Origin of the sequence: Frankia sp. CcI49 (assembly GCF_001983215.1) — a bacterium.
In the GTDB taxonomy this organism is placed as follows: domain Bacteria; phylum Actinomycetota; class Actinomycetes; order Frankiales; family Frankiaceae; genus Parafrankia; species Parafrankia irregularis.
In genome coordinates this window covers 230687-288357 of the sequence record NZ_MOWP01000026.1, presented here as the reverse complement: position 1 = coordinate 288357, position 57671 = coordinate 230687, and the positions used below count along the sequence as shown (strand labels likewise).

Below are 57671 nucleotides of genomic sequence, written 5' to 3'. Positions count from 1 at the left end.
GAAGCGGACGAGACTGTGTTCTGCACGAGGTGCGGCCAGCAGAACCCGTCCGACGCGCTGTACTGCGCGCGGTGCGGGTCGCCTCTGGTACGTCCGGGCGAGCCCGTGGCGCCGGAGCGACCCGCGGAGCAGACGTCGACCCTGAACCTTGCCGCGGCCCTTTCCGGTATCGAGGGCGACCATGTCGACGACTCGACCGAGCGCGACGCCGTCGCCGCGGTCGATGCGCTTCCGCCGGGCTCCGCCCTGCTTGTCGTCAAGCGGGGGCCGAACGCGGGTAGCCGGTTCCTGCTGGACGCGGACCTCACCACGGTCGGGCGCCATCCGGAGAGCGACATCTTTCTGGACGACGTGACCGTTTCCCGCCGGCATGCCGAGTTCCACCGCTCGCCCTACACGAAGGGTTTCTCCGTCCGTGACGTCGGCAGTCTCAACGGCACGTACCTGAACCGCGAGCGGATCGACTCCGCCGAGCTGACCGGTGGGGACGAGGTCCAGATCGGCAAGTTCCGCCTGGTCTTCCTGACCGGTGCGACCTACGGCGGGGTCGGCGTCCGGTGAGCGGGGGTACGGCGCGGTGAGCGGCGGCGGCGCCGCGGCGGAGTCGATGCGCCCGTCGGTCCGTGCGGAGGAGTTCAGGCCGGGCGTGGCCCGGCGCAGTCCGTCCACCCGGGCCGAGGACGCCGCGAAGACGCTGAACATCGGCGAGGTCCTGGACCGGCTGCGAGCCGAGTATCCCGACATCACCCTCTCGAAGATCCGCTACCTGGAGTCCGAGGGGCTGGTCGAGCCGGCACGCACCAGCTCCAACTACCGGAAGTACTCGCTGGATGACGTTCTGCGGCTTCGGCATGTTCTGCATGCCCAGCGCGAGCGTTACCTCCCACTCCGGGTGATCAAGGAAGAGCTGGCCGCGCTGGACCGCGGCGACACCGCGCTGCCCCGCCCGGGGCCTCGGGCTGTCCCGGACCGCCCTGTCGGGCATGGCCTGGACGCCCTGATCGGCGCCGAGCGGGTCCGTCTGTCGCGCCGGGAGCTGCTGGCCGCCAGCGGCCTGGACGACGACGTCCTCGCCGAGCTGGAAAGCAACGGGCTTGTCGGGCCCATCGCCGGCGGCGGGTACTACGACTCCGACGCACTGCTGGTGGCCCGTACCGTGGCCCTGCTCGCCTCGCACGGCGTCCAGGTGCGCCACCTACGTGCCGCCCGTGCCGCGGCGGACCGTGAGGCAGGTCTCATCGAGGCCGCCGTCGCACCGCTGCGCTCCGGGCGGCTGGGAGAGTCCGACGGGCGCGCCGCGCAGACCGTCGACGAGCTTGCGACGCTGCTGGTGCGCATGCATGCCGCACTGCTGCGTACCCGGCTTGCCGCGAGCCGGTCGGGGTAGCACATACCCACTACGCACATGGTGCGAGTCCGTACGGAAAGTGAGAACCGGCGGGCGCGCTGACGCGGGGCGGTAGCGGGGATACTGTCTCCTCGTGGGGTTTTCCGGCTCCGGTCACAGCGTCCCACCCTGCCCCACCTGCGCTAGGAGGTAGATCGGTGCATCGGCTGGACATCGTCGGCGTGCGTGTCGAGCTTCCGTCGAAGCAGCCGATCGTTCTGCTCAAGGAGGTGGGGGGCGAGAGGTACCTGCCGATCTGGATCGGAGCGGTCGAGGCCACAGCCATCGCCTTCGCCCAGGAGGGCATCACGACGGCCCGCCCGATGACCCACGACCTGATGCGGGACGTCCTGCGCGCCCTGCAGACGGAGCTGACCCAGGTCACCATCACCGACCTGCAGGACGGCGTGTTCTTTGCCACCCTGGTCTTCGGTAACGGGGTCGAGGTCTCCGCCCGGCCCTCGGACGCGATCGCCCTGGCCATGCGGATGGGCGCGCCCGTGTACGGCGTGGAGGCGGTGCTGGCGGAGGCCGGCATCACGGTCCCCGAGGAGCAGGAACAGGAGCAGGAGAGCGAGCTGGAGAAGTTCCGGGAGTTCCTGGACACCATCTCGCCGGAGGACTTCAACACGCCGGGCTCGTGATCATCGGTAGGTTCGGCCGGCCCGCTGGTCGCGGCCACGGCCGAGCCCCCGTCCGATGTGTCCAAAACGCGGGTGTTTCGCCAAAATAAACCCGAACTCCGCTGTTTGACGCCCGCATGTCCACTGGACGACGGACACGCCGGCTTGGATCATTGAAGGGACGATGCCCCGCCCCTACGGTCGGGCGAACCGGTTGCCGAGCCAGTGGTTGGCGGGGCACCGGGGTTCACCGCCGCGCAGGGGAGCGCGCGCTCATGTCGCGGCGCGTCGGGCTGCGCGACGCGCCTCGGCGCGGCGGCGGTGACGGTGTGCGGCATCGTCGGCGGGCGGGCCGTGAGGCTCCCGGACTGTCCGGAGGATGGGACTGGTGAAGAGTGGCACCTCGATCGGGGCGGCCGCGCGGGTGGCGCCGGACGATGCGGATCCCCACTGGGGGGACGACGAGCAGGCGACCATGATCGAGCAGGGGCAGCTCTTCGGCGACGAGATACCGCAGCCGCCGGGGGACGATGTCGGCTACCGGGGGCCCACCGCCTGCGCGGCGGCGGGTATCACCTACCGCCAGCTCGACTACTGGGCCCGGACCGGGCTGGTGGCGCCGAGCGTGCGGGGTGCCAGCGGGTCCGGCAGCCAGCGGCTCTACTCGTTCCGGGATGTGCTGGTGCTGCGGGTCGTCCGCAAGCTGCTGGAAGCCGGGGTGTCGTTGCAGAACATCCGGGCGGCGGTGGAGCACCTGCGGACCAGGGGAGTGGCGGACCTCGCCCACCTGACACTGATCAGTGACGGCTCGACCGTCTACGAGTGCACCTCGGACGACGAGGTCATCGATCTCGTCCGGGGCGGCCAGGGCGTTTTCGCCATCGCGGTGGGCCGGGCCCTGGAGGACATGCGCGGCCAGCTCGCGGAGCTGCCCTGTGAGCGCCCTGGGCAGCCGGCGGCGGCCCATCCGGGCGATGAGCTGGCCCACCGGCGACGGCGGCGCAGCTCGGCCTGAGAGCCCGAGACCCTCGGCGGCCGGCCGCGGTCCGCGGCCCCGCCACCGCGAAAACTCGCTCGAGAACTGTCGGTGCCCTGGCGTACCTTCGCCCTGTGACCGATCAGACAGCGGTCCTCGTCGAGGGCCTTCGCAAGAACTATGGCCGACATACGGCCCTGGCCGGGCTTGACCTGAGTGTCGGCGTCGGCAGTGTGCACGGTGTCCTCGGCCCGAACGGGGCCGGCAAGACGACCGCCGTCCGGATTCTGTCGACGCTGCTCGCGGCCGACGGCGGCCGGGCCGAGGTGCTCGGTGTCGACGTGCTGCGCCATCCGGAGCGGGTCAGGCCACGCATCGGCCTGACAGGCCAGTACGCGGCCGTGGACGAGCGGCTGACCGGCCTGGAGAACCTGGAGATGTTCGGCCGGCTGTACCGCCTGCGGGCCCGCACGGCGCGGGCCCGCGCGATCGAGCTGCTGGAGCGGTTCGAGCTGACCGAGGCCTCGCGGCGGCAGATCAAGACCTATTCGGGCGGCATGCGCCGCCGTCTCGACCTCGCGGCGAGCCTCATCATGGCGCCGGCCGTGCTGTTCCTGGACGAGCCCACCACCGGCCTGGACCCGCGCAGCCGCCAGGCGATGTGGCGCGTGATCGCGGATCTGGTCCGCGAGGGCACCACCGTGCTGCTGACCACCCAGTACCTGGAGGAGGCCGACCAGCTGGCGGACCGGGTGTCCGTCATCGACGGCGGCCGGGTGATCGCGGAGGGGACCTCCGACGATCTCAAGCGGCAGATCGGCGGTGACCGGCTGGAGATCACGATCGCGCCTGGCGACGACCTCGACGCCGCCACGGCCGTGCTCAGCCGGCTGGGTACGGGGCCGGCCGGTGTGGCCGCCGAGGAGCGCCGGGTGACCGTGCCGGTCGCCGGCGCGGCCGTGCTCGCCGAGGCGGTGCGGTCGCTGGACGAGATCGGCGCCACGATCGTCGACGTCGGGCTGCACCGGCCGTCCCTCGACGACGTCTTCATGGCCCTGACGGGTCACGGTGCCGCCGGTGGCGCTGATGGTTCTGCTGGCGCCGACGGCGCTGATGGCGGGAAGGACGCCGTGCGGCCGCCCGGCCCGCGGTCGGGTGACGACGAGTCGGATCTGGTGGCGACATGAGCACTCTGGACCTGAGCCCGGTTCCGGGGCGTGGCAGGCTCGCCTGGGAGGCCGCGGACGCCTGGGTGATGTGTCGGCGCAACCTCGTCCAGACCTGGCGGGTGCCGGAGCTGCTGGTCTTCGCGACGATCCAGCCGGTGCTGTTCGTCCTGCTGTTCACCTATGTCTTCGGTGGCGCGATCAACGTCGGCCCGGGGGTGGAGTACGTCGACTACCTGATGCCCGGCGTCTTCGTACAGACGGTGATCTTCGGGTCGATGATGACCGGCATCGGGCTGGCCACCGACAAGGAGGCGGGCCTGATCGACCGCTTCCGCGCGCTGCCCATGAGCCGCTCGGCGCTGCTGACGGGCCGGACCCTCGCGGATCTCGTCCGCAACGCGTTCATCATCCTGATCATGCTGCTGGTGGGTCTGGCGGTCGGCTTCCGGTTCGGGAACACGACGGTTCTCGCCGCACTGGCGGGGTTCGGCCTCATGCTGCTCTTCGCCTACGCGTTCTCGTGGCTCTCGGCGGTCATCGGCATGTCGGTCGGCAGCGCGGAGGCCGCGCAGTCGGGCGGAATGATCTGGATCTTCCCGTTCGTGTTCGCGAGCTCCTCGTTCGCCCCGGTCGAATCCATGCCCGGCTGGCTCCAGGCGTTCGCGAAGCACCAGCCGGTCACCTGCACCGTCGACGCGGTGCGAGCCCTGTTCCTCGGGGGCCCGGTGGCCGGGGACCTGCTGGCCGCTCTCGCCTGGTGCCTGGGAATCCTCGTGGTGGCCGGGCCGCTCGCCGTCCGTGCCTACCGCAGGGGGACCGCCCACTGACGCCCGCCCACCTCACGACCGGGCGGCTCCGTACCGCCCGGTCACCTCAGGTGCGCCCCTCCTCGTTCTGGGCGTTGCCCAGGGTGGGCTCGTAGGCGAGCCAGTCCGCACGCAGGACGGGCCAGCCGTCGGCGCGCAGCAGCTCCACCACCGCCGGGTCGTCGTCGACCACGACGGCGACCCGGCGGCGTGAGCCGAGACGGCGCAGCTCCGACCGCTTGAAGATCCGCCCGGGCCGCCGGTCCGCGTCCGGGCGCATCCGCAGCTCGCCCACCGGCAGGCCCTGCGCACGCAGCCAGCGCTCGGTGGCGGCGCGGGAGCGCTCAGGGCGACCCGTCAGCCAGATCACCTCATGGTCGCGGGCGAGGGTGCGGACGAGCTCCACGCCCTCGACGAGCGGCGGGTCGACGTCGGCGGCGGCGAAGAAGGCGTCCCAGTCACCCGGGAGTGCCCGCAGGAACCGCAGGCGGTGCCGGACGTCCGCCACGACACCGTCCACGTCGATCACCGCGAGCGGTGGCTCGCCCGCATGCTGAGAGCCCACGCCCAGGTCGGACACGCGCCCCGGATCCGCCACTTCTGCGCCTCCTGTACAGCAATCACGTCGCAGCATCTCCGCTGGGCCATTGCTCATTGAACACCGCGCCACGGTGGATAATGCGCCGGTCTCCCTGCCAGCATCCGGTACGTTCCAGTTCGTCGCCGGCGGTCACCGTGCGGAACCCGCCGAACGGGCCGGGGGACACCCTGGTGGTCGCTGATCCGGCGTGTGGTGAAACGGCACGATGTGACGGAGCGGTCGCTAGCGTGGTGTCTCGGGCACGGCGGCGGGGCGACGGCCGTCGGCCGCCTGCCGCGGACGCGGAGCACAGCTGTCGCGAGGAGGTCGCGTGTCGGGCACACGGCGAGCGCGCCTGCTCGTCTCCGGGATCTCCGAGAACCTCGGGGTGGTCCTCTCGCTTGCCGACCGGCTTGACGAGCAGGCCGCGCGGCTCGAGGCCGGCGAGGGGCCGTCCGCCGCGACCGTGACGCTGGACGCGGAGACGATCAACGAGGCGGCCGCCGACCTCGCGGGCAGTCTGGAGGGCGTCCGGCTCGCCCTGAGCGAGGCGGCGTCGCTCGCACGGCGCCACGCGCCCGCGTTCGCCGGTGCCGGCTGGGACGCACCCGAGTGGCACAGCACATCCGTCGCCGCACCCGTCGCCGGCCCAGCTGCCGCCGGCCCCGCGGGCGCGGCCGGTCCGGCCGGCCTCGGTGGCCCCGTGATCGGGCCTGGGGGGCAGCCCGGCCTGTGGCGGCTCGGGCGCATCCTCGTTCCGCCGCTGGCGCGCGGGGGGCGACCGGTCGAGGTGCCGCTGGCGGTGCCGCTGCTGGACGCCGGGAACCTCCAGATCACCACGACCCGCGAGCGCCGCGGTGAGGCCGTGGGTCTCGTCCGGGGTCTGCTCACCCGCGTTCTCGCGAGTGCGTCGCCGGGCGCGGTCCGGGTCACGGTCTACGACCCGCACGAGCTCGGCGCGGGGCTCGCGGGCTTCGCGCCGCTGCGCGCCCACGGAGTGGTCGGGCCCACCCTGACCTCCCGGGCGCGGCTGGAGGCCGCCCTCGCGGAGCTGTCCGCCGAGGTCGGCCGCATCACGGTCGACCGCCTCGGCGGCCGGTTCGACTCGCTGCGCGAGCGGGAGGACGCCGGCGTGCCCCGCGGCGAGCCCTGGCGGCTGCTGATCCTGCTGGGCCTGCCGCCGCTGGCCGACGAGGCCGCTCGCACGCTGGAGGCGGTGGCGGCCCAGGGGCCGTCCTGCGGGGTGCACATCATCGCGGTCGTCGAGGCGGAGGAGGGCGCGGACGCCCCGGGCGGCCGGGGGGTGCCGAGCCTGCCCCGGGCCGAGACGGTGACCGCGGTGGAGCTGCAGGGGGACCCGGGCGACGTCGGCGCGGTCATGCCCGGCGGGTGGCGGACGTCGATGTCGGGCCTGCTCGGCTGTGCGCTGGACGACGCGCCTCCGATGTCGGTGGTCGCCCAGGTCACCACCCGGGTGGTCGCCGGGGTGGAGCAGGCCGTGGTCCGCGGGCCGGATCTGGGCGGCCTGCTTCCGCCGGGGCTGTGGGAGTACGAGAGCTCCGCCGGGGTGTCGGTACCGGTCGCGCACGGCCCCGACGGAGCGGTCGGGCTGACCTTCGACGACGACACGGTCCACTGCCTCGTCGGTGGCCAGGCCGGGGCGGGCAAGTCGACGCTGCTGCTCGATGTGGTCTACGGGCTGGCCGCCCGCTACGGTCCCGACCAGCTGCGCTTCCACCTGCTCGACTTCAAGGAGGGCCTGGAGTTCGCCCAGTTCGCGCAGCGGCCGGGCGACCCGTTCTTCCTTCCGCACGCGGACACCGTCGGCATCGAGAGCGACCGCGAGTTCGGTGTCGCGGTGCTGCGCGCGGCCCGCAACGAGATGCAGCGGCGGTCCGTCACGATGCGCGCGCTGGGCGCCCGTGACCTGCGCGGGCTGCGCGCGGCGGACCGTAGCTCACCCTGGCCGCGGGTCGTGGTCGTCGTCGACGAGTTCCAGGTGATGCTCACTCCGCTCGACACGGTCGCCCGGGAGGCGGTCTCGCTGCTGGAGGTGCTCGCGCGGCAGGGCCGGGCCTACGGCATCCACCTGCTGCTGGCCAGCCAGACGCTGTCCGGTATCGACGCGCTGGACGCGACGGCCGGCAAGCGGGGGTCGATCTTCGGCCAGTTCGCGCTGCGCGTCGCGCTGCGGACGTCCATCTCCGAGTCGCGGGTGCTGCTGTCGACCGCGAACGAGGCGGCGGGTGCGCTGTCCGGGGTCGGTGAGGCGATCGTGAACCGGCGCAACGGTCACCCCGTCGGCAACGAGCACGTCCGCGTCGCCTACCCCGACCCGGCGGTGCTGGCCGAGCTGCGAGACCAGCTGAGCGCGATGGTGGTCCGGGCGGTTCCGGCGATGCGCCCACCGCGCGTCTTCGTCGGCCACGCTCCGGCCGTCCTCGAGGACAACCCGGCGTTCCAGGCACTGGCCGGCCGGCCGGTGCCCGCCTCGGGTGATCCCGCCGGGGGCGGCGCCGCGTACGGCTCCGGCACCGCGCTGCTCCCGGCGGACGGCTCGGTCGACGGCTCGGCGGGGGATCCGCTGGCGTTCGTCGGGGTGCCTTTGGATCTCGCTCCGCCGGCGGTGGGCGTGCGGCTGGCCCGGCTGCCCGGCCGTCATCTGGCGGTGCTCGGCCCGCTGCGGCGGGAGGCGGTCGGGATGCTGCAGGCGGCGGCGGTGTCCGTCGGTGCGCAGACCGCGCCGGGCAGCCTCGTCGTCGACATCGTCGCGGTGGATCCGGCCACGGTGGCAGCCGCCGAGACCCTGGCGTCGGYGTTGCGCCGCACGGGCCATCCGACCTATGTGACGGACGTGACCGGTCTGCGGGGGGTCCTCGCGTCCGCGGGGGCGGAGATCCGCGCCCGCGAGGAGGCGGCGCTCGCCGGGCAGGGTGGTGCCGCGTCGACCACCCGGCTGCTGGTCGTCTTCGCCCTGGACGCGGGCCGGGCCGGCCTGGAGGCGCGCGACGACGCCTCGCGGCGGTCCGGGCTGGACGATCTGCGGACCCTGACGCGTCGCGGCCCGGCGGTCGGGGTGCACCTGCTGGGCTGGTGGCGTGCTCCGTCCCGGCTCGCCGACGACCTGGGGCCCGGGCACCGGGACGACATCGCCGCCTGGGTCGCCACCGGGCTGCCCGGGGGGGACCTGTTCGGCCTGGCCGGGCACCGTCCGGTCACGGCCGGTACGACCCCGAACCGGGCCGTGCTGTTCGACCGGCACGTCCAGGCCGAACCCCGCACGGTTGTCCCCTTCGCACCCCTTGAGACCCGCTCCGGTGCTGACAATGGGACGGCGGTCTGACGGGTGGCGGAGGTCGACGACGAGTGGTGGAGGGACRGCGTGCGAGGTGAACACGACGAGGGCCCCGGCGCGGTGACCGACGGGGAGCCCGGCGCGGTGACCGACGACGCGTCCGCCTACAGCCTCGCCGAGCTGCCGGGCCGGCACCTCGTGCCCTCGCCGGTGCCCTCCCCGGTGTTTTCGGCGTCGGCGTCGGCCGCGATGGCGATGGAGTTCACCCAGCCGCCCGGCGGCCACGTCAGGCCGCTGCCTGCCGCCGCGGCGCCGGGCAGCCATCCGGTGGCGCTGGTTCCCCCGGCGACCGGGCAACCGGTGCCGGTCGATCATCCCCTGGTCGCGGCGAACCGCTACCGGGAGCTCATGGGCGCCTCCGACACGGTGCGGGCCCTGCTCGCGCAACGGCTGGCCGAACGGCAGGAGGGTCACGACGTCCTCGCCCGTCGCCACCGGGCCGCGGCCGAGGACATCCGTTCCCGGGTCGCCGTGGTCTGGTCCCAGGTCGGCGGGTCGTTGGAGTCGCATGGGCTGGACGGCCTCGACCAGCTGCGACCGCGGGAGGGCACCGAACCCGACGTCGAGGCCGTCTACCAGCAGTACGCGGGCGACCTGGACGGGCTCGGCAGCGGTCGCGGTCGCGGTGGTCGTGGTGCCCGCGCCGCCGTCGCGCTACCCGGTGAGAAGCGGCTCGGCGCGGCGGCCTCGATCGATGGCGGTGGGATCGACGGCCGCGGGAAGGGCGGCCGCGGCCGCTCGCAGGCACCCGCCGACGGGCTCGTCGGTGCCGACGACCTCGTCGACCCGGAGCGGGCGAGGAAACTGGCCTACCGCCTGTGCCTGGAGGTGATGTCCCGCTCCGCCGAGCTTCGGGCCGTCACCAAGGGGGTCCCCACCGGGTCGAGCGGGCTGATCGTGGCCCTGGTCTGCGTGCTTGCGGGTGCGCTCACAGTGGCGGCCCGGGTGTTCGGGGAGGCGCCGGCGCTGCCCTGCCTGGTCGCGGCCGGGGCGCTCGGCGCCGTGGCGGTGGTCGCCAGCGCGGACGCGTCCGCCGTGTCCGCCGCGCGTTCGGCCCTGCTCGCGGCGGGATCGGCGGGGGTGGCGGTTCTCGCGACCTTCCGTTTTGTGCCGATCGAGCCGGCGGGGACAATCGGTGCCCTGGCCTGCCTCGCGCTCGCGATGCGCTTCGGGCTCGGCGTGGGCGCCGGCGCGAGCACAGGTGCGGGTGCGGGTCCGGCCGGTGGCGGCCGGAGCAGACGGAGCTGAGCGGCCGGCGGCGGCGTCGCCGGGTGGGCGGGGCGTTGATCGGCTGACGGAACGTTGATCGGCTGAAGGAACGGAGTGCACGGTGGCAGGGACGATCGCCGACGTCAAGGCGCAGCTCGACGAGGCGTTCCGGCGAACCGAGGAGGTCACGGGCCAGCTCGAGGGCGCGCTGAACATGATCGAGGAGGCGCAGGCGATGGTCGTCGCGGCGACCGACGGCAGTGAGCACCTCGCCGTCGAACAGCTCACCAGCGCCTTGGTCGAGACCCGGGACAGCCTGGAGAACGCGCTCGCGGCGCTCGGGTCCGCGGTCCAGGAGGTCAAGGTCTACCGGGACACCCTGTAGGCAGGAGAAAGTAGGCCGCGATCGCGTCCGGCGCGGAACACGTTCGGCGGAACACGCGGAACACGCGGAAAACGTGGCGCGGAACACATCGTGGCGTAGGGCACATCGCGGCTGCGGGCAGTCACCGGGTCCCGCCGGCCCGCAGGCGGCTCGGCGGGATCGCCCGCGGACGTCTGACCAGGTGTTGCGCAGTACTGTGCCGAACGGGCTCGCCTCGGCGCGACCGAAGCCGATCCTTGTACGGGCAGTGTGGATATGGTGACCGGACGAATTTCCGGGTAACACCTCTCCAGCCACGCGGCGACGCGGTGCATCCGGTTTCCAGGCTCACTACAGTCCGGGTTGTCCCGTGCGCCCGACCCTTCGGTGGGCTCCGGCCGACAGTGTCCGCATTGCCGGCCGAGTGCCTGCCGTTCGACAGCCGGGCACCATGACGACCAGGAGGGCTCCTTCTGCCGTGTCGGATATCGACCTGCTCGATCTCCCGCTGGTTCTGTTGTCCAACCGAGGTCCTGTCAGCTTCGATCGCGATACGTCCGGCCGAACCGTCAACCGGGGTGCCGGCGGGCTGGTCTCCGCCCTGTCCGGCCTGGCGGAGCATCTGGATGACGCCGTCTGGGTCTGTGGCGCGGCGACCGCCKAGGACGCCGCCGTCGCCGCGGAGAACGATGGCGGCGCGATCCTGGTGCAGACCCAGCCCTTCCCCCACGCGGTGGAGGGAGACCCGGACGGCCCGTCGATCAGGGTGCGTCTGGTGGTGACCGACCCGGCCGCCTACGCCGACTTCTACAGCGTGTGGTCGAACCCGATCCTGTGGTTCATCCAGCATGGTCTGTACGGGCGGTCGCTCGCGCCGGTGCTCACCCGCGCCGAGCACGACGCGTTCGAGCGGGGCTACGCGGCGGTCAACCGCGCCTACGCCGACGCGGTCGCCGACGAGGTCCAGTCACGGGGCGGCAAGGCGCTGGTGCTGCTGCAGGACTACCACTTCTACCTGGTCGCCGAGCACGTCCGCGAACAGTGCCCGGACGTCGTGCTCACCCACTTCGTCCACATCCCCTGGCCGGGGCCGGACGAGTGGCGGGTGCTGCCGGGCGACATCCGTGAACGTCTCCTGCGTGGTCTTCTCGGCAGCGACGTCGTCGGCTTCCACACCCGTCGCTACGCCCGGAACTTCGTCCTGTGCGCCGGCGAGCTGCTCGGGCTGCCCATCAACCTCGACGAGCTGACCGTCCAGGTCAACGACCGGACGGTGCGGGCGCGCTACTACCCGATCTCGGTCGATCCGGCCGCGCTCGACGCCACCCTCGCCAGCGAGGAGGTCGCCGCGCACGTCGCGATGCTGCGCTATGTCTTCCTCGACGACGACCGCCAGCTGGTGCTGCGCGTCGACCGCACCGACCCCAGCAAGAACGTGGTCCGCGGCTTCCTGGCCTTCGGGACGCTGCTGGACCAGCATCCGGAGCTGGTCGGGCGGGTGAGCTTCCTGGCACTGCTCCAGCCGAGCCGCACGGACGTCCCGGAGTACGCCGACTACATCGCACTGATCGGCGCCGTCGTCGCGGAGATCAACGCGAGGCACACCAAGGAGGGGCGACAGCCGATCGATCTGCGCATGGTGGAGGATTTCACCCTCGCGGTCGGCGCCTACTCGATCTGCGACGTGCTGATGGTCAACGCGATCGCGGACGGGATGAACCTGGTGGCCAAGGAGGTGGCGATCGTCAACCGGCGCGGCGGCGTGCTGGCCCTGTCGGAGATRGCAGGCGCGCACGAGGAGCTGGGCGAGTTCGCCGTGACGCTGCACCCGTTCGACGTCCAGCAGATGGCCGACGCCCTCTACGAGGCCCTGGTCATGCCCATGGACGAACGCCACCGCAGGCTGGCGGCCGCGGCCGAGCAGGTCCGCACCCACGATGTCCGGCGCTGGCTCAACGACCAGTTGGTGGATCTGCGTCACCTGGCCGGATTCGRCTGAGTCGTGCCCCATGCGGGTACGCTCGGCGGGAGGTCGGGCATGTGTGCCATGGTCGAGACAGGAGTGGACGTGTCGGATACCGGTCATGTGAAGGCCAACATGGGGTCCTGGGCCGCGGTGTACATCCTCATCGTGGGCTTTGTCCTGGGCACCCTCGCGCTGATCCTCGGCTCGGTGCCGCTGTGGATCGGGACGGCGGTGGCGCTGGTCGCCGGTGCCGGTCTGGCTCTGGTCTCCAACATCATGGAGCAGGCCTACTAGACCGCCGGCCCACCCGCGTCGTCGTGCCAGGCCGGCCGGCGCCGGACCGGAGGTGAGCCTCCGCCCTGGCGCCGGCTTTGCCTTGCCGGCTCCCGGCCAGGGCTCGTGATCAGACGTCGGTGGCCTGCTCGGGCGTGCCGGCGGCCTCCCGCAGCGAGCGTGGGGTGACGAAGTCGACCAGCCGTGTGGAGGCGGGTCCGATCTCGCTCCACCGTGGCACGGTCAGGTCATGGACGGCAAGCGCGGCCGTCGGGAAGGTCGGCACCCGGTGCCGCTCCGGCGGGCTGAGCAGGCCCATCGCGAGGCTGTGCAGGCCCGGGTTGTGGCCGACGACGAGTACCGAGGGCACGCCGTCATCGACCTGGCGAAGGCGCATGAGCAGGTCGTTCGCCTCGGCGAGGTAGAGCTGGTCCTCGACCAGGACGGGGACGCTGCTCGGCAGGGCATGTGCGAGATGCGCGACCGTCTCCCGGGTGCGCACCGCGGAGGAGCACAGCACCAGGTCGGGTTCCAGCCCGGCGGCGACCAGGTGGTCGGCGATCAGCGCGATGCTGGTACGGCCCTTCGGCGAGAGCGGCCGGTCCTGGTCGCGCATCGTCGGGTCGGTCGCCACATCGGACTTCGCGTGCCGCAGCAGCAACAGGCGGGGGGAACGTCTCACCGTGCGACTCCGGCGTGCGGGGCGGCTCCGGTGTGGAGGGTTGACCGCCCCGGTGACGCCGGCGTGGTTCCGCCAGCGGCCGGGTCACGCCATCCGCCCGTGATCCCTGCGTGATCCCCGTCGGCACCGGACACGTCAGCTCCTCCCGTCCGTCACAGCTCGAACGATCCCCGCGCGAGCCAGGTTCGCCGCGACGACTCGCAGACTGCCGACATCCGGACGTCCTCGTCAATTGCGGTGCCCGTTGCGGTGCCCACATACGGTGCCCACAGCGGTGGAGCTGCCGGGACGACGACCACGGCCCGATCACCATCCAAGTGATCGGGCCGTGTGATGTCGCGGGGCGTGTGATGTTGCCGGGAAGGTCGGCCGGCCGGTGCTGCGGCCTGCCGAGGGCTGGCCCGCCGACGGGCGGCCAGCCGGGGGTCAGCTCGCGACGGAGATCGTCAGCAGCAGGCGGTCGGCGGCGGCGAGCGCGTCGTCGGCGTTCAGCCGGCCACGGGGGATCAGGGTCGAGCGCTGGTCCGAGGTCAGCCCGCCCCACACACCGTGCTCCTCCTGACGGAAGATCGCGGTCGCCAGGCAGGCGCGCTGGACCGGACAGCCGGAGCAGATCTTGCGGGCGCGGGACTCGGCGGCGGCGCGGGCCTTGGTGTTACGCCCGTCCGGCGGGAAGAAGGCGTCGGGGTCGCCGTCGCGGCAGGCGGCATCCTGGCGCCAGTAGACCGGCCAGCCCTCGCCGAACGGCTGCGGCGGCAGGTCCCGACCAGGCAGAACGGGTACACCGGCGCTCATCGTGCGACCTCCGTCCGGACCGAGTCGGACGGCGGCGGGGACATGGGTTCGGCGGGGCTACCGACCGGTAGCATGCCGGGCATCGTGGGCATACCGTCTCCTGCTGACGTTGCAAAGGCGGACAGGTGCGCTGCGGACAGGCAATACCCGGCGTTGCGCCAGACGCCGGACTGGTGGTGGGGCCTACCTGCTACAAGCCGAGAGCCCCCGGGCCCGTCCATGTGGTGCGACCGGAAGGTTCCGGTCTCCCGCACGGAAACGGGCCCGTCTCGTCTCGTTAACCGAGGAACGTAGACTTCTCTCGAGCGGATAGCAAGGGTTCCGAAACGCCCACGTCCGGTCCTCTGTGGAGGTCGATGATCCGTCGGCTGACGTGGCCGCGGGTCTCACCCTCTCAAGCTCCCCGTAACCATGTAACTGCTTTGGTCCGACGTGTGCTGCAGGTCTCGTGTCTGCGAATGTTCCTGTCATGCAGGCTTTTTGGGTGGCCAGCAAGATCATTTGTTGGGTGCCGGGTGGGGTCGCCGTGACGTATAGGGGTGCCTGATCTACCTGATCCGCTGCCGGGTCGGGCTCCGGTTGCCGGCAGGTAAAGGGGGACTTGCCGCCGTCCCGGAGTTCAGATCGGCGGCCGGCGGGGGCCGAAATGTGCTGAGGACCACACAGGGGTACGGGCGCCGTTGGGCGTCCGGCGTCAGCCTCGGGTGATCGGCAGGCCCGCCGCGGCCCAGGCGTGGAACCCGCCGATCACGTCGGTCGCCGCGGTCAGCTGAAGATCCAGCAGCGCCGCCGCGGCGAGGCTGGAGGTGTAGCCCTCCGAACAGATGATGRTCGGCCTGATGTCGTCGCCGGTGGCGAAGGCGGCCCGAGCCTCGCAGGTCGGATCGAGACGCCATTCCAGCACGTTGCGCTCGATGATCACGGCGGCCGGAATCGCGCCCTCGGCCGCCCGCTGCGCGGCCGGCCGGATGTCGATCAGGATGGCGCCGGCGGCAACGGCCGCCGCGGCCTCGTCGGGCGTGAGCCGATCCAGTCGGGCCCGTGCGGCCGCCAGCATCGCGTCGATGCGGCTGCCACTCGCGCCACTGCTCACACCGAGGCCGCCGCCGGCCGCGCTGCAGCTGCCGCTGTCGTCGCCACCGCTGCCACCTGTACCGCCGCCGCTCACATCGCCGCCGCTCACACCGACATCCCGGACGTCAGGCGGGGGTGGCCCGCACGGGGCCGCGGCGCGAACGGGTCCGTCGCCGGCGGGGCCGCGGTCGTGACCCGTGCCGCCCCGGCGCCGGCACCGGCGGCGACGACCGCTGACCGGGCACCGCGCTGTGCGACGTCCGCCCGGTCGAGCGGTACGGGCTGGTCGAGCGGTACGGGCTGGTCGAGAGAGGCGAGCTGGCGAGGCGCATAGCGCAGCGGAAGCTCGGGGGGTGAATAGGCGTGGATGGTGGTCGCCCGCAGCTGGCCGCGGTTCACGATCCGGTGCACATGGTCGGTGCCGAAGCCGGCCACCGCACCGGTGCCGTGCCGGCGGGTCCGGGAGATGCTCCAGTCCCGACCACATTCGTCCTCGTCCAGGACGCCCGCCGCGACCGCCAACGCGCCGAGCGCGCCGCCGTGGTCGTGGATGTCCGTCTGCTGGCCGGGGCACCAGCCGATGAGCCACACCTCGACGGCGCCGGACAGGACCAGGCGGGTGTACCAGCGCCGGCGCGGATCGTGGCGCACCAGGGGCTGCCAGAGGTGCTCGGCCGCGGCGAGGCCGGCGACCAGGTCACGCAGATCGGGCAGGTCCAGCTCGCGCGGCTCGTCGACCAGGAAGCGCTCGGGCACGAGCGGGACACCGGCCCGGGTGGCGGCAGGCGCCGTCGACGCGGGCTGGACCGGCTGGAGCAGGGCGGGATGGATCAGGGGCATCGAAGCTCCTTCGRACACCGTCGCCGCTGCGACGGACCACTGGAGGACACCGTGAGGCGTCTGCGGATCGGCCGGGGGCACGGCGTCGACCGGAACGTTCATGGGCGCGGGGCCTGGTTGCGCCGGACGGCAGGCGCGCGGCCACGGGCAGGCCTGTCCGGAGCGGGGTGAGGCGCGAGTGTGTGCCGCGTGTGGGCGCTTTGGCAGCCACGTGCGGCTCCGCAACTACCCCGCAGCCACGCTGGGACCGCCTGCGCCGTGCTCGGGCGGTCTCGTCGCTCTCGCCCTGCCAGGGCTACGGCCTGCCGGCCACCGCCCGCGGAGCCGCCGACGGGGGCTGGCCGCAGGTGGGGCGGCCCTGCCCGCGGCAGGTCACCGTGGGGAGAGGCCGGAGGGCTAGCGGAACGCGGACGCTGCCACGCGGGCCGCGGCGGCACACTCGTCGTCGCGCTGAACCCGCAGGTGCGAGGAGCTGCCAGGGGGCGACGAGGCGGCGCAGCGCCGTGTCGGACCTGAGGGCAGGCTGCGCGGCGTTACGCCGCGGCCTGCGAAGTCAGGCCCGGGTCATACAGGCCGCGGCGACGACCCTGCTCAGGTCGGTCACGCGGTCGCTGTGCAGAAGGAAGCCAGAGGCGGCCATGCGTGAACTGTACGCCAACGCGGTGCGGTCTCGTGGCAGGGCGCAGTTCGTTCGATACACCCGGCAGTGTCCCAGACCGGCGCCTGTCTGGTTATCGTCACGTGAGGCCTGTGGACGGGAGATGCGAGATGGTCCAGACCGGCTCGGGGACGGACGCACTCGTGGCCTCGGCGGGCAGCGCTGGTTCCAGCGGGAGTGCACACGGCCCGCCGACGACGCCGACGGGGGAGACCTTCACGGTGCAGAGCCGCATGCGCGGCCTGCTGGACGCCGTCGTCGACGTCGCCCGTGAGCTGAGTCTCCCCGTCACCCTGCACCGCATCGCACAGGCGGCGCGCTCGCTGGTGGACTGCGAGCTGGGCGTGCTGGGGGTGCTGGGCCCGGACGGTCAGATCACGGACCTGATCAGCGGTGGTGGGACCGGTGACGAGGTCCCGGCCGGCATCGTCCGGATGCCGCGTGGGCGGGGCCTGATCGGCGAGCCCGCCGGGGAGCATCCGGCGCCGGCCGCGGCGGTCACAGGCACGGTTGTCGTGTCGCCCCAGGCCCTCGGCTTCCCGCCCGGCGGCTGCAGCTTCCGGACCTTCCTACGGGTGCCGATCGCCGTGCGCGGCGAGGCGTTCGGGAATCTGTACCTCGCCGGCAAACGCGGCCCGGAGTTCACTCAGGAGGACGAGGACCTCGTCGGCGCACTGGCCGCCGCGGTGGGCTTCGCCATCGAGAACGCACGTCTCTACGAGGCGACCAGGCGGCGTCAGGCGTGGCTCACGGCGAGTGCCGAGATCACCACGGCGCTGCTGTCGGTGGCGGAGCCGGTCGAGGCACTCGGGCTCGTCGCGCGGCGGGCCAGGCAGGTCACCTCGGCCCGCCTGGCCGCGATCGTCTCGCCGGCGCGCACCGCCCGCCCGGGCGCCGCCGGGCCGGCCCTGACCGGCCCGTGGCGGCCTGCGGCGGCGCCCGGTGTGCCCGGTGCGTACGGCTCCTCGGGTTCCTCGGACGCCTCCGATCCGTCCGGTGCCCCGCGTGCGTCCGGTGCGTCGGGTGTGCCGCGTGCGAACGGCGACGGGTTCGCGGTGCCGCTGGAGATCGCGGTGGCCGACGGGGCGGGCGCGGAGAGCCTGCAGGGGCGGAGCCTGCCCGAGTCGACGGGCCTGCTCGGCGTCATGCAGGCCGGCCGGGCCAGGATCATCCCGCCGGAGCGGGTGGACCCCGCCGCCCGCGATCTGCTGGGCGAGGTCGTCGACGGGCTCGAGATCGGCGCCGTGATGATCGTTCCGCTGTTGGCGGCGGGGCGGCCGCTGGGGCTTCTGGTGCTTGCGGCACCCCCGGGAGTGGCCGTCTTCGAGCACCTCGATCTGGAGATGGCGGCGGCGTTCGCCGGGCATGCGGCCCTCGCGCTGGAGATGGCCCGGGTGCAGCGCGAGCGGGRGCGGCTCGCCGTGTTCGAGGAACGCGACCGCATCGCCCGGGATCTGCACGACGTGGTCATCCAGCGGCTGTTCGCCACCGGTCTGCAGATCCAGGGGCTGTCGCGGGTGATCGACGACGCCGCGGCGGCCCGGCTGACCTCAGCCGTCCGCGAGCTGGATCAGACGATCGCCGACATCCGACAGACGATCTTCTCGCTGACGGCGGCCTCCGGGGCGGTCGACCTGCGGGCGGAGATCGCGGCGATCGTCGCCCAGGCCGAACAGGCGCTCGCCATCCGGCCGACCGTGCGCATCGACGGCCCGGTCGACCGCGGCATACCCACGGTGATCCACCCGCATCTGCTGGCAGCCATCCGTGAGGCGCTGTCGAACATCGCTCGCCATGCTCGGGCCACCCGGATCCAGGTGCTGGTACGGGTCACCAACACGGACGTCTCGGTCCAGGTGCGCGACGACGGCTGTGGCCCTGGGGGTGCCTCCCGCAGCAGCGGCCTGGCGAACCTTCGCCGCCGCGCGCTCGACCTGGGCGGCCGGATGGAGTTCGGCCCGGGGGAGGGCGGCATCGGGACCACCGTGCGGTGGCATGTCCCACTGGTTCAGCCCGTTCCGGTGCCGCGGGCGCTGAGCCGGCTGGGCCGCACGGCCCAGCCTCCGGGTGTCGCGACCCCGGGCGGCGCGGTGGACCCCGGAAACCACGGCGACAGAGCCCCAGGGGCACTCTGAGCGCCCGCGCGGCGCCCTGTGGCCGTGCGCTCGGGAGCCGGTGGTGTGCCCCGGCTAGGAGAGCGTGTGCCAGGTCGACAGCGTGGGTCAGGTCGACAGCTTGGTGGCGAACACCGCCGCCTGTGTCCGGCTCTCCATACCGAGCTTGGCGAGCATGCTCGACACGTAGTTCTTGACGGTCTTCTCGGCCAGGAACATGCGCGCGGCGATCTGGCGGTTCGTGAGCCCCTCCGCGATGAGGGACAGGATCCGCCGCTCCTGGTCGGTGAGGCCGGAGAGCCGCTCGTCCTCGACCGGACCTTCCCGCAGCCGGTAGAGCACCCGTGAGGTCACCGCCGGGTCGAGCAGGGACTGCCCTGCCGCCACCTGACGCACCGCGTCGACGAGGGCGTTGCCGCGGATCTGCTTGAGGACGTAGCCCGCTGCCCCGGCCATGATGGCGGTGAACAACGCGTCCTCGTCGTCGAACGAGGTAAGGATCAGGCACGCGATCTCCGGGGCGTGGGAGCGGACGTGCCGGCAGACCTCGATGCCGCTGCCCTCCTGAAGGCGCGCGTCGAGGACGGCCACGTCGGGCCGCAGCATGATGATCTCTGCGATCGCGTCGTCCGCGCGGCCCGCCTCGCCGACGACGACGATGTCGGCCTCGTCGGACAACAGGTCGCGCAGCCCGCGGCGCACGACCTCGTGATCGTCGAGGAGGAAGACGCGGATCGACCCCGGGCGCGACGACCTGGCAGGTGACGCGCCGGTTTCGGGACTGCTCGTCGTTAGCTCTGCCACCGTTGACTCCGCCCGACCCCGCCGTCGTTGAAGACCGTCATCATCGCTGAGGGCGCGCGCCATCGTTGAGCCAATTCCGTCTCACGTTTGTCGAGCGCCGTAGCCGCAGGGCCGTAGCCACAGGACAGAGTCGACGATGGAAGGGGCTCATTGAGGACCGTCGCCTTATGTCACGTGCAGCACGCAGATTATAACTCTCCCGATCGGGGACTCCGGTGGGTTCGGCCGTTGTGGGGCGGTGCTCCGGACCGGCGCCGACCCCGTCGCCAGGCGTGTCGCGTTCGTGTTGGTTCGGCCCGATCCACTCTGGCTGGAGGGCGGGCTCGACGGGAGGCGGCCGGCCGGTGCGGTCACCGATCCGGCCGGTGTCGCTCTTTGATTGCCTATCCATCGCTTTTTCTGAGATGTCCGATCGCTGCCCGACTGCCGCTGGTCGCCCTTCGATCACCGTGCGATCGTGGCGTGGTCACAGTGCGGTGGTCGCCCTGGCGGGGCTGCCCCGCCGCCGTCGAGGGCGGTGGCGGCGGGCTGGGTGGCTCCGACGCCCGGCCGTGATGCCGCGGACCCATGCCGCGAGGCGATGGCCCGGCGCCCCAGCAGTGCGGCGATGCCGATGGTCAGGCCGGCCACCGCGGTGACGAGCAGCCCGTGATGCGCGCCGCCGCTGTCGACGAGCATGCCCGCGACGGGTGTGCCGGCCGCGAGCCCGCTGACGACGGCCATGGTGAGCCAGGTGAAGCCCTCGGTCCGGGCCTGGGCGTCCACCAGACGCTCGACCAGCGCGTTTCCGGTGATCAGCGTGGGCGACGAGGTGGCCCCGGCCAGTAGCGCGAGCGGGATCATCAGCGGCAGGGCCACGCCGGCGAGTGGCAGCGTCATGCCGAACGCCATGAAGGCGGCGGCCCGCAGGAAGCGGTCGGGCAGCGGTCGGGACTGGGCCCGTGCGCCGTAGACGAGCCCGGAGAGGGCGGATCCGCCGGCGAACAGGCCGACCAGCAGGCCGCCGACCGCGGCCAGGCCCTCCTCGCGGGCGAAGGCGACCATCGACACGTCCACCCCGCCGAACGCGAGACCGATACAGAAGAAGACCACGAGCACGGTACGAGTTCCGGGATCGCGCAGCATTCGTGGCCTTGTAGTGATCTCTGCATCGCGTGGTCCCGGGTCGGTGTCCCGCAGGAACACCAACGCCGTGGTCCCGGCGGTGAGAAAGACCATCGCCGCGATCAGCCCGGCCGCCGGCGTGACGAGCACGGCGAGCATGGTGACGAGGACCGGCCCGAGCACGAAGACCAGCTCGTCGAGCGCGGACTCCAGGGCGAGGGCGGTGCCGAGCAGCTCGTCCCCGGAGAGACGGGCACTCCAGCGGGCCCGGGAGCACGCGGCCACGGGCGGCAGCGAACCGCCGGCCACCAGGGCGGCGGTGAACCAGACCGGGTGGGGTGCGCCGGCGGCCACGGTGGCGATGAGCGTCGCCATGGCCGCCAGATGGCAGGCCAGGCAGGCGAGCAGCACCCGGGCCTGCCCGAAGCGGTCGAGCGCGCGCCCGAGGCGGGGTGCGAGCAGGGCCTCACCCACCGCGCTGGTCGCCGCGACCGCGCCACCGAGCCCGTAGGAGTCCGTCCTGGCCTGGACGAACAGGACGGTTCCGACGGAGACCATCGCGATGGGTAGCCGGCCGATGAACGCCGCGGGCACGAAGCGGACGGCGCCCGGGGTCGCCAGGGCGCGGTGATATGCGGTGGTCATGACCGCATTCACACTGCCCCATCAGACAGGCCCATGACCAGCGGTTTTGTGCCACATCTGAGCGGCCGGAGAGGTGTGGCGGCCGGTCGGACGCGGCGGGGGCTCCGGCCGCGGCGTCTGGCGTCTGGCGTCTACGTGTGGGAGCCCTCGTCTCAGCCGCGGTGGCGGGGCCGGGACGCACGACGCGTCCCACCGAGGCCGGGCGGCTCCCGGACCCACCGCGGCTGCGCCGCCTGACGGGGCGAGGGCCCTGCGGCGCGCAGGCGCTGGACGAACGGGGCCACCAGCACGGCACCCAGCACGAAGCCGACCACATGGGCGCCGTAGGCGACGCTCCCGCCACCGGAGACGCCGATACCGGTGAAGTACAGGTACTGCAACGCGAACCAGAACCCCAGCACGATCCAGGCCGGCAGCCAGAAGGGCAAGAAGAACAGAACCGAGACAAGGCCGATCACCCGGGCGCGCGGGAACACGACGAGGTAGGCGCCGAGTACCCCGGCGACGGCGCCCGAGGCGCCGATGAGGGTGTCGGTGGTCTGGCCCTCGAAAAGAGCGAAGCCGTAGGCGGCCGCCATCCCGCAGGCCAGGTAGAACAGCAGGTACAGCAGGCGGCCCATCCGATCCTCGATGTTGTTGCCGAAGACGCCGAGGAACAGCATGTTGCCGATGAGGTGCAGCCAGCTTCCGTGCAGGAACATCGAGCTGAGCGCGGACAGCACCGGTGACTTGTGGAACGTCGCCGGCGACTCCACCAGGCACCCGACCCGCCCCTGGCTGTCCACCGTGAGCCGCCCGGAAGCCGCCGACGGGAGCTGCTTGTTGGTGAGCAGCTCCTTGGGGATCGCGCCCCACTCCGCGTAGAAGCGCTGCTGTTCGCAGACGTTCTGCGGGCGCGAGGCCTGCACGCCGGCGACCGAGCTGACCATGGGCGTGAAGAACACGAAGACCACGACGTTGGCCGCGATCAGCAGCCAGGTGATGACCGGTCTGCGTCGCAGCGGGTTGATGTCGTGAATCGGAATGACCACGACGTCATCCTGCCGTACCCGATCGAGTCGGTCGCATCGTCATCCACCATCGCGATGGCCGGGCGGGCAGGTGCCGGGATGCGCGCGGGCCACCAGCCGCCCCCGCCAGGCCCTGACGCCCGCCCTCCCACGGGGGACGTCCGCACGGGGACGCGCTCGTGGGGAGGGCACGGCGTCTCAGGACGAGAACGGTTCCAGGGCGAGAGCAGTCTCAGGAGGAGAACAGGAGGCGGGTGAGCCGCCCGTGCCCGTGCCCGTAACCGTGCCCGTAGCCRCCGTGGCCGTGCGAGCCCCAGGCAGGCTGGCTGTAGTGGCCACCGGGCGGCGGCATCGGCGCGGGCGGGGGCGCCGGCTGCGACCACTGGGACTCGAGCCGGGTGATGGCCTCGAGCTCGCCGTAGTCCAGGAAGATCCCGCGGCAGTTGTCGCACTGCTCGATCTGGACTCCACTACGGGTGTAGGTCCGCATCGCGCCATGGCACTTGGGGCATACCAGGCCATGTCCAGCAGAGTAGTTCATCCCTACCCTTTCCATGCGTACAGTCGCGCCGTGGGGCGGAAGCTACGCCACGGCGCTCACCTGCGATCGCCAGGGGTCGCTCCGGGCGGGCCCTCGGCGCGGAGGACCAGCGAGAGATTATCCGTCGATGGTCAACAGAGGCGAGGTCCGCACTTCGTCGGCAGGCCGACTGGACCAGGCCGACTGGACCAGGACGAGTGAAAACGGTGCCGTCACCTCGCACCGACCTCGCACCAGTCTCGTTCCGAGCGGTGGTCAGACGCTGTGATGTCCGGCTCCGGCGGAGTCCATCGTCCGTGAACGGGGCCCCGGGCGTCGTCGGACGTCGGGCAGGTGACAGGGCGCGGCGTCGAGGGATCCCCGCGCTCGGCATTTCGTGATCAGGTGCCCGAGGCCAGTCGGTGGGCGCAGTCGAGGAAGGCCCGGGCTCCTTCGTCGAACGGGGTGCCGCGCAGCAGGTGGTCGGTGATCGCGCCCGCCGCGTACTGCACGGTCACCGCCCGGGCCGGTCCGTCCACCGCCGCCCAGGGATCCGGGTCGGAGCCGAGGGCGACCCCGCCCGCGCCCCGGTAGGCGTCGACGAAGCGTGACCAGACAGCGCCGGGAAGCACGCCGGCGGCGAACCACGCGGCCGGGCGGGCCAGGTCCCAGGCGGGGTCGCCCCAGCCCAGGTCGTCGATGTCGATGATCCGCCAGCACTGGTCGGTGTCGGTGTCGGTGTCGGTGGTGGCGGCGGCGGCATGCGGCTCGCGGGGCGCCCGGACGACCTGCCCGAGGTGCCAGTCGCCGTGGATCAGCGCCGCCCGCCCGCCTGGCCGGCTCGGTGCCTGCCGCAGCCAGGGTGGCAGTGCCGCGTGCGCGCCACGGACGTCCTCGGCGAGACTGAGGATCTCCGCGGCCACGGGTCTGGCCGATCCTTCGCCTGTGGTCGTGGTTGCGTTCGAGAGCCCGGTCTCCATGTGGTCCATGGCGCGCTGCAGGCGGGTGCAGACCGCGGCGGGTGGCACGGTCAGGGGGTGCAGGGCCGCGAGGTCCGTGGCGTGCAGGCGGGCGAGCAGCTCGGCGGCGGCCTCCCAGGGAGCGGCCTCGACGTCCTGCTCGACCTCGGCGAGGCCCAGCGCCGTCGCGGCCGGCCAGGCGGTGACGAGCCGGCCGTCGACGGTGGCGAGCAGCCCACCCTGGATGCCCGGCCCGCCGTCCTCCCCGTCCCCGGTGCCGAGACGCAGCGGGGGCAGGAACAGCGGAGCCAGCCGTGGGTCCGCGGCGAGGCGCAGCCGGGCCAGCAGCGGGCCCGCGGCCTCCTCGGCCATGTGGGTCTTGACGACGATGTCACCGTGGCGAACGACGTGCCGGCCCTTGCGGTCGGTGAGGACCTCCCCGCCCGGTCGGGTCAGCTCGCCCGCGTCCACCGTCCGTGGTGTGGCGCGCAGGCGGGCGCGCTCGGTGTGACCGGTGCTCATCGAGCCTTTTCCATCGTCGACCCGGGCCTGTGGCGGCCCTGACCGCGCGCCGTGAGAGGGAGAAGGCTCATTGGTCTGATTCTCCGCCGGGCTGCCGGCGGATGACCACGGTCCGCCCGGGGATCACGGGCCGCCGGGACCACTGGGCGCCCTGATACGACCCACCCCGCTCGACCCGTCCGGTGTGCTCGGCCCGGTCGGCCACTAACGTCGGCTGATGCAGCCGCTGAGCCAGGCCGAGGCCGTCGCGCGAGCCGAGCTCGTCCAGGTCCGTTCCTACGACGTCGATCTGGACCTGACCGGGGTGCCGGACGGCCYGCGGTTCACCTCGACGACCACGGTGTCGTTCACCTGCCGGGTTCCGGGCGCCAGCACGTTCGTCGACGTCAAGGCCGTCTCGCTGGATCTGGTCCGGCTCAACGGCCGGGAGCTCGACGCGTCGCCCGCGCCCGCCGGCCGGCTTGTGCTGACCGACCTGGAGGTCGAGAACACGCTGGTCGTCCGGGCGACGATGGCGTGCACGAACACCGGGGAGGGGCTGCACCGGTTCACCGACAGTGAGGACGGCGAGGTCTACCTCTACGCGCAGTCCTTCCTCGACGACGCGGCGCGGATCTTCGCCTGTTTCGACCAGCCCGACCTCAAGGCACCGCTGCGGCTGGCCGTGTCCGCGCCGGGCGGCTGGGAGGTGCGGGCGAACGGTGCGGGAAACCAGGTGGCACCGGGCCGCTGGGAGTTCGAGCCCACCGTCCCGCTGGCCACCTATGTGGTCTCTCTGGTGGCCGGGCCGTATCAGGTGTGGAGTCGCACCCACGACGAGGTCCCCCTGGCGCTGCTGTGCCGCCGGTCGCTCGCGCCCTTCCTGCAGGCGCAGGCGGCCGAGATCTTCCAGATCACCACCGAGTGCCTTGATCATTATCATGAGCTGTTCGGCATTCGCTATCCGTTCGGAAAGTACGACCAGGCGTTCGTGCCCGAGTTCAACATGGGCGCGATGGAGAATCCGGGCCTGGTCGTCTTCCGCGACGAGCTGGTGTTCCGGTCCGCGGTGACCGAGGCCGAACGGGAGCGCCGGGCCGTCGTGATCGCCCACGAGATGGCGCACATGTGGTTCGGCGACCTGGTGACCATGCGCTGGTGGGACGACCTGTGGCTCAACGAGTCGTTCGCCGAGTACATGGGCACCCGGGTGACCGCGGCGGCCACCGGTTTCACCGAGGCCTGGACGAGCTTCGCGGTGGGCCGCAAGAGCTGGGGCTACGCGGCCGACCAACGCCCGTCCACCCATCCGGTGGCGCCGCCCGCCGTCGCGGACACCGCCGCCGCGCTGCTCAACTTCGACGGCATCTCGTACGCGAAGGGTGCCTCGGCGCTGCGCCAGCTCGTCGAATGGGTGGGGGACGAGGCTTTCCTGGCCGGGCTGCGTGCGTACTTCACCGCGCACGCCTACGGCAGCGCCACCCTGGCCGACCTGCTGGCGGCGTTGGAGCAGGCCAGCGGCCGGGACCTGGCGGGCTGGGCGCAGGCCTGGCTGCGCCGGCCCCGGCTCGACACGCTGCGGCCGCGGGTCAGCCTGGACGAACAGGGCGCCTACGCGGCGGTCGAGATCGTCCGGACCGAGCCGGCCGGGGAGCCCGCGGCGCGGCCGCACCGGGTGGGGATCGGGGTGTTCGACGCGCCCGGGGAGGGTGGTCCGGTGACGCTCGTGCGCCGGGCGACGGTCGACCTCGAGCCGACGGCCCCCGGCGGGCGCACGCCGGTGCCGCAGCTCGTCGGCACCCGGCCGGGCCGGCTGCTGCTGGTCAACGAGGGCGACCTGACGTACGCGAAGATCAGGTTCGGGTCGGAGGACCTGGCACGGCTCGGCGCGGTGCTGGCCGAGCTCGCGGATCCGCTGGCACGGTCCGTCGTGTGGTCCGCTGCCGCCGACCTGACCCGGGACGCGGAGTGGCCGGCGGCCGACTACCTGACGCTGGCGGCTCGGGCGTTGCCCACCGAACGCTCGGTCGCGGTGCTCGAGGACGCGCTCGGCTTCGCGGTCGGCACGGTCGTGCACTGCTACCTGCCGGACGGGGACCGCTCGGCCGCCCGACGCATGATCGTCGACGCCTGTCAGTCGGTGATCGACCGGGCTGCCGGGCCGGCCCCGGCCGGCGCGTCGGCCGGATCGGCCGGATCGGCCGGTGCTGGCGGTGCTGCCGGGCCTGGTGGCGCTGCCGGGGCCGGGGCCGGGGCCGGAGCCGGAGCCGGGCTGGTGCTCGCCGCGGCCCGCGGGCTGGTGTCGTGCGCCGAACGGCCGGAGGCGGCGCGGCTGCGGGGCTGGTTGGCGGGCCGGGACGTCCCGGCCGGGCTGGTCGTCGACCCGGACCTGCGCTGGCGCCTGCTCGACCGCCTGGTGGCGTTGGACGAGGCCGGCGAGGCGCAGATCGCGGCTGAGCTCGACAACGACCCCAGCAGCCGTGGCATCGAGCAGGCGGCGCGGATCCGGGCGGCCGTCGGCGACCCGGCGGCGAAGGCCCGGGCCTGGCGGACCGTCACCGCGGACGAGGCGATGTCGGTGCGGCTGGTCGCCGCGACGGCGCAGGGCTTCTGGCAGCCGGACCAGGGCGATCTGACCGCTCCCTACGTCGAGCGGTATTTCGCCGAGCTGCCCCGGGTGGCGGCGCGGCGCTCACCGCATGCCGTCCGGCAGGTCGCGGCGGCGGCGTTTCCGCGATACGCGGTGCGGCCGGCCACCCTGGCCGCGGCGGAGAGCCTGCTCGCCGGCCCGGACGCGGGACCCGTGCTCTCCCGGGTCGTCATGGACGCCGCCGACGACCTGCGCAGGGCCGTGGCGGCCCGGGAGGTCCACCGGCGGGCCTGCCCGCGGGGATGGCCGGGCGTGCCCGCCGGCGACGGCGCGGTCAGCGGTTGATGAACGGTCAGCGGTTGACGAACGGTCAGCGGTTGACGAACGGTCAGCGGTTGACGAACGTCGGGGCCCGCCGTTCGCCGAACGCGGCGCGGGCCTCGGCGTAGTCCTCGGTGGACTGCACGACCGCCATGTGGGACGCGATGAGGTCCAGGTTCGTCCGCAGGTCGAGGTTCTGGGACTGGTAGACGGCTCGTTTGATCATCGCGGTCGAGATGGGGGACATCGCCGCGAGGCGACCGGCGAAGGCGTAGGTCTCGTCGAGCAGGACGGCGTCGTCGTGGACGCGGTTGACCATGCCGATCCGCTCCGCCTCGGCGCCGTCCACCGTGTCGCCGCTGAGCAGCAGCTCCAGGGCCTTCGCCGGCCCGACCAGGCGGGGGAGCAGGTAGGTTCCACCGTCGCCGGGAACCAGGCCGATCCTGATGTAGCCCTCGGACAGGCGCGCGGAGCGGCCCGCGAACCGCAGGTCGCACATGAGCGCCATGTCGAGCCCGGCACCGACCGCGACGCCGCTGATCGCCGCGATCAGCGGCTTGCTGAGGTCCAGCACCGCCCGGGCGACCTTGTGGACGCCTTCGGTGAGCATCCGGCGGCGCGCGATCGGGGTGGGCTCGATCCCGCTGAGGACCGCCAGGTCGATGCCGGAACAGAAGGCCCCACCGGCCCCGGTCACCACCACGACCCGCACCTGCGGGTCCGCCTCGGCGGACCGCAGGACCTCCGCCCACCTGTCGATCATCGTCAGGGTGAAGGCGTTCTTGAGGTGGGGACGGTTGAGGGTGATCGTGGCGATCCCGTCGGAAACCGAGTAGATCAGCTCGTCGGGCTCGGCCGTGTCGGTCCCGGGCAGGTTCTCGTCGCTCATCTGGCTGTTCCTACCAGTCCGGTCCGGGAGAGGACGGCCGATGTGGGGCTGAGAACTGTTGGTGATCCGCGCCAGACGGGTCCTCGTCCGGCAGTCGCGCCCGCAGCCAGCAGACCATCCCAGGATTTCGCCGGAGATGTCGCAGATCGGCACCGATCTGCGATCGCTGGTCGATGGGCGGGGGCTCGCGCTCCACGAACGCCGCCGGACCAGCGGGAGTCCGGCGGCCCGGCTTGGCGAGTCGCAAGCGTGCAGGATTTTGGTCGTGCGAACGACCAAAATCCTTCCTTCTGACAGGTTGCCAGGTGCTCGTTCGACCCCTTTGCCCCTCTTGAGGTGAATTATGAGGTGAGTTTGTGGTGCTGCGTGGCGGTGCGGGCAGGCGCCGGCCGGTACCCACGCCCCAACCCGCCCGCGGGGTATGTGCTCCCGCGGGCGGACGGGTTGCCGGGAGGTACGCGGGGACCTGCCCCGGTCGGGATCAGTGCGGGCGCTCCCACCAGTGGTGGCGCCCGGAGCGTGCGCCCGAGCCGGCGCCGATCGGCGCGTTCTGGTCGGTACGACGCTCCTGCTCGGCCCGCTCACGGTCGCTCATCGCCCGCCCGGCGGCTTCCTCGTCGGCACGGGTGCCCGGCCCACGGTGGCCGTCAACGCCGTGCGTGTCGACGGCGCCGTGCCTGTCGACAGCGTGGTCGGCCGACGCACGCGGATCAGCGTGCCCGTTGTGGAACCGGCGCGGTTCGTCCGGGTAGACCGAGGCCTCGTCGAGTCGGTCGGACCCGGCACCCACCGGCTCGCGGCCGACCTGTGCCCGATCGTCGGGCCTGCCTGCGGAGCCCTCAGGACCGAAGGGCCGGAGCCCGGCCGGCTCGGCGCCGGCGTACTCGCGGCCGGCCGATTCGCGACCGGCGTACCTGCGGTCGGCGTACTCGCGGTCGGCGTACTCGCGGTCGGCGTACTCGCGATCGGCGTACGAGCGGTCCGCGTACTCGCGGTCGGCGGGTGCCGCGGCGGCGCCGACCTCGGCGTGACGTCGGTGCCCGCGGGCGTGCCGACCGGTGGCCTCGGCCATCCCGAGCCGGCGGTTGCGGGCGGCGGCGACGTCACGCACACCGACCACGCTGAGCCGGCCCAGGGCGCTGGAACCGAGGAACAGGATCAACGAGCCCAGCCCGTAGAAGAAGCTGATCATGATCAGGGTCTGGCGGGTCTTCCCTCCGAGCGGCGTTCCGAGCGCCCCCGGATTCCAGATCTGGGAGAGCGGAGCACCGAGGACGAACCACAGGCCGGCCACCGCCGCCAGGGCCGCCCCGATCAGAGCGTTCGCCCGGTTGCGGCTGAACATCAGGATCAGACCGGCCACGATCGCCACGATTCCGGGCAGCACCGACAGCCAGAACCGGTTCGCGGTCCAGGACCACGCGTCGGTGGTGAAGCCGAAGTCGAAGTACGGCCCCACGAAGGGGATGAGTGCTCCCCACAGGCCCGCCGCCACGAGCAGGACCCCGCTGAGCGCGCCCTTGGTGCGCGGGACGTGCATCATGTCTCGGCCGCGTGGCCGTTCGATCACATTTGTGTCCATCGCTTCTTCCTCCCCGGCGGACCGGTCGTGACCTCACCGCGGTCTGCGGTCGGTCGCCGACTGGGTATCGGTCGCCGACTGGGTCGTGGTGACGTGGGACATCACCCCCGCCGGCAACAGCGCGAGGGCTGCCAGTGCCGCGACGCCCGCGGCCAGCCCCAGCAGCACCCAGGCGTTGAGGATCATCCCGACGAGCGCGAGCACCACTCCGACGACGACGACTGCGGTCAGTGCCCAGACGAGGACTGGTCGCTGCTGGGTCGGGCCGGTGTGCACGGTCATCGGACACCTCGGTGTGGTTGGTGGCCGCGGTCTCACGCGCGGACCGTTCCGTATCGGGGTACCCCGGTCCGGCGCATCCCATCGGGGGATCTGGCCACCAAACGTGGGACGACCTCGGCTTTCGTGCCGGTCGCCGGCGCGGCGCTCGGTAGTCTGGCGTCCCATGGGCCGGCCGAGCCGTCCCCGCCGGGGAGGACTCCTGGCAGGGACCTGCCTGGCAGTGCTGGCCGCGGCCGTCTTCGCCCCGGTCGGTACCGCCGTGCTCGTGGTGCACGAGACCGCCCAGAACGCGGCCTTCTACCGCGGCGCGCTGGAGACCGCCCAGGTCCACGAGCGGATCAGCGACGAGGTCCTGACCGACCCCCGGCTGGCGGACGTGACCAGTGACCTGCTGGCCGATCTCCCCGTCGACCCCGACCTCGTCGTCGACAACCTGCAGCTTGTGGTCCCGCCGTCCGCGCTGCGCGGGCTGACCGACGGTGTCGCCGACAACGTGGCCGCCTACCTGGACGGCAGCCGGGCGGAGTTCGTCCTCGCGGTCGACCTGAGCCCGGTCCTGGACAACATCGGCCGGCTGGCGTCGGTCTACCTGGCCGGCCAGGTGTCCGGCGCCCCGCGCTACCGCACCGAGGACGTCGCCGCGGCCCTGCGCGACGTGCTCGACGGGGTGGACCGGGTGAGCCAGGGCCGCCCGCCGGCCTCCATCCCCGAGATCGAGCTGACCGACGACCAGGCGGCCTGGGTGGCCGACCTGCTGCTGAGCAGGGTGGCGCAGGCCCGGCGGCCGCACGTGCGGGAGCAGGTGCTGGTCGCGCTGCGCTCCGGCGACCTCGGCGAGGCGCTGGCGCTCGTCGGCCCGCTGATCTTCGCCGGGGACGTCTCGGCGGTCGCCGACCTGCGCGCCCGGCTCGCCGGCGGCGCCGTGCTCGACCTGGGGCGTCCGCTGTCGGGCGGTCGCGGCGGGTCGGCCGGGCTCGCGCTGCGGACGGTCCACCGGATCGGCGGCACCGGCATGGTGATCCTCGCGGCGCTCTGCTTCGCGCTGCCCGCCTGGGCCCTGGTGCGTGCGCTGCGCCCGCCCGGCCGGGCCGGTCCACCTGGCCCGATCGGGCGGCCTGCTGCACCCGGACCATATGGCCCGTCGGGTCGATATGGCCCGTCCCGCCGGCCTGGACCGTCCGGGCGACGTGCGCCGTCGTACCGGCCCGGGCCGGCGGCCGCGTTGCGGACGGTGAGCCTGGTGCTGATCGCCGCCGGAGCGACCGCGACCGCGGCGAGCGTAGGGGTGACCACCGCGATCGGCGATCCGCTGGTCGCGCTGCGCGGCCCCGACTCGCCGCTGCCGCCGGCGGGTCAGCGGCTGCTCGCCGACGTCGGGCAGGTGCTCGTCGCCGACGTCCGGTCGACCTGGCTGGCCATGGCGGTCGTCCCGCTGGTGGCCGGGGGAGTGCTCGCGACCGTGTCAGTGCTGGCCAGCTACATCTACCGGGCGCGGGGGCGGTTCCGGCGCCTGCTGGCGGTGGCCGGCGCGGCCCTGATGTTCCTCGGGGTGTCCTGGACGGTGCTGCCGGGCCGGGCGGGGACCGGCACCGCGTTCTGCAACGGTGGGGTCGACCTGTGCGCCCGGCGTTACCCGGACGTCCTCTACCCGACGACGCACAACGGCATGGCGTCGGTGCGGGCGGGCTTCCTCGGCGCCGTGCAGGACCCGGACCTGGTCGGCCAGCTGGACAGCGGAATCCGGGCGCTGATGCTCGACGTCCACCACTGGACGACACCCGCCGAGGTCGAGTCGTTCCTGGGCGAGCTGCGCCCGGCCGCCCGTGAGGCCCTCGCACCGTTCGCCACCGGGGCCCGCTCCGAGCGCCCCGGGCTCTGGCTCTGCCACGGGATCTGCCAGCTCGGCGCCACCGCACTGGACGACGCGCTCGCCGGCGTCGCGGGCTGGCTCGCCCGCAACCCGGCCGAGGTCATCACCCTGATCCTGCAGGACGAGGTCCCGCCCGAACCGGTCATGGCCGCCTTCCGGGCCGCCGGCCTCGGGGACTACCTGGCCCGCCCACCCGCACCGGGACGGCCGTGGCCCACGCTGGGGCAGATGATCGACCGCGGCCGGCGGCTCGTCGTCTTCGCCGAGAACGGTGACGTGCCGGGCACCTGGTACCGCAACTTCTTCCGCCTGAACGCGGACACACCGTTCGACGTGCGGATCCCCGGCGGTTTCAGCTGCCGGCTCGGCCGGGGCAACGCCCACCCGCGGATGCTGCTGATCAATCACTGGCTCACCGACCATGCCGCGACCCGGGCGGACGCGGCCCTGGTGAACACCGCGTCGGCGCTGGCCGCGCACACGGAGCAGTGCGCGGCCAGCGGGCTGCGGCCCACGTTTCTCGCTGTGAACTTCGCGACGGTCGGTGACCTGGTGCAGACCGTCGCGAACTACAACCTGCGCCGCCCGCGCTGACGACCGACGCGAGCCGCCGCGGTGCGCCCGGCCAGCCCGCGGCGGCGGTCAGCGCCGTCGGACATTTCCGCCGCCGGTGGAACGGACGCGACATCCGCGCAGGTAGCCCGGCTGTCGTGCCGTTCGAGGACGGCGCCGTCGGGGGAGGAATCCGGCCATGGAATCGCGGCGGCACCTGCCCTTCCGGATTCTGGGGCCGGTGGAGGTAAGCGCGCCCGACGGCAGCGCCGTGCCCATCGCGCAGCCGAAGAAGCGGCGCCTGCTGTCGCTGTTGCTGCTGGTTCGTGGCCGATGGGCGAGCACCGAGCACATCCGCGCCGTGCTGTGGGATGTCGACCCGCCACCGTCGGCTGTCGGCAACATCAAGACCTACGTCTCGGACCTGCGCCAGGTTCTGCCGGAGGGTGAGACCGCGGGCCTCGGCCGGATCCAGGGCCGGCACGGCGCGTACCGGCTCAACGCGGCGGCGACGGAGGTCGACGTCTGGCTGTTCGAGGATCTCGCCCGCCGCGGCCAGGACGCCCGCTGGAACGGGGACGCCGCCCGCGCCGTCGAGCTGCTCGGCGACGCGCTGGCGGTGTGGCGGGGCGAGCCCTACGAGGATCTTCCGGAGGAGGTCGTCCGCACCGAGGCGGCCCGGCTGCGGGAGCTGCGGGCCGTCGTCCACGAGGACCTCGCCGACGCGCTGCTCGACCGCGGCCAGTACGACCGGGCGCTGCCGATGCTGCGGGCGCTGACGCTGCAGTACCCGCTGCGGGAGCGGCTGTGGGAGCAGTTCCTGGTCGCGGCGAGCTGCTCCGGGCACCGCGCCGACGCGCTGGCCGCCTACCGCACGGCCTACCACCTGCTGTCCCAGGAGCTCGGGGTCGAGCCGAGCGTCGAGCTGCGCCGGATTCACGCCCAGGTGCTCGCCGGCGAGCCGGCCGAGACCGCCGCGGCGCGCAGGGTCCGGCACGGAGCCGGTACGGACCACACGGACCACGCGGCCCAGGACGGCCGACCGCGGCCCACCGGTGCTGGACGAGAGGACGGATCCTGACATGTCAACCCAGCTGCGAGAGCATGTCGTCCGCACCCGCACCGACTACGGTGCCGTGCTGCTGGACGAGCGGACCGGCCGGTACTTCACGCTCAATCCGACCGCCGACGTGGCGGTCGGCGTCCTCTCCGGCGGCGGCACACCCGACCAGGCCGCGCAGGCGGTGACCGAGGCCTACGAGGTGGACACCGCCACCGCGCGGGCCGACATCGACGCGCTCGTCGCGCAGCTGCGCGACGCCGGGCTCGTCCGGTGACGTCGGTGACGATTCACGGCATCCGTGACCGGGCGTGTCGGCCCGGTGGACGTGGCGAGCGTCCGGGCGATGGCCCGGTCGGGCGTCGTGCCCGCGCTGGACGTCGTGCCGGCGCTGGATTTCATGCCCCGACGGGACGTCGTGCCCGTGCCGGGCGTGGTGGCCCCGCGTGGCGCGGCGGCCGTGCCGGGCGCGGGCCCGCCGGCTGGCGGCGGGCCGCGGACACCGTGGTCGCCGTACCCGTCGTCGCGGTCGCCCGCGGGCTGACGAGGCTGCCGCCACGACGGCTGCGGCGGGTGATGGAGATGCTGGCGGCCGGCACCCGCCCGGCAGGGTACGGGCAGACGCTGGCCGCGATGGAGGCGGTCACGGCGGTGAGCCGGACCTGCCGTGGCCAGGCCGGATGCCTGCCGCGCGCGGTGGCGACCGCGCTGTTCTGCCGGGTTTCGGGGAGGTGGCCGACATGGCGGACCGGAGTCCGCGTCGCAGGCTCGTTCGCGGCGCACGCATGGGTGGAGGCCGACGGGCTGACGGTCGGCGAGTCGTTTCCCCCGGACGCGTTCCGACCTGTGATCACAGTCCGGTCGCGGCCGCGGGGCCGGGTGCGTTCGCGGTGACGCCGGCCGCCGACGGGTGGCCGGACGGGTGGCCGGACGGGTGGCCGGCCGGGTGGCCGGCCGGGTGGCCGGCCGGGGCACCGCCGGTTCCGCCCGGCCACCCGGCCTATGCCGGCCCGCCACCAGGACCCCCACCGTCCGGGCCACCGCCGGGATTCCCGCCGTCCGGGCCACCTCCGGGTTTTCCGCCGTCCGGCCCGCCGCCGTCCGGGCCGTCCGGCCCGCCACCAGGACCCCCGCCGCCGGGGGCATTTCCGCCGGGGCCGCCACCGCCCCGATTCCGTGGCCGGGGCAAGGCCCGCCCGGACGGGCCCCGGCCTGGTTTCGGGGACCTGTGGCGCCTGCTGCGCGGGCACGGCCGCCTGATCACCTTCGCGACGGCCCTGACCGCGTTCGGCTCCGTGATCGGCCTCGCGCAGCCGCTGCTGGTCCGCGGGGTCATCGACGGGGCGAGCACCGGGCACGTGCCGGCGCTGCTCATCGGGGTGCTCGTCGCGGTGTTCCTGCTGGAGGCGGCGGTCGACACCTGGGGGCACTACCTGCTGGAACGGACCGGCCAGCGCGTTCTGCTAGGGCTGCGCCACCGGCTGATCGGCCACCTGCTGCGGCTGCGCATCCGGGTGTTCGACGCCCAGCGGATCGGGGACCTGCTCTCCCGCTCCAACGCCGACACCATGGTCGTGCGAGACGCGGTCGCCTACAGCCTCACCACCCTCGTCACCAGCACCATCGGCGTGCTCGCGGCGATCGGGCTGATGGTGTGGCTGAGCCCGGTGCTGTTCGCGTTCGTGGTGGTGTCGGTCGTCGTCGCCGGATCGGTCGTGGTGACGGCGCTGACGCGGGTGCGGTCCATCTCCGAGCAGGGGCAGGCGAGCGTCGGGCGGATGTCCGCCGACCTCGAGCGGGCGCTCACGGCGATCCGCACCGTGCGCGCGAGCAACGCCGAGGCCAGGGAGAGCGAGCGCATCGGCGGGCACGCCGAGGACGCCTACCAGGCCGGGATGCGGATGGCGCGGCTGAGCGCGGTGATCGCGCCCGCCACCCAGCTCGCCGTCCAGGGCTCGGTGCTGGTCGTCCTGCTCGCCGGCGGTGTCCTCGTCGCCCGCGGGACCACCTCGCTGGGCGACCTGGTCGCGTTCCTCCTCTACGCGACCTACCTGGTGATGCCGCTGTCGCAGCTCATCGAGTCCGCGCAGACGATCCAACGTGGGCTCGGCGCGCTGACCAGGGTGAACGTCGTCTTCACGATGCCGCGGGAGGAACCCGACCCACGGGATGGATCCGACCAGCGAGATGGATCCGACCGGCGGCCCCGGCCGGCCGGGGCCCAGCCGGCCGGGCCGGGCCAGCCGACCGCCCCGGGGGCCCGGCCGCCCGCGCTGGAGTTCCGTGACGTCTGGTTCTCCTACGGGCCGCGCCCGGTGCTGCGGGGCGTGTCGTTCACCGTTCCGGCCCGCGGGCAGGTCGCGCTGGTCGGTCCGTCCGGCGCGGGCAAGTCGACCATCCTGGGTCTCATCGAGCGCTTCTACGAGCCGGACGAGGGCGAGATCCTGCTCGGTGGGAGGCCGTTGGAGCAGGTGGGCCGCGCGCTGACGCGGCGCGAGGTCAACCTGGTCGAGCAGGACGCCCCGGTGCTCTGCGGCTCGCTGCGCGACAACATCGTCTACGCCCGGCCGGACGCGACCGAGGCCGAGGTCGCCGAGGTGGTCGACATCGCGCGGCTGACGACGGTGGTCCGGCGACTGCCCGCCGGGCTGGACACCGACGTCGGTGACCACGGGGTCCTGCTCTCGGGAGGCGAGCGCCAGCGGGTGGCCGTCGCGCGTGCCCTGCTGGCGGCACCGGATCTGCTGCTGCTCGACGAACCGACCTCGCAGATGGACGCGGTCAACGAGCGGGCCCTGACCCGGGCGATGGCGGACATCGCCGCCCGCCGCGCGCTGCTCGTGATCGCCCACCGCATCTCGACGGTGCGGGCCTCGGACCTGATCCTGGTCCTCGACGACGGGGTCCTGGTCGCCGCGGGCCGGCACGAGGACCTGCTGGGGYGATCCCCGCACTACGCCCGGCTCGCCGCCGGCACCCTCGACCGCACCGCCTGACCGGCCGGCTCGTTCCGCCTGATCAGCTGGCATGTCCCGGCTGGCAGCCGGTGAGTGCTGCCGGGCCCGGTCACCCGCCGGGCCGGTCACCCGCCGGGCCCGGTTCGTCCCGTCAGGGGGTCTGCCGGCGCAGGGTTCCGGCCGCCAGCGCGAGGGCGACCACGGCGCACCCCGCGATGACGAGGGCGTCCCGCACGACCATCATCGACACCCCGGGTGTCGTGCTGATCCGGCTCAGCGCATCGACGACGTAGGTCATCGGCATGAGCATGCTGACCACGCCGAGAACCGGGTGCAGCTGATCGTGCGGGACGAGGATGCCACAGAGCAGGAACTGCGGGAGCAGCACCGGCGGCAGGAACTGCACCGCCTGGAACTCGGAGTTCGCGAAGGCGCTCGTGAGCAGGCCGAGCGCGGTGCCGAACAGGGCGGAGAGCACGGCGAGCAGGCCGAGCATCACCAGCGGCCCGGCGATGGCCAGGTGCAGTAACGCGACGGCGGTCGTCGTCGTGATCGCGGCCTGCGCGACGGCGAGCAGGCCGAAGGCGACGCCGTAGCCGGTGAGCAGGTCGCCGCGGCCGATCGGCGTGGTCATCAGCCGCTCCAGGGTGCCGGAGCGCCGCTCCCGCAGCATCGCCACCGAGGTCAGGAAGAACATCGTCATCAGGGGGAACACGCCGAGCAGGCCCGCCCCGGCCCGGTCGAACGCCGTCGGGCTCTGTGCGAAGATCGCCTGCAGCAGCACCAGCAGTGCCGGTGGGAGCACGAGCACGAGCAGGATGGTCCGCGGGTCCCGGCGCATCTGGCGCAGCACTCGCAGCGCGGTGACGGTCGTGCGCGGCAGGTTCAGCCGAAGGCCACGGTCGTCGCACTGCTGGGGGGCCGCCGCGGAGCGGGACGTCCCCGGAGAGTCGGCGCCCTCCGGTGGGTTGGCGGTCTTCAGCGGGTTGGCGGTCTCCGGCGGGTTGGCGCAGTCCGTTGTCGCCGGACTGAGGCCCTGGGCCCGCTCGGCGGGTGGCGGTGGCGTCTGCCGCGGCGCTCGGCGGGGTTCGACCAGGCACAGAAAGGCGTGGTCGAGATCAGCGGCGCCGGTGATCTCGAGCAGCGACTCGGGGGTCTCGTCGGCGATCAGCCGACCCTCGCGCAGCAGCAGCAGCCGGTCGCAGCGGGAGGCCTCGTCCATCACGTGGGAGCTGATGAGCAGGGTGAGCCCCCGGTCGGCCAGCTGGTGGAAGCCGTCCCACAGCTCGCGCCGCAGCACCGGGTCGAGCCCGACGGTCGGCTCGTCCAGCACGAGGAGCTCCCGCCCGCCGATGATGGCGGCGGCCAGCGAGACCCGGCCGCGCTGACCGCCGGAGAGCCGTCCGACCTGGGTGTGCATCTCTGCCGACAGGCTGACCTGGGCGGCGGCACGCTCCGCCCCGCGGATGACCTCCTGCGGGCTGAGCGCCCCCTGCTGGGCGCTGAGCGCGGTGAAGTAGCGCAGGTTCTCCGTCACGGTCAGATCGCTGTAGACGGAGGCGGTCTGGGTGGCGTAACCGACTCGGCGGTGCAGCTCGCGCTCGCACGGCCCGCGGCCGAGCACCCGCAGGTCACCGCTCACCCCGCGCTGAATACCGACGATCGCCCGCATCAGCGTCGTCTTCCCGCAYCCGCTCGGGCCGAGCAGGCCGGTCACGGTTCCCCGCTCGACCTCGAAGGACACCCCGTGGACGATTTCCCGGCCGTCCCGGTCACCCCAGGTCGTCCCGCGCCGAATTCGGACGTCGACCGCTTTGATCGCCAGCACGTCGTCCACATTCTCGGTGCGTCGGTCCGATGTTTTCACCTCGGCCACGGGCTCAACCCTAGCCGGATCGCCGTCCCCGTGACGCCCGATACAATGGCCCGTATGGCCGAGGTCGGCGGGAATACGACGAAAAATGTGAAGCGCGTGGCGGCGGATCCGTTCCGGCATTCCCGGGGATTTCCGGACGCGGCCGTGGTGATTGTCGAGTACGGTGACTTCGAGTGCCCGTACTGCGCGCGAGCAGCCGGTATCCTGCATGAGCTGGTGAATACTTCCGACGGCCAGGTCCGGCAGGTCTTCCGGCACTTTCCGGTGTTCGATCTGCATCCCTACGCGCTGACAGCCGCGCTGGCGGCCGAGGTGGCCGGCGCGCACGGGCTTTTCTGGGAGATGCACGACCTGATGTTCGCCAATCAGGACAAGCTCGCCGACAAATACCTGATGGGCTTTGCCCGGGCCGTCGGCCTTGACTCCGACCTCGTCGTCGGCGACCCGGCGCAGCCCTACGGCGACGCGGTGGAGGACGACTACGCCGGCGCCGCGCAGCTGCGGGTCGAGGGCACCCCGACGATCTTCATCGACGGGGTGCGTTACCGCGGCCGGCTGGAACTCGGCCCGTTGCGCGCCGCCGTCGCCCGGGCGGGGGGCGGCGGCGGGGCCGGCCAGCCAGCGAACGGGCAGCCAGCGAACGGGCAGCCAGCGAGCGGCCAGCCAGCGGACGGACCGTCATCGGATGACGGGGCTGACCGCCGGCGCCGGCGCGCGCCATGGTCGCGGCGGTAGCGCCGGGATTGCCTCGTCCGTACCCGGAGAGCACAGCGACCAGCGTTCTCCGACATACCGCAGGGTGATCGTGCCCAGTACGGCGGAGATGACGGAACCGGCGATGATCCCGATCTTCGCCTGTTCGGCGAGGGCGGGGTCGGTGAAGGCCAGCTCGGTGATGAACAGGGAGATGGTGAAGCCGACCCCGGCGAGGATGGCCGCGCCCACCAGGTGGCCGTAGCGAACGCCGCCGGGCAGGGCGCCGAGCCCGCTGCGGATCGCCAGCACCGCCGCCGCGGTGATGCCGACCGCGTTGCCGACCAGCAGCGCGACGGCAACCCCGATCGTCACCGACGACGACGCCGCGGCCGTCAGCGCGTGGCTGTCCAGGTGCACACCCGCGTTGGCCAGACCGAAGACCGGCACGATCACGTAGGCGCTGAGCGGATRCAGGCTGTACTGGAGCCGCTCGCTGGTGGCGACGGTGGCCCGGGCGGCCGACACGGCGAGCGCGGCGCGCCCGGCGGTCGAGTCCTCCCGCAGCGCGCGCACGTAGATCGGCACGTTGTCGATCTGTTCACGGCGCGGGGGAGCCGAGGGCAGCACGAGGCCGACGATCACCCCGGCCAGTGTTCCGTGCACGCCGGACGAGTAGATCGCGACCCACAGCGCCACCGCGGCGAGCACGTACGGCCCCAGCCGCCAGACCCGCATCCAGCGCATCGCGGCGATCAGCAGCAGCAGCGCACCGGACGCACCCAGCCACCCGGGCTCCACGTGTTCGGTGTAGAAGACCGCGACCACGGCGATCGCCCCGATGTCGTCGACGATCGCGAGGGTGAGCAGGAACAGCCGCAGCCGGTCCGGGCAGCGCGGCCCGAACAGCGCGAGGATGCCGATGACGAACGCGGTGTCCGTCGACATCGGGATCCCCCAGCCCACCGCGGCGGGACCGGACGGGTTGAACAGGAAGTAGATCAGGGCCGGCAGGCCCAGGCCACCGACGGCCGCGAGCGCCGGGACCGCCACTGTCCGGCGATCACGCAGCTCCCCGGTGGTGAACTCGCGGTTGATCTCCAGGCCGACCACGGCGAAGAAGATCGCCATGGCGCCGTCGTTGACCCAGTGATGCAGCGACATCGACAGCGTCGCGTCGCCCACGCCGAGCGTGGCGGTGGTCTCCCACAGGTCGTGATAACTGTCGCTGACCGGGCTGTTCGCCCAGACCAGTGCCATGACCGCGGCGATGACCAGCAGGACGGCACCACCCGCCTCGGTGGCGAGGAACTCCCGCACCGACGGCGCGACCTGGGGAAGCCGGACCCGCAGCTCGGGCCCCGGCCTGGTCGGCGCGGTCACGCCGCCTCGGACCGGGACGGTGTCGCCATGCGGAGCGGTGTCGCCATGCGGAGCGGTGCTGGCCTTCGGAACGCTTCCGGCATCCGCAGCGGTGCCGGCCTTCGTGTCGTCATCGTGGGCGGTCGAACCTCCGCGGCAGCCATCCGGCAATCGTGTCAGGTCGTGAGGCGTCGACTCGTCAGCTGCGGCGGACCTTCCAGATGCACTCCGACGGCCACCGGCGGGCCCATGCCTCCTCGGCGCTGTCGCGGTGCGACGAGTCCAGCCCGTTCTCGGGCCGCGGCTCGACGAGGTCCTCGACGACCAGCCCGCAGTCGCGGAACAGCCGGATCCACGCCCCGTACGGAAGGTTGGCGCTGACCAGGCCGTCGGTGTCGGAGATCAGGCGAAGGCCGAAGTAGTCGCCGACGAGCCGGTCGCCGGCCGCCTCCGCGCCGTCCGGGATGCTGATCTCGTAGATCGGGCTGACATGCCCGAACGCCAGCAGACCGCCGGGGCGCAGGATCCGCGCGGCCTCCGGGACGGCCCGGTACGGGTCGGCGAACGAGAACGCGCCGTGGTCGGCGAAGACGATGTCGAACGCGGCGTCGGCGAACGGCACGTCCTCCGCACTGGCCTGGACCAGCGGGAAGTCCAGCCCGGTCTCGCGCTGCAGCTTGCGGCTGTGGTGCAGCTGCCGTTCGGACAGGTCCAGTCCGACCGGGCGGGCGCCGCGCCGGGCGAGCGCGGTGGACCACTGACTGCCGCCGCAGCCCATCTCGAGCACGTCGAGTCCGACGACATGGCCGAGGATGTTCAGCCGCGACTCCGGGATGCCCCACACGCCCCAGGTGATGTCCCCGGTGAAGGCCTGCTCCCGGATCTGCGGGGCGTTGAACCGCTGGTAGTCGTCGGAGATCTCGTTCCACCGGGTGCGGTTGTTCCGCACATGGGCGTCGTTGCCGATCATCCTTTCGTCGCTCCTCGTTGAACGTCGTCGCCACGTCACGTGGCCCGGGCTGGTCGGGGATGCCGGTGGTGGACGACGTCCGCGCCGTGTCCCGGATGTCCGGGCTGTCCGCCCTGGGCGTGGGCCTGCGCCGGGTGACCGGCCGGGTGACCGGGCAGGTGAACAGCGAACGCGCGGCATCCGCCGGGCTCCGTGACTGTATGAGACACGACAAAGAACACATGCGGCGGGTACACCCGCGAACGGGACCGGTCACTCCGCGGTGACGGTCAACCCGGTCTCGCCGGAATGTCGATGACGATCACGGTGATGTTGTCGGCCCCGCCGGCCCGCAGTGCGACGTCGACCAGATGCCGCGCCACGGCGATCGGCGTGGCCCCGGTGCCGGTGCCGGAGCCGGAGCCGGAGCCGCAGGCGCAGGCGTCGACGTGTGCCGCGAGCGTCGCCGCGGCCGAGGCGTAGTTCCACAGCCCGTCGCTGCACAGGACGACCCGCCCGGGCGGCCGCAGCCCCACGACCCGGGTCCTCGGCGGCCAGGACGTCCGCGCGTTGCCCAGCCAGCGGGTGATGGTGTGCGCGGCGCGGCCCTGCTCGGCGAGCTCCGGCGGCAGCAGCCCGGCCCGGACGGCCTCCGCGGCCATGGTGTCGTCCTCGGTGAGGACCCGTGCCCCGGCGCCGTCGACCAGGTAGGCCCGGCTGTCCCCGAGCCAGCCGACGGCGAGGACGTCGTCCAGCACGATGGCGCCGACGAACGTGCATGCCGGTGCCAGGCCCTGCTCCTCGGCGACGCCGAGCACGGCGTCCTGGGCGACCTGGACGGCGTCGGTGAGCGCTGTGGTCAGCGCCTGGTGCAGCCCCGGCGGCACGGCCCGTACGGTCTCGGGTCCGGCCGGCTCAGGGCCTGGGGCGGGCATCGCGGCGGCGGCCAGCCGGGCCAGTGCCGCCGCGGCTGCCGCGGCGGCAGCCTGCGCGGCCGGGCCGGAGCCGAACGCGCTGGACACGCCGTCGCAGACCACACCGACGGCGCCGCCGAGCCGCGGGCCGTGGACGCCCGGCGGGAGCAGCTCGAGACCCATCCCGTCCTCGTTGTGGATGTGCACCCGGCCGCGGTCCGACAGGCCGGCTGCGGCGCCCAGGTCGGACAGCCAGGTGTCCGGACCGTGCAGCGGCGCGGCCCGCAGGCCGCACACCCGGCAGAAACCATCCTCGTCGACGGCCGTCGCGCCGCACTCGTCGCAGGCGGTGCGCCCGTCGGCCTCGGTGGTCGGCGAGGCGGCGGCCGGGTCCACCGCGGGAGGATGCGCGGAGGGCTCAGGGCCGGCCGGCTGCGTTCCTCCCGTATCCATACGGATGACCTTCTCCTACCGGATTGTGTGGGAGAAGGCCCCTGCCCTGTCGGCTGCGTGTCAGGGCGGACACGGTTTCCCCCGGGAGATTGACGCGCTTTCTCCCGGGAGAAGCCTGGCGCGGACTGGCGCCGATCAGGACCGCTGGTCGGCGCGCGGGGAGGCTCGCACTCCACGAACGCGGCCGGATCTCCGAGAGCCCGATGACCCGGTCTGGCGGGTCGCAAGGGTGAACGATTCTGGTCGTGTCAACGACCAAGATCCTCACTTCCCGCGGGTCGCCAGCTGAATCTGCGCCCCTTTTGCACCTCTTGAGGTGAATCGCCGGTGCTGCGGGGTGGCGCGGGATCCTCGACAGGTGGGCCGCGCGGGTGGGGACGTGGAGCGGCGCGAATTCTGTCGGAGGTGACCGGCACACTGCTGGGCATGAGGGTCAACGATGAGTGAGGTTCTTGCCGGCCCGCCCGTGGCTGCCGGCCCGTCGGGCGAGGATTCGGCCGTTCCCGGAGCGTCAGCGCAGGCCGTCGAACTGCTGGAGCCGTTCCGCCGGGAGCTGACCGGCTACTGCTACCGGATGCTGGGCTCCCCGTTCGACGCGCAGGACGCGGTGCAGGAGACGATGATCCGCGCCTGGCGCGGTATCGACCGGTTCGAGGGCCGGGCCGCCCTGCGGTCATGGCTGTACCGCATCGCGACCAACGTCTGCCTCACGGCACTGAGCGCCGGTGAGCGCCGGGCCCGCCCGATGGACCTCACCGGCCCGTCCACCGCCGACACGCCCGTGCGCGCACCGCTGCCGGAGGCGACCTGGATCGTCCCCGCACCCGACGGGCAGGTGCTCGCCACCGGCCCGGGCGGCGCCGACCCGGCGGACGTCGCCGCCCGCCGGGAGAGCGTCCGGCTCGCGTTCGTGGTCGCGTTGCAGCACCTGCCGGCCCGCCAGCGGGCGGTGCTGATCCTGCGTGAGGTGTTCGGCTGGTCGGCGAGCGAGACGGCCCAGCTGCTGGACAGCACGGTCGCCTCGGTCAACAGCGCGCTGCAGCGGGCCCGGGCCACCATCGCCGCGATCGACCTCTCCGAGGCGGAGCCACTGCGGCCGGCCGACGCCGAGCAGCAGGCGCTGCTCGCCCGCTACGTCGACGCCTTCGAGCGGTACGACATGGACGCCCTGGTCGCGCTGCTGCATGAGGGCGTGACACTGTCCATGCCGCCGCTGGACCTGTGGCTGCGCGGGCACGGCGACGTCCGGGCCTGGATGCTGGGCACCGGGTCCGGGTGCCGGGGCTCCCGCCTGCTGCCGACGACGGCCAACGGTCATCCCGCCTTCGGCCAGTACCGGCCGAGCGCGTCGGGGGCCGGTCACGACCCCTGGGGCCTGGTCGTCCTGGAGATCGCGGCCGGCCGGGTGATCGGCATCAACACCTTCCTGGACGTCGAACGCCTTTTTCCCGCGTTCGGCCTGCCGGCACACCTGCCGCCCGAGGCGTGATCATCCGGTGGGCGTGGCCGGGCCGGCCGATGGAGGGTCGTCGGCCAGCCCGGCGAGGCCTGTGAGGGCGAGCAGGTCCCGCAGCGGCGCGGGCGCGTCCAGCCGGAACGCGCGGTTGTGCTGTCTGGCCACGAGCGCCAGCCGGGCGACCGCCTCGACGACCACCAGGTCCGCCCGGCCGACCGCGGTGGCGTCGACGAGCATGGCCTGCCCCGGGTGGTCCCGCAGGAGCCGTTCCGCCTGCCCGCACAGACCGGAGAGGCCGTCCCGGCGCGGCGCCGCGGGCAGGCGGAACACCACCGGGGCCAGGCCGGGCGGAGGGGATGTCGGATCCTCGGGCATTGCTGCGCTCCCATCCGTCGGGGGGAGCTGCCACCGCCCGCCCACAGACTGCAGACCCCCGTCACGGGACGAACTCATCGCCCCGCGGGCCCGTGGCGCCCGTCGGTCCGGCGTGGGGCCGCGCCGGCGAATGGGTGGCAGCCCCGATGGACAGCGGTGACGGCGCCGGAACAGGCTGGGGCGTGTGCGCAGCGGCTGAGGACGGTGACCGGGCCCATGGGCTGACCTTGTTCTGGCGGGTCTTCGCGCTCAACGCGGCGGTGTTCACCGCGGCGATGCTCGGGCTCATGCTCGGCCCGGTCACCGTCTCCGCGCCGGTGGTCCGGACCGAGGTGCTGATCCTCGCCGGGGGGCTGGCCGCGATGCTGGTGACGAACGCCGTGCTGCTGCGCGTCGGCCTGCGCCCGATCGATCGGCTCATCCGGGCCATGGCCACGATCGACCTGACGCGCCCCGGTCACCGGCTGGCGGCCGCCGGGCAGGCGGGCCCGATCGGGGATCTCATCCGTACCTTCAACGCGATGCTGGACCGGCTGGAGGCGGAGCGCGCGGCCAGCACGGCCCGCGCCCTGACCGCGCAGGAGGCGGAGCGGCAACGGATCGCGCAGGAGTTGCACGACGAGATCGGCCAGACCCTCACCGCGGTCCTGCTCGAGCTCAAGAGCGTCGCGGACACCGCACCGCCGCCGCTGCGCGCGCGGCTGCGGCAGGTGCAGGAGACCACCCGCAACGGGCTCGACGAGATCCGCCGCATCGCGCGCCGGCTGCGTCCGGGTGTCCTCGAGGAGCTCGGGCTGACCAGCGCGCTCAAGGCGCTCGCGGGCGAGTTCACCACGGGCGGGCTCGTGGTCCATCACAGCGTCGAACGTCACCTCGGCCTCGGCCGGGACGCCGAGCTGGTGCTGTACCGGGTCGCACAGGAATGCCTCACCAACACGGCCCGCCATGCCGGCGCCCGGCACGCCCGCCTCGAGGTGGCTCGCCGGGGCACCGGCATCGAGCTGCGGGTCCGCGACGACGGCCGCGGGCTCGGTGGCGCCGCGGAGGGCTCGGGCATCGGCGGCATGCGCGAACGTGCGCTGCTGATCGGGGCCGACCTCACGATCGGGCCCGCCGCCGGCGGTGGCACCGAGGTCCGGCTGCGGGTGCCGCTGCCCGACGGGCCGCGGGTGCCCGACGAGCCGCGGGTGCCCGACGAGCCGCGGGTGCCCGACGGGCCGCGGGTGCCGCTGCGCGAGGAGAGGGACTGACCATGCCCCGACCGATCCGGATTCTGCTGGCCGACGACCACGCGCTGGTCCGCCGCGGGGTACGGCTGATTCTCGACAGCGAGCCCGACCTGACCGTCGTGGCCGAGRCCGCCGACGGCGCCGAGGCGATCGAGAGGGCCCGCGCCGAACAGCCGGACCTGGCGATCCTCGACATCGCCATGCCGCGGCTGACCGGCCTGCAGGCCGCCCGCGAGCTCTCCCGGGCGCTGCCGGACGTCCGGATACTGATCCTGACCATGTACGACAACGAGCAGTACTTCTTCGCCGCGCTGCGGGCCGGCGCGTCCGGTTACGTGCTGAAGTCCGTCGCCGACCGGGATCTCGTCGAGGCCTGCCGGGCCGCGGTGCGCGGTGAGGCGTTCCTCTACCCGGGGGCGGTGAACGCCCTCATCCGCGACTATCTCGAGCGCGCCGCGGCCGGCGACCCCGGTCCCGGCCGGGTCATCACCGACCGGGAGGAGGAGGTGCTCAAGCTCGTCGCCGAGGGGCACTCGTCCCGGCAGATCGCCGACATCCTGTTCATCAGCGTCAAGACGGTCGAGCGGCACCGCTCGAACCTGCTGCAGAAGCTCGGCCTGCGGGACCGGCTGGAGCTGACCCGCTACGCGATCCGCGCCGGGCTCATCGAGCCGTGAGCGGCGAGTCGTGCGGCGTCGGCGCGTGCGGCGTCGGCTCATCCGGCGGCGGATGAGCTGTGGCGCCCTGCGGCGCGCCGTACGGAACGGGAACGGCGGTATCCGCGGGAGTCCTCGCGGGACTCCTCCCGACGGCCGCCGGCAGGCGGACGAGCCAGCCGGACCGGCCGGCCATGATGGGACCGAGCACCGCGAGAACCAGCACGTACCCCGCGACGAAGGACGCCAGGCGGCCGTCGAGCCCGGCGCCGGCCGCCATGGCCGCCAGGATGAGCGCGAACTCGCCGCGGGCGACCAGGGTGGTCGCGATGTTGGCGGCGGGCTGCGCTCCGAACCCGTGCAGGCGCGCGGCGACCAGACCGGCGATCACGCTCGTCGCGGCCGTCAACGCGACGGCGGCGGCAACCGGCCCGGCCACCCCGGCGACGTCACCGGGGTCGATCGAGAGCCCGAAGCCGAAGAAGAAGATGGCCGCGAACGCGTCGCGCAGCGGATGCACCAGCTCGCGGATCCGCGGTGCGGAGCTGGTGCTGCCGAAGATCAGCCCGACCATGAACGCGCCGATCGCGTCGGCGACGCCGAGCACCTCGGAGACCCCGGCGACCAGCACCGCTGCTCCGAGGAACGTGACCACCAGCAGCTCGTCGTCCCGCACGGCGATGAGCCGGCCGACCAGCCGGGTGCCGAACCGGGCCACCACGGCGAGCGCCACCAGGAAGCCGAACGCCTTCGCGGCCTGCGCGATCGTCTCCCCGACGCCGTGGACGTCGGCGAGGACGGGCTGCAGCGCGGCGAGGTACATCGCCAGGAACAGGTCCTCCACCACGAGGACACCCAGGATCAGCCGGGTCTCGGGGTGAGCCAGCCGGCCCAGGTCGATCAGGATCTTGGTGACGATCGCGGACGAGGAGATACCCAGGACGCCGGCCAGCACCAGCGCCTCCCGCGCTCCCCAGCCCAGCGCGAACCCGAACCCCAGGCCGGCCCCGACGTTGAGGAGCAGGTAGATGCCGCCGGCGGCGAACAGCCGCCGCCCGCCCCGCCGCAGGTCGTCGAGGTGGAACTCCAGCCCGAGGTAGAACAGCAGCAGGACCAGCCCGAGCGCGGAGAGCATCTCGAGGTCCTCGGGGCTGTCCACCAGGACGACACCCGGGGTGTGCGGGCCGAGCAGAATTCCGGCCAGCATGAACAGCGGGATGGTCGGGAGCCCGATCCGGACCCCGGCGCGGGCCAGCAGCGCCGCGGCCAGGAAGGCTCCGCCCATGGCGAGCAGGGTGTCGGCGTGCCCCACGGATCAGCCTCCCCGGGTCCGGCTCGGCCCAGCCGTGAGCGACCCCGCCCGCCTGTGTTCGGCTTCCTTCAGCACTGCGCACCTCACCTTTGCGTCACGACAACCGTTTCGGTCAACGATCCGGTAAGGCGACGACGGTGACCATCGGGGCGCACACCCATTTCGGCCCCGGACCGGACTCCACGGACACCGTCAGAGGTCCGCGGCCGACGCCGGTCACGACGACGATGGGACGGTCGTCACAGCGTGGCGATCGAGTACGACAGAGCTGGCAGTCGGTGGCTGCCTCGTACCGGCGGGCTGCCTCGTACCGGCAGGCGGCTTCGGCCGGCGGGCCGGCCGGGGGCTGGCGGGCGGCAGGTCGCCGAGGCTGCCAGTATCGGCGTAGGTTCGTCGAGCACGGGCCGAGGTGTGCCCACCGCGCTGCGCGCTGCCGCCAGCGCCCGCGACGGACCGGAGACATGCCCCATGCTCCGCCCCTGTACGACCGGCCAGCCGCTCGCGGTGGCCCGACGCCATGCCTGTGACCGCCGAGGCCGCGGATGACCGCGGTGCGCCAGCGGGTGGGGGACTGGCTGATGGCCGGGACCGAGCAGGCGCGGCGACACGCCGGGCCGCACACCCAGCCCGAGCCGGAGCACCAGCGCCACCACTGGCTGCGGGTCATGTGCCTGACCGGGGTGGACTACTTCTCCACCCTCGGCTATCAGCCCGGCATCGCGATTCTCGCCGCCGGGGCGGTGAGTCCGATCGCGACGCTGGTGCTCGTCGTGGTGACGCTGTGCGGGGCGCTGCCGGTGTACCGGCGGGTGGCGGGGGAGAGCCCGCACGGTGAGGGCTCCATCGCGATGCTGGAGAAGCATCTTTCCTGGTGGAAGGGAAAGCTGCTGGTCCTGGTGCTGCTCGGGTTCGCCTGCACCGACTTCCTGATCACGATCACGCTGTCGGCGGCGGACGCGTCCGCGCACCTGCTGGAGAACCCGTACGCCCCGGACGCGCTGGCCGGCCATCACGTCGCCGTCACGCTGGTGCTGCTCGCGCTGCTCGGCGCGGTCTTCCTGCGCGGGTTCACCGAGGCCGTCGGGATCGCGGTGGTGCTGGTGGCCGTCTACCTCGCTCTCAGCCTGACCGTGATCTCGGTGTCGCTCGTCAAGGTCGTGACCCACCCGTCGATGCTCGGGGACTGGCATCGGCTGCTGGTCGCGGAGCATCCGAACCCGGTCGCGCTGGTCGGTGTCGCGCTGATCATCTTTCCGAAGCTGGCGCTCGGCCTGTCCGGCTTCGAGACGGGTGTCGCGGTGATGCCGTTGATCCGCGGCGCGCCGGGCGACACCGAGGCACGCCCGGCGGGACGTATCCAGGGGGCCCGGCGGCTGCTGACCACCGCCGCGCTGATCATGGGGGTGCTGCTGCTGTCCAGCAGCCTCGCGACGACGGTCCTCATCCCGGAGGAGCTGGTGGAGCCGGGCGGGCCGGCCAACGGGCGAGCCCTGGCCTACCTGGCCCATGAGGAGCTGGGTAACGCCTTCGGTACCGCCTACGACCTGAGCACGGTGGCGATCCTGTGGTTCGCCGGCGCTTCGGCGATGGCCGGCCTGCTGAACCTGGTGCCCCGCTACCTGCCCCGGTACGGCATGGCGCCGCAGTGGGCCCGTGCGGTCCGGCCGCTGGCGCTGGTCTTCACGGTGATCGGCTTCGTCGTCACGCTGGTGTTCGACGCGAGCGTCGACAAGCAGGGCGGCGCCTACGCCACCGGTGTGCTGGTGCTGATCACGTCGGCGTCGGTCGCGGTGACGATCTCGGCGCACCACCGTGGCGGCTGGCGGGGGGCGGCCGGGTTCGGCGTGATCAGCGCCGTGTTCGTCTACACCACCATCGCGAACATCATCGAACGGCCGGACGGGCTGATCATCGGCTCGATCTTCATCGTCGTGATCCTGCTGGTGTCCTTCCTGTCCCGGGCGGTGCGGTCGTTCGAGCTGCGGGTCACCGGGATCGAGCTGGACCCGGCGGCGACCCGGTGGGTGCAGGAGGCGGCGCGGGCCGGGGCGCTGCACCTGGTCGCCAACGAGTTCGACACCGGCGAGGCCGCCGAGTACGCGGACAAGGCCAGCAAGGCGCACGAGCTGCTGCACGTCCCGCCCGCACAGCACCTGCTGTTCATCGAGGTGGACGTCCCGGACTCCTCGGAGTTCGAGAGTGAGCTGGTCGTCCACGGGCGGGAGCGGCACGGGTACCGCATCCTGAGGCTGACCAGCACGTCCGTGCCGAACGCGATCGCGGCGCTGCTGCTGCACCTGCGGGACCTGACCGGCACCCGGCCGCATGTGTACTTCGAGTGGTCCGAGGGCAACCCGCTGCAGAACCTGGCGCGGTTCGTGTTCTTCGGCGTGGGCGAGGTCGCCTCGATGACCCGCGAGATCGTGCGCGAGGCCGAGCCAGACCCGGAGAACCGCCCCTTCGTGCATGTGGGATAGACGTGCATGTGGGATAGATCCGTCACGAAGGCGCTGCGCCGGGTGGCGGTCGGCCTTAGCCTCGAAACCCGTGGGAACTGACGAGACGAGCGTGGCGCGGCCGGCGGAGGCGCATCCGGCCGGCCATTCCGCTCATTCCGCGGGTGCCGGCTGGTTGCGCCCCGCGGTCTTCGGCGCGATGGACGGGCTTGTCAGCAACGTCGCGCTGATCAGTGGGTTCGCGGGCGGGGCGGCGGGGCGGCCGGCGGTCATCCTGGCCGGCCTGGCCGGCCTGGCCTCCGGGGCCTTCTCGATGGCGACCGGGGAGTACACCTCCGTCCGGTCGCAGAACGAGGCGATGCGGGCGCAGATCGAGGTGGAGCGCCGCGAGCTGGAGCTGTACCCGCAGGCCGAGGCCGCGGAGCTGGCGGCCTACTTCCAGGGCCAGGGGGTGGACGCGCAGACCGCCGCGTCGGTGGCGCGCCAGCTGGGGAAACGGCCCGACTCCGCGCTGCGGGCGCATGTCGGCACCGAGCTCGGGCTGAACCTGGACGAGCTGCCCTCGCCGATCGGCGCGGCCGGGGCGTCGTTCTGTGCGTTCGCCGTCGGGGCGGTCATCCCGGTGGCGCCCTACCTGCTCGGGTTCTCCTCGTTCGGGCTGGCCGCGATGCTCGCCGGGCTGGCGCTGTTCCTGCTCGGGGCCGTCGTCAGCAGGTTCACCGAACGGTCGTTCGCCTACAGCGGGGCCCGCCAGCTGCTGCTCGGTCTGGTGGCCGCCTCGGCGACCTACGGCATCGGCGTGCTCGTCAACGCCTCCATGGGCTGACCGGCCGGCCGGCGGCTGACCGCGGGCTGGCGGCTGACTGCGGGCTGGCGGCGACCGCGGGCTGGCGGTTGACCGGCGCCGGCCGGCCGGACGTCACCGTCCGGCCGGCACGAGCCCTGTCAGCCCCCTGTTGTCCACCCTCAGGTGAACGCGTTCTCCAACTCGGTGCGCAGGACCCGGCGCAGCAGCTTGCCGTTCTCGTTGAACGGCAGCTCCGAGCGGAACTGGATGTGCTCGGGCGTGCGGCTGGAGCGCAGCTGCGCCCGCACGTGGCTGCGCAGCTCCTCCTCGGTCACCTCGCCGGAGGCGACGACGGCCGCGACGACCTGCTCGCCCCACTCGCGGTGCGGGATGCCGACGACCGCGGCCTCCTCGACGGCCGGATGGGTGACCAGGACGGCCTCGATCTCGCCCGGGGACATGTTCTCCCCGCCGCGCACGATGACGTCGTCCAGACGCCCGTGCACGAACAGGTAGCCGCCCGCGTCCAGGTGGCCCTCGTCGCGGGTCGGGAACCAGCCGTCGTTCTCGATCCGGCCGATACCGAGGTACTCCCCGGACACCTGGCCACCGCGGACCCAGATCTCGCCGCGCTCCCCGGTCGGCACCTCCACGCCGGCGGGGTCGCGGATCGTGACCTCCAGGCTGGGCAGCGGCCGGCCGACCGAACCCAGCCGGGCCCGGACCTCGGGGTCGGTGCTGCCGATCGCCGCCTGGTGGTCGTCCGGGCCCAGCACCGCGATCGTGCTGGACGTCTCGGTGAGCCCGTAGGCGTTGACGAAGCCGACGTGCGGCAGCATCGTCACCGCGCGCTCGATGACCGGCACCGGCATCGGCCCGCCGCCGTAGGAGATCGACCGCAGGGACGGCAGGCCGAGCCCGTCCGCCTCGACGACGTCCAGGATGCGGCCCAGCATGGTCGGCACGACCATCGCGTGGGTGACCGACTCCGCCCGGACGAGGTCCACCCAGGCCCGCGGCTCGAAGCTCTCGAGCTGCACGGTCCGGCGCCCCGAGTAGGTGGCCGAGCAGGACGCCGACACACCGGCGATGTGGTACGGCGGGACGCTGACGATCCCGACCTCGTCGTCGGCGGCACCGGCGAACTCGACCGTGGTGATCACGTATTCGGTGAGGTTGCGGTGGCGCAGGACGGCCGCCTTGGGCTCGCCGGTGGTGCCGCTGGTGAACAGCAGCACCGCGATGTCCTCGGGGTCACCGCCCCAGCCGTCGGCCTCCTTGGCCTCGCTGTCCGCCGCGAGGGCGAGCAGCTCGGCCCGGGTGACGAGGTGGATGCCGTCGATGTCACCGAGCCGCTCGGCGACACCCGCCCCGACGACGATCGTCGCCGGTGCGGTCCGGGCGACGATCGCGCGCAGCTGCTCGTCCGCCAACCGGTAGTTGATCGGGACGAACGGCTTGCCCGCCAGTGCCGACCCGAACAGCGTCAGCGGCACGGCGGGGGAGTTCAGATCGATCAGGCCGACCCGGTCACCCGGCATCGCCGCCAGCGCGGCGCCGGCCCGGCGCGCCTGGTGCCCGAGCTCGGCGAACGTGAGCCCGCCCGCGAGCGGGCCGAGCGCGACGCGGTCGGCCAAGCCGTCCGCGGCCATCTCCAACAGCATCCCGAGGTGCATGTGCTTCTCGCCCGTCAGTCAGAGGAGGGGAGGGGCTTTGCGTCCTTCAGCGGAAGCGGGACGTCGCCGATCGACAGCGAGCCGGCGCCGGCCTTGGTGGCCAGCAGCTCCAGCCCGGACTCCGGATCGGCGAAACGCTTGCCCAGCGGCGTGCCGGCGGAGAACGCGGGGTCGAGCGTCAGCCCGGCGGGGGCCTCCTCGCCGACCTGGACCACCGGATGCCCACCACACCGCAGATCGATGGCGGCGGACGCGGGCTTGACTATGATCACCTCGGTGTCGCACACCGTGGACTTGTAGCGCGTACCGGGCTTGACCAGGGTGCTCACCCGTGTGACCTCCTTGTGCGGGCCTCCCACCGTGGCCGTGGAAGGGCCGTTCTCGCCTCGTAGGACATCGCAGAACCGCCACGGATCCGTGCCCGCCGGGCACCGCGGTCGTCGGGCTCGGTCGTACGCACGGGCCGCGGGGGCGCGACGGCGGTGCGGCGCCGCGGCCGCCGCGACGAAACATCGTCACGAAACGGCGCGGGCGACCGAATCCGGGACCAGGTGGTGCCGGCAATCACAGGTCACGAGGTTATTCGTGTTCCGCCCACGGCGCTGAAGTTCACTGACGGCGACGGCGCTGCTTCCTGCCGTGACGACTTGGAGACCTGCTCCTACCAGGGACTACGGCAGGTCGGGCGCCACCGGGAGGCTGACGCCGGTGAGCAGGCGGGTGCGGTCGAGCGCCGCGGCCATGACGTCCACGATCTGCGCCACGGGCCGCTCGGGGGTGGCGTCGACGAGCGCCTCGGGCAGCCGCTCCAGCACGGTGAAGAACGCGATGCTGGCGATCCGCGGGTCGAGCGGGTGCGGCCACCGGCCGCCGCCGGGGACGGTGGCGTAGCCGGTGTGCAGCCGCTCGCTCATCACCCGCCGGACCTCGTCCAGCCGCGCATGGTGTGGCTGCTGGTCGAGCCACACCCGGGTGACCCCGAGATACCGCAGCGCAAAGGTCGCGACCGCATCCAGCCAGTCACGCAGATCGCCGGGATCGGGCGCGGCGGGCGCGGCGGGCGCGGCCGGTGTGGTCGCCGCGCGGATTCCGCGCAGCCTTTCGTCAAGCTCGGTGATGGCTCCCAGTGCCCGGTCGCTCAGCGCCACCAGCAGGTCGAGCTTTTCGTCGAAATACTTGTAGAAGGTTCCGCGGGCGTAACCGGCGAGTGAGACGACGTCATCCACCGAACATTGGTGGTAACCCTTTTCGGTAAAGCATTGGACGCCGGCGTCGAGCAGTCGGGCGACGGTGGCTCCCGCCCGGCTGCTGAGGCCGGCGAACCGGTCATCGGGGCGCGGTGCGGCGACCGGTGAAGAAACCGGTGTCGGTGGTTGTGCGGGCGCCGCCGGGGCCGGCGGTTGTGCTGATGCCGAGGCCGGCGCCGCCGACGGTGCGGACCACAGCCGCTCGCCGCCGCTCGGCGGGCGCGGTGTCGGAATCTCGCGGCCGAGCTGCGCGAAAACGGCCGGCGGAGTCTGTGGGAAAAGCAGCAGCTGGATGAGGACGGCCAGCCCGTCGGTCAGGTGCTCCGTGCTGATCGCGGTAGAGCGTGCGGCGGGCCGCGCGCCGCCCGGGCCGGTACCCGGACCGCTGCCCTGGCCGGCGGTGCGCCCGGCTGCGGGACCGGCCGCGCCGTCGACGTGCCTCGTGTAGTTCGCGGCGTTGACCAGCGTGGTCAGCACGACCGCGGCGTCCACGGGATCGATGCCGGTCACACCGGAGGCGGTGAGCCGCCGGGCGATCCGCTCGTGATAGTCCGCCAGGAAGCGGCTGGCCATCTCCGGGATCGGGGTGCCGGGCGAGCTGATGTTCGCCCACTGGACGAACATGGTCGAGTACCGGTCGTAGACCCAGGCCCACTCGCCGAGCCACCAGTGCAGATTGTCGAAGCCGAGCTCGGTGGGTTCCAGCGGGCCGATCCGGCGGACCACCCGCATGAGCGCCGTTCCGCATTCCTGGAGCAGCTCGATGAAGATCTGCTCCTTGCTCTCGAAATACTGATACAGCGTGGCCCGGGACACGCCGGCGGCCTTGGCGATGTCATCCACCGACGTGCCGTGGAAGCCCTGCGCCTCGAATAGGCCCAGGGCCGTCTCCACGACGCGTGCGCGGGTACGTGAACCGCGCGCTCCGACCACCGGACTGGTGGGGCCGTAGCTCGCTCGCCGAAGGATCTCGTTCTCGGACATCCACGTCAGAGTATGCGAACAGGCGGCGTTGTATTCCGTTCCGCGCGTCGGAACACGCGCGTTCGCCGAAAGGTGGAATTCACCCGGTGGTCGCCCAGGGGCGGCGCCCGTTGAACCGGTTGCTCTCGGTCGCCCCGGCGTGGCTTGGCGCGGTGGCCCGGGTGACACCGGCCGGCTCCGACGGGCCGGTCCGTTGGGCGGTCACGAAGGACCCCTCGATGGGCATCGACTGGTCCGGGCGCCGGCCGAGCCGGTCCGCCGCCCGGGTGAAGGTGGTCTCGTGGCCGCGCCAGCCGTGGTCGCCGAGCCAGGCCGCCGACTCGCCCTGCAGGCCACCGTGCCACAGCTCGGCGAACTCACCCATCGGCGGTATCCGGCGCACCTCGTCGAGCAGCTCCTTCGACAGGCCGGTCGCGTCCTCGAGGGCGAACCGGCTCGACGGCGCGGACAGGTCGGTGACGTTCGTCAGCAGCCGCTCGGCCTGGGCGGCCTCCAGGTAGACGAGAATGCCCTCGGCCAGCCAGGCCGTGGGCAGGCTCGGGCGCAGGCCCGCCCGCAGCAGCCGGTCGACCCAGTCCTCGGTCAGGTCGGCGACCACCGGATGGCGTTCACACCGAGGCCGCAAGCTCGTCGAGGCGAGCACCCGCTCCTTGAACGACAGCATGTCGGGGCGGTCGACCTCGAACAGGAGGGTGCCGTCCGGCCAGGGCAGCCGGAAGGCCCGCGTGTCCAGTCCGGCGGCCAGCACCACCACCTGCCGGCAGCCGGCGGCCACCGCCGCGCCCAGCTCGTCGTCGAAGAAGCGGGTGCGGACGTCCAGGTAGGTCATCAGAGTTCTGGCCCACATCCGCAGCTGGTCGTCGGCGTCGGGTGGGACCACGGGCACCGCGTCGCCGGCCGCGTCCACGAAGAGCTGCGCGAGCCAGTCGTCGAAGAGACGGTCCGGCCGGCGGCTCGCCCTGGCCCGGATCCAGGCCGTGGCGAGCGCCGTCCGTCCTACGCCGCGAGGAACCTCGTCCATGCGCTGAACGTAGCTGGATGCTCTCGAAGGGTGGTGCTTGTTGGAGTTTTCGGCCCCGGATGTGGCCTATGTCGTGGCCTTTGTCGTCCGCGACGCGGTCAGGCGCGGGTGGCAGCCATCGGGTGCCGCGGCCCGGTTCCGGCGGCCATCGGTCCCGGCCGCCGCCCGTCCGGACGGCGGCCGGTGACCGGCCGCAGGAACCATCCGAACGCGGCGACCGACACTGCCCGCGGCGGGCGGGCCACGCCTACGGTGGCCCGGTAACCGGTCAGAACCCCGGTTCCACGACCAGATCCACGACCAGGGAGGCCGTCATGACGCGGACCAATGCTCCTGCTCCTGCGCACATCGGCGCTCCGGCGGCCCCCGCCGCCGCACGGGCTGACGGTGATCTGGGGGGCATCCCCGGGCAGGACATCCCGCGTGACCACGCCGGCTTCGGCGTCCTCACCTTCGACGTGTGCCTGCGCCTGGTCGGCGGCGAGCGCATCGGCCGGGTCGCGTTCGCGGCCGACGGCGAGGTGCTCGTGCTCCCCGTCAACTACATCGTGGACGGCAACACCATCGCGTTCCGGTCCCGCGTCGGGTCCAAGCTCTCCGCCGCCACCAGCCACAGCGTGGTCGCGTTCGAGGTCGACGGCTTCGACGAGACCGTCCGGGTCGGCTGGAGCGTCCTGATGAACGGGTACGCCGAGGCCGTCCGCGACGACGCCGAGATCAGGCGGCTCGAGGCCCGCGGGCTCGCACCCTGGGCGGCGAACCTGGAGCGGCCGACCTGGATCCGCATCCACTGGGACTCGGTGTCCGGGCGCTCCACGACGCCGGGCTCCGCCGGCCGGCGCTGCTGAGCCGGATCAGGCCACCCCGGGTCAGATCAGCGGGACGTTCCCGTCCCGGGACTGGCCGATGGTGCGGCAGGTGGCGATGCTCTGCTGGTACCCCAGCGAGAACGACTGGGCGCGCTGGGCCGGCGTGCCGTGTGCGTCCGGCGCGGTGCCGCCCTGGTCGAGCCAGCCGCCGCGGGTGTCGCCGAGGCTGTAGAACAGCGTGGTGCCGTTCACGGCCTCGTCCTGGGTGAGCCGGCCCGCGTCGACGGCGAAACGGGCCTGGTTGCCGGCGAGGCAGTCGGCCTGGTTCTCCTCGGCGCGGGACACCGCGCCGAGCACGCCGGCGATCCGGTCGCCGCGATGGCCCAGCTCGTGCATGACCACGAAGGCCGGGTAGGACGGGCCGCCGTCGTCGGCGAGCCGGGACATGAAGTCCGTGCTGTAGGCGATCGTGTCGTCGAGGGTGCAGTAGAGGGCGTTGTCGGCGAACACCTGGGGATCGGTGACGCCGTCCGCGCAGGCGATCTTCGGGATCTCGCCGTTGCGGTACGGCACGTAGTGCGGCTCGGTCCACGCCGTCCCGAGCTGGTTGCGCCAGTAGCCGTTCACCGAGCCCGGGCAGTCGGCGGACTCGGTGATCAGAGCGACGACGTCGTCCGTCGAGGAGACCCGGCCCCCGCAGGCCGGCCTCGGCGTCTCCGCCCATGCCGCCGCCGTCGTCCCGGGAGAAAAACCGAACCAGCTCGCAAGCAGCAGGACCGACAGGGTGAATGCGGCCACAAAGGCCCTTCTGGCGTGCACGACGGCAACCGTAAAGAGCGAAGTGCGGCTTTTGGCAGGTGCGCTGGCCTTCGTGGATCCCCGAATTCGGGGGGATGGCC

At 72.9% G+C, this 57671-nt stretch carries 50 protein-coding genes; 26 read left to right on the top strand and 24 right to left on the bottom strand.

From position 1 onward, the window contains the following. Window positions 1-15 precede the first annotated feature (15 nt). The 6 genes from CcI49_RS23240 (at window position 16) to CcI49_RS23215 (ending at window position 4982) form a co-directional block, all read left to right on the top strand. Window positions 16-561, top strand: a complete 546-nt coding sequence (locus tag CcI49_RS23240) for an FHA domain-containing protein (protein WP_006540372.1) — start codon at window positions 16-18, stop codon at window positions 559-561. Between the two features lie 16 nt (window positions 562-577). Further along, the gene (locus tag CcI49_RS23235; RefSeq protein ID WP_076829435.1) at window positions 578-1387 is read left to right on the top strand and encodes a MerR family transcriptional regulator; all 810 of its coding nucleotides are present in this window, start codon (window positions 578-580) and stop codon (window positions 1385-1387) included. A gap of 158 nt (window positions 1388-1545) precedes the next feature. Then, on the top strand, window positions 1546-2031 hold the full coding sequence (locus CcI49_RS23230; RefSeq protein ID WP_006540374.1) for a bifunctional nuclease family protein: 486 nt from the start codon (window positions 1546-1548) through the stop codon (window positions 2029-2031). A gap of 367 nt (window positions 2032-2398) precedes the next feature. Then, window positions 2399-3025: a MerR family transcriptional regulator gene (locus CcI49_RS23225; RefSeq protein ID WP_006540375.1), complete on the top strand. Its 627-nt coding sequence runs from the start codon at window positions 2399-2401 to the stop codon at window positions 3023-3025. Window positions 3026-3120: 95 nt separating this feature from the next. Continuing rightward, window positions 3121-4173 (top strand): ATP-binding cassette domain-containing protein, encoded by a 1053-nt coding sequence (locus CcI49_RS23220; RefSeq protein ID WP_076829204.1) that lies wholly within the window; start codon window positions 3121-3123, stop codon window positions 4171-4173. Next, a complete protein-coding gene (locus CcI49_RS23215) occupies window positions 4170-4982 on the top strand; it encodes an ABC transporter permease (RefSeq protein ID WP_054566066.1) in 813 nt (270 codons plus the stop codon). Before CcI49_RS23220 ends, CcI49_RS23215 begins: the two co-directional genes overlap by 4 nt. Before the next feature lie 46 nt (window positions 4983-5028). On the opposite strand, the gene CcI49_RS23210 is transcribed toward CcI49_RS23215, so the two are convergent. Beyond that, window positions 5029-5559, bottom strand: a complete 531-nt coding sequence (locus CcI49_RS23210) for a hypothetical protein (RefSeq protein ID WP_076829203.1) — start codon at window positions 5557-5559, stop codon at window positions 5029-5031. 313 nt (window positions 5560-5872) lie between these two features. Here CcI49_RS23210 and CcI49_RS23205 point away from each other — a divergent pair, with 313 nt between their 5' ends. The 5 genes from CcI49_RS23205 to CcI49_RS23185 all read left to right on the top strand — a co-directional run bounded on the left by CcI49_RS23205 (window position 5873) and on the right by CcI49_RS23185 (window position 12729). Then, complete coding sequence (locus CcI49_RS23205) at window positions 5873-8884, top strand: FtsK/SpoIIIE domain-containing protein (RefSeq protein WP_076829202.1); 3012 nt, start codon at window positions 5873-5875, stop codon at window positions 8882-8884. A 39-nt stretch (window positions 8885-8923) separates the two neighbouring features. Then, window positions 8924-10144: a hypothetical protein gene (locus CcI49_RS23200; RefSeq protein WP_241840202.1), complete on the top strand. Its 1221-nt coding sequence runs from the start codon at window positions 8924-8926 to the stop codon at window positions 10142-10144. Window positions 10145-10226: 82 nt separating this feature from the next. Continuing rightward, window positions 10227-10490, top strand: a complete 264-nt coding sequence (locus tag CcI49_RS23195) for a hypothetical protein (protein ID WP_006540381.1) — start codon at window positions 10227-10229, stop codon at window positions 10488-10490. A 457-nt stretch (window positions 10491-10947) separates the two neighbouring features. Further along, window positions 10948-12468: a trehalose-6-phosphate synthase gene (locus CcI49_RS23190; RefSeq protein WP_076829200.1), complete on the top strand. Its 1521-nt coding sequence runs from the start codon at window positions 10948-10950 to the stop codon at window positions 12466-12468. Window positions 12469-12531: 63 nt separating this feature from the next. After that, entirely contained in the window at window positions 12532-12729 is a 198-nt protein-coding gene (locus tag CcI49_RS23185; RefSeq protein WP_235497880.1) for a hypothetical protein, read from the top strand. Window positions 12730-12838: 109 nt separating this feature from the next. On the opposite strand, the gene CcI49_RS23180 is transcribed toward CcI49_RS23185, so the two are convergent. From CcI49_RS23180 to CcI49_RS23165, 4 genes are all read right to left on the bottom strand, one after another. After that, a complete protein-coding gene (locus tag CcI49_RS23180) occupies window positions 12839-13390 on the bottom strand; it encodes a histidine phosphatase family protein (RefSeq protein ID WP_054566070.1) in 552 nt (183 codons plus the stop codon). A gap of 426 nt (window positions 13391-13816) precedes the next feature. Beyond that, a complete protein-coding gene (locus CcI49_RS23175; RefSeq protein ID WP_054566071.1) occupies window positions 13817-14185 on the bottom strand; it encodes a WhiB family transcriptional regulator in 369 nt (122 codons plus the stop codon). A gap of 694 nt (window positions 14186-14879) precedes the next feature. Beyond that, window positions 14880-15242, bottom strand: coding sequence for a rhodanese-like domain-containing protein (locus CcI49_RS23170; protein WP_076829432.1), 363 nt, complete (start codon window positions 15240-15242; stop codon window positions 14880-14882). A 122-nt stretch (window positions 15243-15364) separates the two neighbouring features. Then, entirely contained in the window at window positions 15365-16099 is a 735-nt protein-coding gene (locus CcI49_RS23165) for a cysteine dioxygenase (RefSeq protein WP_076829428.1), read from the bottom strand. Window positions 16100-16867: 768 nt separating this feature from the next. Here CcI49_RS23165 and CcI49_RS23160 point away from each other — a divergent pair. Beyond that, window positions 16868-18892, top strand: a complete 2025-nt coding sequence (locus CcI49_RS23160) for a GAF domain-containing sensor histidine kinase (protein ID WP_076829199.1) — start codon at window positions 16868-16870, stop codon at window positions 18890-18892. A gap of 87 nt (window positions 18893-18979) precedes the next feature. On the opposite strand, the gene CcI49_RS23155 is transcribed toward CcI49_RS23160, so the two are convergent. From CcI49_RS23155 to CcI49_RS23135, 5 genes are all read right to left on the bottom strand, one after another. Next, entirely contained in the window at window positions 18980-19675 is a 696-nt protein-coding gene (locus CcI49_RS23155) for a response regulator transcription factor (protein ID WP_054566073.1), read from the bottom strand. 444 nt (window positions 19676-20119) lie between these two features. Then, the gene (locus CcI49_RS23150) at window positions 20120-21424 is read right to left on the bottom strand and encodes an MFS transporter (RefSeq protein ID WP_083749667.1); all 1305 of its coding nucleotides are present in this window, start codon (window positions 21422-21424) and stop codon (window positions 20120-20122) included. Window positions 21425-21576: 152 nt separating this feature from the next. Beyond that, window positions 21577-22455: a rhomboid family intramembrane serine protease gene (locus tag CcI49_RS23145; protein WP_076829198.1), complete on the bottom strand. Its 879-nt coding sequence runs from the start codon at window positions 22453-22455 to the stop codon at window positions 21577-21579. Window positions 22456-22666: 211 nt separating this feature from the next. Next, the gene (locus CcI49_RS23140) at window positions 22667-22975 is read right to left on the bottom strand and encodes a zf-TFIIB domain-containing protein (RefSeq protein ID WP_198955603.1); all 309 of its coding nucleotides are present in this window, start codon (window positions 22973-22975) and stop codon (window positions 22667-22669) included. Window positions 22976-23355: 380 nt separating this feature from the next. After that, window positions 23356-24435: a phosphotransferase gene (locus CcI49_RS23135; protein WP_076829197.1), complete on the bottom strand. Its 1080-nt coding sequence runs from the start codon at window positions 24433-24435 to the stop codon at window positions 23356-23358. 217 nt (window positions 24436-24652) lie between these two features. Here CcI49_RS23135 and pepN point away from each other — a divergent pair, with 217 nt between their 5' ends. Next, a complete protein-coding gene (pepN, locus tag CcI49_RS23130) occupies window positions 24653-27349 on the top strand; it encodes an aminopeptidase N (RefSeq protein ID WP_076829196.1) in 2697 nt (898 codons plus the stop codon). Window positions 27350-27392: 43 nt separating this feature from the next. Here pepN and CcI49_RS23125 read toward each other — a convergent pair whose 3' ends face one another. From CcI49_RS23125 to CcI49_RS23115, 3 genes are all read right to left on the bottom strand, one after another. Then, on the bottom strand, window positions 27393-28214 hold the full coding sequence (locus CcI49_RS23125) for an enoyl-CoA hydratase-related protein (protein ID WP_076829195.1): 822 nt from the start codon (window positions 28212-28214) through the stop codon (window positions 27393-27395). Window positions 28215-28695: 481 nt separating this feature from the next. Continuing rightward, window positions 28696-29796 carry a hypothetical protein gene (locus CcI49_RS23120; RefSeq protein WP_083749666.1) on the bottom strand — a complete coding sequence of 367 codons (1101 nt, stop codon included), beginning with the start codon at window positions 29794-29796 and terminating at the stop codon, window positions 28696-28698. Between the two features lie 33 nt (window positions 29797-29829). Continuing rightward, window positions 29830-30078 (bottom strand): hypothetical protein, encoded by a 249-nt coding sequence (locus CcI49_RS23115; protein ID WP_054566080.1) that lies wholly within the window; start codon window positions 30076-30078, stop codon window positions 29830-29832. 220 nt (window positions 30079-30298) lie between these two features. On the opposite strand from CcI49_RS23115, the gene CcI49_RS23110 reads away from it, so the two are divergent. The 6 genes from CcI49_RS23110 (at window position 30299) to CcI49_RS23085 (ending at window position 36556) form a co-directional block, all read left to right on the top strand. Beyond that, window positions 30299-32542: a hypothetical protein gene (locus CcI49_RS23110; protein WP_076829193.1), complete on the top strand. Its 2244-nt coding sequence runs from the start codon at window positions 30299-30301 to the stop codon at window positions 32540-32542. A 157-nt stretch (window positions 32543-32699) separates the two neighbouring features. Further along, window positions 32700-33581 (top strand): AfsR/SARP family transcriptional regulator, encoded by an 882-nt coding sequence (locus CcI49_RS23105; RefSeq protein ID WP_076829192.1) that lies wholly within the window; start codon window positions 32700-32702, stop codon window positions 33579-33581. A gap of 1 nt (window position 33582) precedes the next feature. Then, a complete protein-coding gene (locus tag CcI49_RS23100; RefSeq protein WP_054566083.1) occupies window positions 33583-33837 on the top strand; it encodes a lasso peptide biosynthesis PqqD family chaperone in 255 nt (84 codons plus the stop codon). 24 nt (window positions 33838-33861) lie between these two features. Beyond that, entirely contained in the window at window positions 33862-34104 is a 243-nt protein-coding gene (locus CcI49_RS42150) for a hypothetical protein (protein WP_076829191.1), read from the top strand. Further along, window positions 34065-34454, top strand: a complete 390-nt coding sequence (locus CcI49_RS23090) for a lasso peptide biosynthesis B2 protein (protein WP_054566085.1) — start codon at window positions 34065-34067, stop codon at window positions 34452-34454. The genes CcI49_RS42150 and CcI49_RS23090 overlap by 40 nt, the downstream gene beginning before the upstream one ends. A gap of 401 nt (window positions 34455-34855) precedes the next feature. Continuing rightward, window positions 34856-36556 (top strand): ABC transporter ATP-binding protein, encoded by a 1701-nt coding sequence (locus CcI49_RS23085; protein WP_241840201.1) that lies wholly within the window; start codon window positions 34856-34858, stop codon window positions 36554-36556. A 112-nt stretch (window positions 36557-36668) separates the two neighbouring features. Here the strand turns inward: CcI49_RS23085 and CcI49_RS23080 are convergent, their stop codons facing one another. Next, on the bottom strand, window positions 36669-38393 hold the full coding sequence (locus CcI49_RS23080; protein WP_076829190.1) for an ABC transporter ATP-binding protein/permease: 1725 nt from the start codon (window positions 38391-38393) through the stop codon (window positions 36669-36671). Between the two features lie 96 nt (window positions 38394-38489). Here CcI49_RS23080 and CcI49_RS23075 point away from each other — a divergent pair, with 96 nt between their 5' ends. Further along, the gene (locus CcI49_RS23075) at window positions 38490-39128 is read left to right on the top strand and encodes a DsbA family protein (RefSeq protein WP_241840200.1); all 639 of its coding nucleotides are present in this window, start codon (window positions 38490-38492) and stop codon (window positions 39126-39128) included. Here the strand turns inward: CcI49_RS23075 and nhaA are convergent. The 3 genes from nhaA to CcI49_RS23055 form a co-directional block, all read right to left on the bottom strand. Continuing rightward, window positions 39072-40469, bottom strand: a complete 1398-nt coding sequence (nhaA, locus tag CcI49_RS23070) for a Na+/H+ antiporter NhaA (RefSeq protein ID WP_076829419.1) — start codon at window positions 40467-40469, stop codon at window positions 39072-39074. The two genes, CcI49_RS23075 and nhaA, sit on opposite strands and share 57 nt — an antisense overlap. Window positions 40470-40647: 178 nt before the next feature. Continuing rightward, a complete protein-coding gene (locus CcI49_RS23065) occupies window positions 40648-41418 on the bottom strand; it encodes a class I SAM-dependent methyltransferase (protein WP_054566086.1) in 771 nt (256 codons plus the stop codon). A 269-nt stretch (window positions 41419-41687) separates the two neighbouring features. Further along, a complete protein-coding gene (locus CcI49_RS23055) occupies window positions 41688-42764 on the bottom strand; it encodes a PP2C family protein-serine/threonine phosphatase (RefSeq protein WP_076829186.1) in 1077 nt (358 codons plus the stop codon). A gap of 439 nt (window positions 42765-43203) precedes the next feature. On the opposite strand from CcI49_RS23055, the gene CcI49_RS23050 reads away from it, so the two are divergent. Further along, a complete protein-coding gene (locus CcI49_RS23050) occupies window positions 43204-44253 on the top strand; it encodes a sigma-70 family RNA polymerase sigma factor (RefSeq protein WP_054566089.1) in 1050 nt (349 codons plus the stop codon). Here the strand turns inward: CcI49_RS23050 and CcI49_RS23045 are convergent, their stop codons facing one another. Then, the gene (locus tag CcI49_RS23045) at window positions 44254-44595 is read right to left on the bottom strand and encodes an STAS domain-containing protein (RefSeq protein WP_083473146.1); all 342 of its coding nucleotides are present in this window, start codon (window positions 44593-44595) and stop codon (window positions 44254-44256) included. Window positions 44596-44816: 221 nt separating this feature from the next. Between CcI49_RS23045 and CcI49_RS23040 the strand changes: the two genes are divergently transcribed. Beyond that, window positions 44817-45845, top strand: coding sequence for a histidine kinase (locus CcI49_RS23040; protein WP_076829416.1), 1029 nt, complete (start codon window positions 44817-44819; stop codon window positions 45843-45845). Window positions 45846-45847: 2 nt separating this feature from the next. After that, complete coding sequence (locus CcI49_RS23035) at window positions 45848-46501, top strand: response regulator transcription factor (protein WP_076829185.1); 654 nt, start codon at window positions 45848-45850, stop codon at window positions 46499-46501. On the opposite strand, the gene CcI49_RS23030 is transcribed toward CcI49_RS23035, so the two are convergent. Beyond that, the gene (locus CcI49_RS23030; RefSeq protein WP_054566091.1) at window positions 46488-47792 is read right to left on the bottom strand and encodes a cation:proton antiporter; all 1305 of its coding nucleotides are present in this window, start codon (window positions 47790-47792) and stop codon (window positions 46488-46490) included. The two genes, CcI49_RS23035 and CcI49_RS23030, sit on opposite strands and share 14 nt — an antisense overlap. A gap of 542 nt (window positions 47793-48334) precedes the next feature. On the opposite strand from CcI49_RS23030, the gene CcI49_RS23025 reads away from it, so the two are divergent. Beyond that, a complete protein-coding gene (locus tag CcI49_RS23025; RefSeq protein ID WP_076829184.1) occupies window positions 48335-50269 on the top strand; it encodes an amino acid transporter in 1935 nt (644 codons plus the stop codon). Window positions 50270-50360: 91 nt separating this feature from the next. Continuing rightward, a complete protein-coding gene (locus CcI49_RS23020; protein ID WP_076829183.1) occupies window positions 50361-51074 on the top strand; it encodes a VIT1/CCC1 transporter family protein in 714 nt (237 codons plus the stop codon). A 140-nt stretch (window positions 51075-51214) separates the two neighbouring features. On the opposite strand, the gene CcI49_RS23015 is transcribed toward CcI49_RS23020, so the two are convergent. From CcI49_RS23015 to CcI49_RS23000, 4 genes are all read right to left on the bottom strand, one after another. Then, window positions 51215-52711, bottom strand: a complete 1497-nt coding sequence (locus CcI49_RS23015; protein ID WP_054566093.1) for an AMP-binding protein — start codon at window positions 52709-52711, stop codon at window positions 51215-51217. A gap of 14 nt (window positions 52712-52725) precedes the next feature. Continuing rightward, window positions 52726-53040: a hypothetical protein gene (locus CcI49_RS23010; protein ID WP_006543133.1), complete on the bottom strand. Its 315-nt coding sequence runs from the start codon at window positions 53038-53040 to the stop codon at window positions 52726-52728. A 342-nt stretch (window positions 53041-53382) separates the two neighbouring features. Continuing rightward, a complete protein-coding gene (locus CcI49_RS23005) occupies window positions 53383-54942 on the bottom strand; it encodes a TetR/AcrR family transcriptional regulator (protein ID WP_076829182.1) in 1560 nt (519 codons plus the stop codon). 79 nt (window positions 54943-55021) lie between these two features. Beyond that, the gene (locus tag CcI49_RS23000; RefSeq protein WP_054566095.1) at window positions 55022-55963 is read right to left on the bottom strand and encodes an SAM-dependent methyltransferase; all 942 of its coding nucleotides are present in this window, start codon (window positions 55961-55963) and stop codon (window positions 55022-55024) included. 314 nt (window positions 55964-56277) lie between these two features. Between CcI49_RS23000 and CcI49_RS22995 the strand changes: the two genes are divergently transcribed. Continuing rightward, a complete protein-coding gene (locus CcI49_RS22995) occupies window positions 56278-56811 on the top strand; it encodes a pyridoxamine 5'-phosphate oxidase family protein (RefSeq protein WP_076829181.1) in 534 nt (177 codons plus the stop codon). Between the two features lie 21 nt (window positions 56812-56832). On the opposite strand, the gene CcI49_RS22990 is transcribed toward CcI49_RS22995, so the two are convergent. Next, window positions 56833-57591, bottom strand: a complete 759-nt coding sequence (locus tag CcI49_RS22990; protein WP_241840198.1) for a neutral zinc metallopeptidase — start codon at window positions 57589-57591, stop codon at window positions 56833-56835. Between the last annotated feature and the right edge of the window lie 80 nt (window positions 57592-57671).

What these genes read in the sequence shown, in the direction of transcription:
- CcI49_RS23215 (WP_054566066.1), top strand. Translation starts at nt 4,170, where the DNA reads ATGAGCACTCTGGACCTGAGCCCGGTTCCGGGGCGTGGCAGGCTCGCC.
- CcI49_RS23175 (WP_054566071.1), bottom strand. Translation starts at nt 14,185, where the DNA reads ATGAGCGCCGGTGTACCCGTTCTGCCTGGTCGGGACCTGCCGCCGCAG.
- CcI49_RS23165 (WP_076829428.1), bottom strand. Translation starts at nt 16,099, where the DNA reads ATGCCCCTGATCCATCCCGCCCTGCTCCAGCCGGTCCAGCCCGCGTCG.
- CcI49_RS23150 (WP_083749667.1), bottom strand. Translation starts at nt 21,424, where the DNA reads ATGACCACCGCATATCACCGCGCCCTGGCGACCCCGGGCGCCGTCCGC.
- CcI49_RS23135 (WP_076829197.1), bottom strand. Translation starts at nt 24,435, where the DNA reads ATGAGCACCGGTCACACCGAGCGCGCCCGCCTGCGCGCCACACCACGG.
- CcI49_RS23125 (WP_076829195.1), bottom strand. Translation starts at nt 28,214, where the DNA reads ATGAGCGACGAGAACCTGCCCGGGACCGACACGGCCGAGCCCGACGAG.
- CcI49_RS23120 (WP_083749666.1), bottom strand. Translation starts at nt 29,796, where the DNA reads ATGGACACAAATGTGATCGAACGGCCACGCGGCCGAGACATGATGCAC.
- CcI49_RS23115 (WP_054566080.1), bottom strand. Translation starts at nt 30,078, where the DNA reads ATGACCGTGCACACCGGCCCGACCCAGCAGCGACCAGTCCTCGTCTGG.
- CcI49_RS23105 (WP_076829192.1), top strand. Translation starts at nt 32,700, where the DNA reads ATGGAATCGCGGCGGCACCTGCCCTTCCGGATTCTGGGGCCGGTGGAG.
- CcI49_RS23100 (WP_054566083.1), top strand. Translation starts at nt 33,583, where the DNA reads ATGTCAACCCAGCTGCGAGAGCATGTCGTCCGCACCCGCACCGACTAC.
- CcI49_RS23065 (WP_054566086.1), bottom strand. Translation starts at nt 41,418, where the DNA reads ATGATCGGCAACGACGCCCATGTGCGGAACAACCGCACCCGGTGGAAC.
- CcI49_RS23055 (WP_076829186.1), bottom strand. Translation starts at nt 42,764, where the DNA reads ATGGATACGGGAGGAACGCAGCCGGCCGGCCCTGAGCCCTCCGCGCAT.
- CcI49_RS23050 (WP_054566089.1), top strand. Translation starts at nt 43,204, where the DNA reads ATGAGTGAGGTTCTTGCCGGCCCGCCCGTGGCTGCCGGCCCGTCGGGC.
- CcI49_RS23045 (WP_083473146.1), bottom strand. Translation starts at nt 44,595, where the DNA reads ATGCCCGAGGATCCGACATCCCCTCCGCCCGGCCTGGCCCCGGTGGTG.
- CcI49_RS23025 (WP_076829184.1), top strand. Translation starts at nt 48,335, where the DNA reads ATGACCGCGGTGCGCCAGCGGGTGGGGGACTGGCTGATGGCCGGGACC.
- CcI49_RS23015 (WP_054566093.1), bottom strand. Translation starts at nt 52,711, where the DNA reads ATGCACCTCGGGATGCTGTTGGAGATGGCCGCGGACGGCTTGGCCGAC.
- CcI49_RS23005 (WP_076829182.1), bottom strand. Translation starts at nt 54,942, where the DNA reads ATGTCCGAGAACGAGATCCTTCGGCGAGCGAGCTACGGCCCCACCAGT.
- CcI49_RS23000 (WP_054566095.1), bottom strand. Translation starts at nt 55,963, where the DNA reads ATGGACGAGGTTCCTCGCGGCGTAGGACGGACGGCGCTCGCCACGGCC.
- CcI49_RS22995 (WP_076829181.1), top strand. Translation starts at nt 56,278, where the DNA reads ATGACGCGGACCAATGCTCCTGCTCCTGCGCACATCGGCGCTCCGGCG.